General features: G+C 55.2%; 55 protein-coding genes (2 of these 55 running past the window's edge). 17 read left to right on the forward strand and 38 right to left on the reverse strand.

Annotated elements, in window-relative coordinates; all coding sequences use genetic code 11:
* From ACUN8H_RS10700 to ACUN8H_RS10720, 5 genes are all read right to left on the reverse strand, one after another.
* Positions 1-673 carry the beginning of a polysaccharide biosynthesis tyrosine autokinase gene (locus ACUN8H_RS10700; protein WP_445532113.1) on the reverse strand. 1,556 nt of this gene lie to the left of the window's left edge, so only the first 673 of its 2,229 coding nucleotides appear in the window; the start codon lies at positions 671-673; its stop codon lies beyond the left edge, outside the window.
* Positions 674-721: 48 nt separating this feature from the next.
* Entirely contained in the window at positions 722-1,189 is a 468-nt protein-coding gene (locus ACUN8H_RS10705) for an arsenate reductase/protein-tyrosine-phosphatase family protein (protein WP_445532114.1), read from the reverse strand.
* A 1-nt stretch (position 1,190) separates the two neighbouring features.
* Positions 1,191-2,312 (reverse strand): polysaccharide export protein, encoded by a 1,122-nt coding sequence (locus ACUN8H_RS10710; protein WP_445532115.1) that lies wholly within the window; start codon positions 2,310-2,312, stop codon positions 1,191-1,193.
* A 390-nt stretch (positions 2,313-2,702) separates the two neighbouring features.
* Positions 2,703-4,829: a polysaccharide biosynthesis protein gene (locus ACUN8H_RS10715; RefSeq protein ID WP_445532116.1), complete on the reverse strand. Its 2,127-nt coding sequence runs from the start codon at positions 4,827-4,829 to the stop codon at positions 2,703-2,705.
* A gap of 534 nt (positions 4,830-5,363) precedes the next feature.
* On the reverse strand, positions 5,364-6,335 hold the full coding sequence (locus ACUN8H_RS10720; protein ID WP_445532117.1) for an alpha/beta hydrolase: 972 nt from the start codon (positions 6,333-6,335) through the stop codon (positions 5,364-5,366).
* A 277-nt stretch (positions 6,336-6,612) separates the two neighbouring features.
* Between ACUN8H_RS10720 and ACUN8H_RS10725 the strand changes: the two genes are divergently transcribed.
* The 3 genes from ACUN8H_RS10725 to ACUN8H_RS10735 all read left to right on the forward strand — a co-directional run bounded on the left by ACUN8H_RS10725 (position 6,613) and on the right by ACUN8H_RS10735 (position 11,115).
* On the forward strand, positions 6,613-8,799 hold the full coding sequence (locus tag ACUN8H_RS10725; protein WP_445532118.1) for a malate synthase G: 2,187 nt from the start codon (positions 6,613-6,615) through the stop codon (positions 8,797-8,799).
* A gap of 99 nt (positions 8,800-8,898) precedes the next feature.
* Positions 8,899-9,315, forward strand: a complete 417-nt coding sequence (locus ACUN8H_RS10730; RefSeq protein WP_445532119.1) for a PaaI family thioesterase — start codon at positions 8,899-8,901, stop codon at positions 9,313-9,315.
* A 216-nt stretch (positions 9,316-9,531) separates the two neighbouring features.
* Positions 9,532-11,115 carry a methyl-accepting chemotaxis protein gene (locus tag ACUN8H_RS10735; RefSeq protein ID WP_445532120.1) on the forward strand — a complete coding sequence of 528 codons (1,584 nt, stop codon included), beginning with the start codon at positions 9,532-9,534 and terminating at the stop codon, positions 11,113-11,115.
* Between the two features lie 64 nt (positions 11,116-11,179).
* Here ACUN8H_RS10735 and paoC read toward each other — a convergent pair whose 3' ends face one another.
* Genes paoC through ACUN8H_RS10750 form a run of 3 tightly spaced genes read right to left on the reverse strand, consistent with a single transcriptional unit; the run spans position 11,180 to position 14,922 of the window.
* Positions 11,180-13,375 (reverse strand): aldehyde oxidoreductase molybdenum-binding subunit PaoC, encoded by a 2,196-nt coding sequence (paoC, locus tag ACUN8H_RS10740; RefSeq protein ID WP_445532121.1) that lies wholly within the window; start codon positions 13,373-13,375, stop codon positions 11,180-11,182.
* A 3-nt stretch (positions 13,376-13,378) separates the two neighbouring features.
* Positions 13,379-14,329, reverse strand: a complete 951-nt coding sequence (locus ACUN8H_RS10745; RefSeq protein WP_445532122.1) for an FAD binding domain-containing protein — start codon at positions 14,327-14,329, stop codon at positions 13,379-13,381.
* Complete coding sequence (locus ACUN8H_RS10750) at positions 14,326-14,922, reverse strand: 2Fe-2S iron-sulfur cluster-binding protein (RefSeq protein ID WP_445532123.1); 597 nt, start codon at positions 14,920-14,922, stop codon at positions 14,326-14,328. Before ACUN8H_RS10750 ends, ACUN8H_RS10745 begins: the two co-directional genes overlap by 4 nt.
* A gap of 215 nt (positions 14,923-15,137) precedes the next feature.
* On the opposite strand from ACUN8H_RS10750, the gene ACUN8H_RS10755 reads away from it, so the two are divergent.
* Positions 15,138-15,737, forward strand: coding sequence for a nucleotidyltransferase family protein (locus tag ACUN8H_RS10755; protein ID WP_445532124.1), 600 nt, complete (start codon positions 15,138-15,140; stop codon positions 15,735-15,737).
* Positions 15,738-15,878: 141 nt separating this feature from the next.
* A complete protein-coding gene (locus ACUN8H_RS10760) occupies positions 15,879-18,374 on the forward strand; it encodes an EAL domain-containing protein (RefSeq protein WP_445532125.1) in 2,496 nt (831 codons plus the stop codon).
* On the opposite strand, the gene ACUN8H_RS10765 is transcribed toward ACUN8H_RS10760, so the two are convergent.
* The gene (locus tag ACUN8H_RS10765; protein WP_445532126.1) at positions 18,361-18,801 is read right to left on the reverse strand and encodes a DUF411 domain-containing protein; all 441 of its coding nucleotides are present in this window, start codon (positions 18,799-18,801) and stop codon (positions 18,361-18,363) included. The two genes, ACUN8H_RS10760 and ACUN8H_RS10765, sit on opposite strands and share 14 nt — an antisense overlap.
* 180 nt (positions 18,802-18,981) lie before the next feature.
* On the opposite strand from ACUN8H_RS10765, the gene ACUN8H_RS10770 reads away from it, so the two are divergent.
* Entirely contained in the window at positions 18,982-19,737 is a 756-nt protein-coding gene (locus ACUN8H_RS10770; protein WP_445532127.1) for a glutaredoxin, read from the forward strand.
* A gap of 11 nt (positions 19,738-19,748) precedes the next feature.
* On the opposite strand, the gene ACUN8H_RS10775 is transcribed toward ACUN8H_RS10770, so the two are convergent.
* Positions 19,749-20,129, reverse strand: a complete 381-nt coding sequence (locus ACUN8H_RS10775) for a DUF423 domain-containing protein (protein WP_445532128.1) — start codon at positions 20,127-20,129, stop codon at positions 19,749-19,751.
* Between the two features lie 143 nt (positions 20,130-20,272).
* Between ACUN8H_RS10775 and thiS the strand changes: the two genes are divergently transcribed.
* Genes thiS through trmB form a run of 3 tightly spaced genes read left to right on the forward strand, consistent with a single transcriptional unit; the run spans position 20,273 to position 22,081 of the window.
* On the forward strand, positions 20,273-20,494 hold the full coding sequence (thiS, locus tag ACUN8H_RS10780) for a sulfur carrier protein ThiS (RefSeq protein ID WP_445532129.1): 222 nt from the start codon (positions 20,273-20,275) through the stop codon (positions 20,492-20,494).
* Positions 20,495-20,524: 30 nt separating this feature from the next.
* Complete coding sequence (locus tag ACUN8H_RS10785; RefSeq protein WP_445532130.1) at positions 20,525-21,319, forward strand: thiazole synthase; 795 nt, start codon at positions 20,525-20,527, stop codon at positions 21,317-21,319.
* 12 nt (positions 21,320-21,331) lie between these two features.
* A complete protein-coding gene (trmB, locus tag ACUN8H_RS10790; RefSeq protein WP_445532131.1) occupies positions 21,332-22,081 on the forward strand; it encodes a tRNA (guanosine(46)-N7)-methyltransferase TrmB in 750 nt (249 codons plus the stop codon).
* Positions 22,082-22,349: 268 nt separating this feature from the next.
* Here the strand turns inward: trmB and ACUN8H_RS10795 are convergent, their stop codons facing one another.
* Complete coding sequence (locus ACUN8H_RS10795; protein WP_445532132.1) at positions 22,350-23,264, reverse strand: AEC family transporter; 915 nt, start codon at positions 23,262-23,264, stop codon at positions 22,350-22,352.
* A gap of 106 nt (positions 23,265-23,370) precedes the next feature.
* On the opposite strand from ACUN8H_RS10795, the gene ACUN8H_RS10800 reads away from it, so the two are divergent.
* On the forward strand, positions 23,371-23,874 hold the full coding sequence (locus ACUN8H_RS10800) for a hypothetical protein (protein WP_445532133.1): 504 nt from the start codon (positions 23,371-23,373) through the stop codon (positions 23,872-23,874).
* 5 nt (positions 23,875-23,879) lie between these two features.
* On the forward strand, positions 23,880-24,473 hold the full coding sequence (locus ACUN8H_RS10805; protein ID WP_445532134.1) for an SCO family protein: 594 nt from the start codon (positions 23,880-23,882) through the stop codon (positions 24,471-24,473).
* Between the two features lie 19 nt (positions 24,474-24,492).
* Here the strand turns inward: ACUN8H_RS10805 and ACUN8H_RS10810 are convergent, their stop codons facing one another.
* The 7 genes from ACUN8H_RS10810 to ACUN8H_RS10840 all read right to left on the reverse strand — a co-directional run bounded on the left by ACUN8H_RS10810 (position 24,493) and on the right by ACUN8H_RS10840 (position 30,894).
* Entirely contained in the window at positions 24,493-25,614 is a 1,122-nt protein-coding gene (locus tag ACUN8H_RS10810; protein ID WP_445532135.1) for a poly(3-hydroxybutyrate) depolymerase, read from the reverse strand.
* A gap of 3 nt (positions 25,615-25,617) precedes the next feature.
* On the reverse strand, positions 25,618-26,298 hold the full coding sequence (locus ACUN8H_RS10815) for an FKBP-type peptidyl-prolyl cis-trans isomerase N-terminal domain-containing protein (RefSeq protein WP_445532136.1): 681 nt from the start codon (positions 26,296-26,298) through the stop codon (positions 25,618-25,620).
* 132 nt (positions 26,299-26,430) lie between these two features.
* A complete protein-coding gene (locus ACUN8H_RS10820) occupies positions 26,431-26,874 on the reverse strand; it encodes a universal stress protein (RefSeq protein ID WP_298967405.1) in 444 nt (147 codons plus the stop codon).
* Positions 26,875-26,895: 21 nt separating this feature from the next.
* A complete protein-coding gene (locus ACUN8H_RS10825; protein WP_445532137.1) occupies positions 26,896-28,179 on the reverse strand; it encodes a TRAP transporter large permease in 1,284 nt (427 codons plus the stop codon).
* Positions 28,180-28,209: 30 nt separating this feature from the next.
* Positions 28,210-28,788 (reverse strand): TRAP transporter small permease, encoded by a 579-nt coding sequence (locus ACUN8H_RS10830; RefSeq protein ID WP_290701494.1) that lies wholly within the window; start codon positions 28,786-28,788, stop codon positions 28,210-28,212.
* Positions 28,789-29,076: 288 nt separating this feature from the next.
* Positions 29,077-30,123: a TRAP transporter substrate-binding protein gene (locus tag ACUN8H_RS10835; RefSeq protein WP_298967200.1), complete on the reverse strand. Its 1,047-nt coding sequence runs from the start codon at positions 30,121-30,123 to the stop codon at positions 29,077-29,079.
* A gap of 183 nt (positions 30,124-30,306) precedes the next feature.
* The gene (locus ACUN8H_RS10840; RefSeq protein ID WP_445532138.1) at positions 30,307-30,894 is read right to left on the reverse strand and encodes a TIGR02444 family protein; all 588 of its coding nucleotides are present in this window, start codon (positions 30,892-30,894) and stop codon (positions 30,307-30,309) included.
* 30 nt (positions 30,895-30,924) lie between these two features.
* Here ACUN8H_RS10840 and ACUN8H_RS10845 point away from each other — a divergent pair, with 30 nt between their 5' ends.
* Positions 30,925-32,901, forward strand: a complete 1,977-nt coding sequence (locus tag ACUN8H_RS10845) for an ABC-F family ATP-binding cassette domain-containing protein (RefSeq protein ID WP_445532139.1) — start codon at positions 30,925-30,927, stop codon at positions 32,899-32,901.
* Positions 32,902-32,926: 25 nt separating this feature from the next.
* On the opposite strand, the gene dtd is transcribed toward ACUN8H_RS10845, so the two are convergent.
* The 11 genes from dtd to ACUN8H_RS10900 form a co-directional block, all read right to left on the reverse strand.
* A complete protein-coding gene (gene dtd, locus ACUN8H_RS10850; RefSeq protein ID WP_445532140.1) occupies positions 32,927-33,364 on the reverse strand; it encodes a D-aminoacyl-tRNA deacylase in 438 nt (145 codons plus the stop codon).
* 65 nt (positions 33,365-33,429) lie between these two features.
* Entirely contained in the window at positions 33,430-34,014 is a 585-nt protein-coding gene (locus ACUN8H_RS10855; protein ID WP_445532141.1) for a chalcone isomerase family protein, read from the reverse strand.
* Between the two features lie 87 nt (positions 34,015-34,101).
* Entirely contained in the window at positions 34,102-34,959 is an 858-nt protein-coding gene (locus ACUN8H_RS10860; protein ID WP_445532142.1) for a universal stress protein, read from the reverse strand.
* Between the two features lie 127 nt (positions 34,960-35,086).
* Positions 35,087-35,917, reverse strand: a complete 831-nt coding sequence (gene thiD, locus ACUN8H_RS10865; RefSeq protein ID WP_445532143.1) for a bifunctional hydroxymethylpyrimidine kinase/phosphomethylpyrimidine kinase — start codon at positions 35,915-35,917, stop codon at positions 35,087-35,089.
* Between the two features lie 163 nt (positions 35,918-36,080).
* Positions 36,081-37,193 carry a TRAP transporter substrate-binding protein gene (locus ACUN8H_RS10870; RefSeq protein WP_445532144.1) on the reverse strand — a complete coding sequence of 371 codons (1,113 nt, stop codon included), beginning with the start codon at positions 37,191-37,193 and terminating at the stop codon, positions 36,081-36,083.
* Between the two features lie 173 nt (positions 37,194-37,366).
* Complete coding sequence (locus tag ACUN8H_RS10875; RefSeq protein WP_445532145.1) at positions 37,367-38,770, reverse strand: TRAP transporter large permease; 1,404 nt, start codon at positions 38,768-38,770, stop codon at positions 37,367-37,369.
* Positions 38,770-39,330, reverse strand: a complete 561-nt coding sequence (locus tag ACUN8H_RS10880) for a TRAP transporter small permease subunit (RefSeq protein ID WP_445532146.1) — start codon at positions 39,328-39,330, stop codon at positions 38,770-38,772. The genes ACUN8H_RS10875 and ACUN8H_RS10880 overlap by 1 nt, the downstream gene beginning before the upstream one ends.
* A 117-nt stretch (positions 39,331-39,447) precedes the next feature.
* Positions 39,448-40,284 carry an endonuclease/exonuclease/phosphatase family protein gene (locus ACUN8H_RS10885; RefSeq protein WP_445532147.1) on the reverse strand — a complete coding sequence of 279 codons (837 nt, stop codon included), beginning with the start codon at positions 40,282-40,284 and terminating at the stop codon, positions 39,448-39,450.
* A 2-nt stretch (positions 40,285-40,286) separates the two neighbouring features.
* Positions 40,287-40,919, reverse strand: a complete 633-nt coding sequence (locus ACUN8H_RS10890; RefSeq protein ID WP_445532148.1) for a thiol:disulfide interchange protein DsbA/DsbL — start codon at positions 40,917-40,919, stop codon at positions 40,287-40,289.
* Between the two features lie 124 nt (positions 40,920-41,043).
* Positions 41,044-41,673, reverse strand: coding sequence for a c-type cytochrome (locus ACUN8H_RS10895; protein WP_445532149.1), 630 nt, complete (start codon positions 41,671-41,673; stop codon positions 41,044-41,046).
* 174 nt (positions 41,674-41,847) lie between these two features.
* Positions 41,848-42,066: a hypothetical protein gene (locus ACUN8H_RS10900; RefSeq protein WP_445532150.1), complete on the reverse strand. Its 219-nt coding sequence runs from the start codon at positions 42,064-42,066 to the stop codon at positions 41,848-41,850.
* On the opposite strand from ACUN8H_RS10900, the gene yihA reads away from it, so the two are divergent.
* Complete coding sequence (gene yihA / locus ACUN8H_RS10905) at positions 42,065-42,703, forward strand: ribosome biogenesis GTP-binding protein YihA/YsxC (RefSeq protein WP_445532151.1); 639 nt, start codon at positions 42,065-42,067, stop codon at positions 42,701-42,703. The two genes, ACUN8H_RS10900 and yihA, sit on opposite strands and share 2 nt — an antisense overlap.
* On the opposite strand, the gene ACUN8H_RS10910 is transcribed toward yihA, so the two are convergent.
* The 8 genes from ACUN8H_RS10910 to ACUN8H_RS10945 form a co-directional block, all read right to left on the reverse strand.
* Positions 42,676-43,434: an HAD family hydrolase gene (locus tag ACUN8H_RS10910; RefSeq protein WP_445532152.1), complete on the reverse strand. Its 759-nt coding sequence runs from the start codon at positions 43,432-43,434 to the stop codon at positions 42,676-42,678. The two genes, yihA and ACUN8H_RS10910, sit on opposite strands and share 28 nt — an antisense overlap.
* Positions 43,431-44,351: a tyrosine recombinase XerC gene (locus ACUN8H_RS10915; protein ID WP_445532153.1), complete on the reverse strand. Its 921-nt coding sequence runs from the start codon at positions 44,349-44,351 to the stop codon at positions 43,431-43,433. Before ACUN8H_RS10915 ends, ACUN8H_RS10910 begins: the two co-directional genes overlap by 4 nt.
* Positions 44,344-45,054, reverse strand: coding sequence for a DUF484 family protein (locus tag ACUN8H_RS10920; RefSeq protein WP_445532154.1), 711 nt, complete (start codon positions 45,052-45,054; stop codon positions 44,344-44,346). The genes ACUN8H_RS10915 and ACUN8H_RS10920 overlap by 8 nt, the downstream gene beginning before the upstream one ends.
* Positions 45,055-45,070: 16 nt before the next feature.
* Positions 45,071-45,904 carry a diaminopimelate epimerase gene (dapF, locus tag ACUN8H_RS10925; RefSeq protein ID WP_445532155.1) on the reverse strand — a complete coding sequence of 278 codons (834 nt, stop codon included), beginning with the start codon at positions 45,902-45,904 and terminating at the stop codon, positions 45,071-45,073.
* Positions 45,904-47,175, reverse strand: coding sequence for a diaminopimelate decarboxylase (gene lysA, locus ACUN8H_RS10930; RefSeq protein ID WP_445532156.1), 1,272 nt, complete (start codon positions 47,173-47,175; stop codon positions 45,904-45,906). Before lysA ends, dapF begins: the two co-directional genes overlap by 1 nt.
* 33 nt (positions 47,176-47,208) lie before the next feature.
* Positions 47,209-47,340, reverse strand: a complete 132-nt coding sequence (gene lptM, locus ACUN8H_RS10935) for an LPS translocon maturation chaperone LptM (protein ID WP_295710095.1) — start codon at positions 47,338-47,340, stop codon at positions 47,209-47,211.
* A complete protein-coding gene (argH, locus tag ACUN8H_RS10940) occupies positions 47,337-48,740 on the reverse strand; it encodes an argininosuccinate lyase (RefSeq protein ID WP_445532157.1) in 1,404 nt (467 codons plus the stop codon). Before argH ends, lptM begins: the two co-directional genes overlap by 4 nt.
* Before the next feature lie 81 nt (positions 48,741-48,821).
* A complete protein-coding gene (locus ACUN8H_RS10945) occupies positions 48,822-51,605 on the reverse strand; it encodes an EAL domain-containing protein (RefSeq protein ID WP_445532158.1) in 2,784 nt (927 codons plus the stop codon).
* A gap of 134 nt (positions 51,606-51,739) precedes the next feature.
* On the opposite strand from ACUN8H_RS10945, the gene hemC reads away from it, so the two are divergent.
* Complete coding sequence (hemC, locus tag ACUN8H_RS10950; RefSeq protein ID WP_445532159.1) at positions 51,740-52,684, forward strand: hydroxymethylbilane synthase; 945 nt, start codon at positions 51,740-51,742, stop codon at positions 52,682-52,684.
* Positions 52,681-53,460, forward strand: coding sequence for a uroporphyrinogen-III synthase (locus tag ACUN8H_RS10955; protein WP_445532160.1), 780 nt, complete (start codon positions 52,681-52,683; stop codon positions 53,458-53,460). The genes hemC and ACUN8H_RS10955 overlap by 4 nt, the downstream gene beginning before the upstream one ends.
* Positions 53,461-53,673: 213 nt before the next feature.
* Here the strand turns inward: ACUN8H_RS10955 and ACUN8H_RS10960 are convergent, their stop codons facing one another.
* Positions 53,674-54,021 carry a hypothetical protein gene (locus ACUN8H_RS10960; RefSeq protein WP_445532161.1) on the reverse strand — a complete coding sequence of 116 codons (348 nt, stop codon included), beginning with the start codon at positions 54,019-54,021 and terminating at the stop codon, positions 53,674-53,676.
* Between the two features lie 7 nt (positions 54,022-54,028).
* Here ACUN8H_RS10960 and ACUN8H_RS10965 point away from each other — a divergent pair, with 7 nt between their 5' ends.
* A complete protein-coding gene (locus ACUN8H_RS10965; RefSeq protein ID WP_445532184.1) occupies positions 54,029-55,033 on the forward strand; it encodes a uroporphyrinogen-III C-methyltransferase in 1,005 nt (334 codons plus the stop codon).
* A protein-coding gene (locus ACUN8H_RS10970) for a heme biosynthesis HemY N-terminal domain-containing protein (RefSeq protein WP_445532162.1) crosses the window boundary here: on the forward strand, positions 55,030-56,248 show its 5' portion. Its footprint extends 44 nt past the window's final position; the window shows 1,219 of its 1,263 coding nt (coding positions 1-1,219); it begins with the start codon at positions 55,030-55,032; the stop codon falls past the right edge of the window. Before ACUN8H_RS10965 ends, ACUN8H_RS10970 begins: the two co-directional genes overlap by 4 nt.

The following is a 56,248-nucleotide window of genomic DNA, read 5'->3' on the forward strand; positions in this document are numbered from 1 at the left end:
GTGTTAGTACATATTGTGCGCCTTCAGCAGCATTAAAGCTTTCTATGGTTAGCTCAAGCTCACCGTCATAAAATAATTCAGGACGTCCTATTGTGCCTGTTACCTCACGGTTATCGCCTTGCATAACAAAATAGGTATCGTCAGGCCCACGTTCAACGATAAAGCTTTGCCCTCGACGATTATCATCGGTATTGAAGCGCGCTACGTTAATACTCTCATTGCCCCAGACATGCGGGTAGCCCGCCATAAAGTCAGGCCGAGGAATACCTCTGCGCAATACAAAACCGCCGATCATGGGTAATTCAACAGGGGAAATAATGAAATCACTTCCTACGCGTTCAACTACCTGACCAAGCACCATACGTGACTGAAGAATCTGCAGCTCCGCTGATGTGTTGAACTCACCTAAACCTGAGCCTGTAACGTTGTCCACATTACCGAAAGGACTCACTGTGTTGCGCCTTTCGACTTGTACTAGCGCATCGGCGCGGTAAATAGGCGTGGACAACAGACCTTGCACAATACCTATAAAAGCAAATAATAATGTAATGCCAATGATTAGCCATTTTTTACGGAAAAGGGCTCCAAACAAGCGGCTTAAGTCTATTGTATCTTCCGGGGGGCTTTTCTGTGATGAGTCTGACATTGGTTCTATCGCTACGCTCTCAGTCATACGCTTTGGTGGCGTACGAAAATGGATGATTAAAAAGTCTTAAATTACCTACCACACGCTTTTACCGCCGGTGTTTTTAAGCTTTTCCCGCCAAGCGAAACTTGCCGTTTTGATCGTATCGTAGACAAGCTGACAAACCTCATCACTACGCTGGTAGGGATCAGGTATATCTCTTTCGTTCATAGGTTTATCGGTTCGCCACATGCCAAACAGAAGCGTTTTGCTCAACATGTCCGGCCATGTACGCGCGATTAACTGCCTTTGTTTAGCACTCATCACTAACACGAGGTCTGCGTTAGCCAGTAGATTGCGATCTACTGGCTGCGCCTGGTGTTGACTGATGTCGTACCCATCTGCTTGTGCAAGCGCCACTATACGTGGATCTGCGCCGCCTTGGCCTGCCGCCAACCCTGCCGACATCACTTCGATGTCGACAAGACCCTGTTGCAACATTGCCGCAGCAACAGGGCTCCTACAGATATTTCCAGTGCATACGACGAGAATACGCTTAGTCATATCAAAGAAGATCGTTTAGACCATCATTGCCGCCGCTTATATCACCCGGCAGGGTTAAGGTAGGTAGAAGAAGACTGATCACACGGTTCCAGCGTGCTATCGGCGCAGTGGTGACATACACCACATCCTTAGGTTCGAGCTGGAAATTACTCGCCATGACAAAAGCAATGGCATTGCTCACATCCAACTGATAAACCGTCGCGATTTTTTCTGCGCCAGGTTCATTACGGCGCAGTACGAAGATGCCCGACGGCTCAGCCGTTTGCTCATTGATACCGCCCGCTCGTGATAGCGCATCAGTAAGCGACAGGCGCTCACGGTTCATCGGTAAGTTCCCGGGCGTGCGGACCTGCCCTAACATAGCGACGCCCTGATTATCGGCAAACGGTATATGCAGTAAGTCGCCATCTCTCAGCAACCGATTCTGGCGTTGATCACCTTCACTTAAAAGAGAAAAAAGCGACAGCTCTTCTTCGGTGCCATTGCGGAATAACAACATCTCATGCCAAAAAGCGTTTTGTGTGGGGCCACCCACTTCATTAATGGCGTCTAATATAGTCAACGGTACGTTAGTGACAGATACAGACCCGGGTGTTTCAACTGCACCAGTGACATGAAACCGTTTGGAATTATACGCCGCAATAAAGACATCTATTTGAGGCTCTGTCAGGAAATTCGCTAGTTGCCGGGTTAGTAGAACGCGTATCTCTTCCGTGGTTTTTCCTTCCACCTGGACACGCCCAACAAAGGGATAAAAGATAGTGCCGTCTGCTCGCACAATATTGCCCGCTTCAACCGCACTGCGCTCACCGCCGGTCGGAATAGTTAACTCAGGGTGGTCATACACAACGATGCTGAGTACATCACCCACGCCTACGGTGTACTCATATTGTGTTATTTCCTGACGCAGCTCCTCCGTCACCGGGTGGACTTTTCTTTCCTGCTCTTCTTGCGACCAAATTAACTCTGGGGTGATCGGCATAATATCGACCAGTCGTGTTAAATCGGGCGGCTCGGGTGCATCATAATCAATATCCCCACCTGGCGATAAAGCACACCCTGTTATTAGCAAAGCTATTGAGGCCACAATCAGCATGCGGAAAAAATTAATGTGTTTTCTCATGAGGACGTCTACCTGAGCGTGGGTGGAGCAAAATAGGTAATGTCTTACCTTGCGTGACAGGCATCACCTGTCGGTTGTTATCTTACCTTCGATTTCTTACTGTCGATTTCACACATACTTTCGCACCTACCTTCACATATACCTTCGCACATACTAAGTAGATACAATGTAACGTACTTAAAAATTAGACACGCTACCGCCCCGAGGTTTTTTGACGCATCCTCGAGGCCTGATAATCTCGTGCTTTATATTTTACGAATCAGCCGAATAAAAATTAAAACTATTTAGCAAAATTAACATTTAAAAGCAGCAAAACCTTCTTTATACGCTTTACTGGCATTAATACTGGCGACTGCTAGCAATTTTTCTATTAAAACACTTTCTTACTTTTTATGGCTTTCTGACATCGGTTGCACCCATGACTAGCCTCGCACTTGAAATTGAAGCTACCCCTTCCATCGACATTTGCTCTGCCATTGGAATGCTTGAATGATGATGAGCGTAGTTGTGATCGGAAGCGGCGGAAACAGCTGAAGTAGTGCTGGAGGCTTTCTTCTCCACAGGCTGATTCGAGTTGGAGAGCCAGAAGTGATCGACAATATCTGATAACGGCTGGTAGGCAGTCGGCGCAGCGATAAGCAGTTCGCGTATAGTGGCAGCATCTTGGTTCTTACAAGCTGCTTCAAGCCGGGCTAAAACGGGCTCAAGCTCTACCCATGGCAAAAAATCTTCGGAGGCCGTCATTATTCGAGGATGACGCGTCTTTTTCGCACTGTCCGTTGCTAGCAGTTCCTCATACAGCTTTTCGCCTGGACGCAAGCCTGTAAAACGAATAGCTATTTCCGCTTTTTTATCATCCTGGGTGTCTTTTTCTTGGATGCCTGTGGCGGCTTTTGCATCAGAAGGTACAGAAATAAACCGATAACTTAACCCCGACAACTTCACCATTCGGGTAGCAAGCTCAACGATCTTGACTGGCTTACCCATATCCAAGACAAATACATCCCCGCCTGTCGCCATACCACTTGCTTGAATGACAAGCTGAGCAGCTTCAGGAATCGTCATAAAGTAACGCGTAATGTCGGGGTGAGTAACGGTGATAGGCCCCCCCTTCTCGATCTGTCTGCGAAATAGCGGAACAACAGAGCCCGATGAACCTAGCACGTTGCCAAAACGCACCATTGAAAAGCGCGTATCCGTTTGTTCGTCAGCGTAAGCCTGACAAACCAGTTCAGCCATTCGCTTGCTGGCGCCCATCACATTCGTTGGGCGTACGGCTTTATCTGTTGAAACTAAAACAAACGACTCGACGCCCTCTTTGATAGCCGCCTTGGCAACTTCCATTGTCCCAAAAACGTTATTTAAAACACCTTCGGAGGGGTTAAATTCGACGAGGGGCACATGCTTATAAGCGGCCGCATGATAGATCGTATCGACTTCAAAAGTTCGTATTAGGCGTGAAATGACATCACCATTTCGAACGGAGGCTAGCGCTGGCTTGACGTCTACACTCAGGTTGCCGCTCTCTATTAAGTGAGCAAGATCCTGGTCAATTTTATATAAGGAATATTCAGACGAATCGACGATTATTAGCCGCTCTGGAAGCAGTCTTACGATTTGACGACATAGCTCGCTACCAATAGACCCCCCAGCGCCCGTCACCATGACAGATTTATGCGTAATATTCGCACCCATTAATGTTGGGTCGGGCGGCACGGGGTCTCTGCCTAACAAGTCTTCCACGCGGACATCACGAAGCTCATTGAATTTTGCCTTACCTGACACGATATCTGCCATGTCCGGTATGGTTTGTACCGGTATCGACAATGGCTCGATAGACTCAATGATTTCTTGACGCCTTGCCCGTGTCGCATCAGGGATAGCCAATAAAAATTTCTCTACCCCAAAATTTTCAATTAACTGCGGCGTAGATTCCGGGCTATAAACCCTCAAACCTTGAACATGGGTACCTTGTAATAGCGGTGCATAATCAACGAAGCCAACGGGCTCATAATCGCGCCCATGCCGAAGCGAGACTACCAGTTGACGTCCCGCCGCACCTGCGCCATATATAAGCACACGGGTTTTCTGAAGCTGTTGTCCACGCTGATACATTAATCGCAATGCTAACCGTATGCCGCCAATGGTTATAAATGCCAACATCGTATAAATGAAAGGTACAGAGCGAGGAACAGGTAAATTAAGCAATGTGCTGACAATATATAATGTTAGCGCTGACGCGAGGACGCCTGCCGAAAGCGCCTGCAATGCTTTAACATTCATAAAACGCACAATTGAATGGTAGAAACCTAGTCTTATAAAAATAAAGAGACTAACGGGCACCATGACAGGCAATGCCAGCCAAACCGATTCATTAGCCAAAAAATCTAAGGAATCCAATCGCAGAAGCATTGCCAACAGAAAGCTGGCAACGATTAGAAAGGAGTCAGCAACAAGCTGGATCAGTTGCTTACGGCGCCTTGTGAGGCCAAATAACGTTTTGATGACAAACATCATAGTGATTTCCCTATATTGAACTCACTTGCAACCTGCCAGCACGTCATTAACTTTGGTCATACTCCAAACCCTGGCTTGCTTCTTCCCTTTACGGTGCTGAACTTGGCTAATTCTGGGAGCGTTTGCACAGGCACCTTGAGTATCAAAAGTCTAATTCATACTCATCAAAGATACAATGCGTAACATTTGTCTATCTGTACTCACCCAACCTTAAAAGCGCTTAATTTTCATATAAAATAAATAAAAACAAAAAGTTAAAAACTTTTCTGTATATTGAAAATCAGCCTATCAATTCACTTCGAGGGTAATCAAACCATCCCACTCATACTTTTTAACTGTTTTTTTATGCAGCTTAGTCACGTTCTGAAACAAAACAGCTTTTGGGTAGCCTGAGCTAGGCGGATGTGCACGCCACTTTGGAAAAGCCATCCTGCTGACTAATCCAAACGGCCAAGCCGCTTTCAACTTTTAAATAAAGCTTTTGCTAAAAAATATGCCGTATTTGTGACATTAAAGGAGTCATTTCGCCAATGCTTAGGTGCCGATACCATCGACAAACCCATCCAGCGCTTCAAACAACACTTCCCGGATGGGGTCGGCTTCATTGACTAAATGATGGCGCGCTTCTGGGTGGCGGTGGATTTCAGCGTTGGGGAACTTTTCCGCTAGGATCGCTAAGTTCCACTCCCAATCCACCGTCAAATCCTGCTCGCCTTGCAGAATCAAGGTGGGCAGTTGGCTTGGTGGCTGCGCCAGCAGGCGGGGCATCCAGCGGCGCATTGCAGAAATCCAGGCGACGCTCAAACGCTCAGGCTGGAGCGGGTCGCGCTCGCGCAGGAATTCTGTGAACTGCTCGTCGGTAGAGTTGGGCCGATATTTGCGCGGCAACTCTTTGACAAAGGGGCTGGCGATCAAGTGCAGCCAACTGGCTTGACTCCAGCGCCAGGGGCGTACCAAAGGCGCCAGCAGCACCAACCCTGCCCAACCGGCCTCTTCACGGCGGGTGAGTGCATCGGTGGCCAGTATTGCCGCCCCTGTGCTTTGCCCTACGCCTAACCAAGGCGCAGGCGCCATGCCTTGGCTCTTCAGAATGGTCTGTAAATGGGCCAGACAGTGCTGGTAATCATCGAAGTCCTCAATTTGTGCCCGCGCGCCGCTGGAAAGGCCGTGGCCTGGCAGATCCCACAGCACCACACGCCAGCCTTTGGTCAGTAAGCGTTTGAGCAAGTGGCGATAAAGCCCCATATGGTCAAAATAGCCATGCACCACGAAGGCCGTGCCTACCGGCTGAGGGGGACTCCATACTTGGCACCACAGCGCAAAGCGCCCAGTATCAATAAAACCTGCATGTACTTCACTGGTATCAAGTAGCAGTGCTTCCAATCCGTAATGCTGAAAGTAGTCCTGCATGGCGACGGTCAATACTTCCCCGGGCAGCAGGCGGCTAAGGGCAGCCTCGCCCGAGGCATGGCGAAACAAGCCTTCCAGATGTTGGAAATCACGCATTGTTGTTTCTCCATAACGCCATGTTCCGTTGGCCTAGACACGCCAGAGGGGTCGCGTCCTCAAAAACAGCATTCCTAATCATTTGGTCGAGCATTTTACCGCTTTAGGGTCTACGCTGTTTACATACTTGAGTAGATGTGGAATTATTTTCCATAAATACATTTTACCCTGCCCTCGGCAAACCCTGTTCTAAGAAACTATGTTTTAAGAAACTATGTTCTAAGAAACATTTTCTAAGTAACAGAGTGCCTAGGGGCACCCCCACAGGAGATACCCCATGAGCGAGCGTATCACGCGCCACCGTTTACAGGTGGCAGCCGATTTAGATCGTTTTATAAATGAGCAAGCGCTACCGGGAACGGGCGTCGATGAAAATGCTTTTTGGGCCGGCGTGGATGCTCTCTTTCACGATTTGACTCCTAAAAACCGTCAACTGCTGGAAGAGCGCGATACATTGCAGGAGAAGCTTGACGCATGGCACCGGGAAAACCCCGGCCCGGTTACCGACATGCCTGCCTATCGTCGCTTCCTGACCGAGACAGGCTACCTAGCAAAAGCGCCAGCCGATGTTAAAGCGACGACCGCTAACGTAGATCGCGAAGTGGCCGTCCAAGCGGGCCCGCAGTTGGTCGTGCCAGTGAGCAATGCGCGCTATGCACTGAACGCTGCCAATGCTCGTTGGGGCAGCCTCTACGATGCCCTTTACGGTACCGATGCGATTTCAGAAGAGGATGGCGCGGAGAAAGGCGCCAGCTTCAACCCGAAACGCGGCGCCAAGGTAATCGCTTACGCTCGCGGGGTGCTTGACCGCGCTGCGCCGCTGGCGACAGGTTCACACCGTGACGCAGTAAAATATGCTATTCGCGATGAGCACTTGGTCGTCACCCTGGAAGGCGGCCGTGAGACCGGCCTTAAGGATTCAGGAAAGCTGATTGGCTTTAACGGTGAAGCAGTCAAGCCCGACGCCATTTTGCTCGGCAACAACGGTCTGCACCTTGAAATCCAGATCGACCCCAGCGATTCGATCGGTAAAACCGACCCGGCTGGTGTGAAAGACGTGGTGGTAGAAGCCGCGCTAACCGCCATTATGGATTGTGAAGACTCCGTTGCCGCGGTGGATTCAGAAGATAAGGTCGGTGTTTACAGCAACTGGCTCGGCCTGATGAAGGGCGACCTGGAAGAGAAGATCGAGAAAGGCGACAAGACGTTTACCCGCAAGCTGAACGCTGATCGTACTTGGCAAACCAGCGATGGTGGCAGCGTGACGCTACCTGGACGTTCGCTGATGTTCGTGCGTAACGTGGGTCACCTGATGACCACGCCAGCGATTCTGGATGAAAACGGCAACGAGCTGCCGGAAGGCATTCTGGATGCGGTGATTACCTCGCTACTCGCGCTGCATGATCTGAAAAAAGATGACAGCCAGCCGCGTAACTCACGTACCGGTTCAGTTTATATCGTCAAGCCGAAAATGCACGGACCCAAAGAAGTCGCCTTCGCCAATGAACTGTTTGGCCGCGTTGAAGACCTTCTGGGCATGGGCCGCGACACCCTGAAAATGGGCATCATGGATGAGGAGCGCCGCACCACCGTTAACCTCAAAGCGTGTATTGCCGAAGCGGCATCCCGCGTTGCGTTTATCAACACCGGTTTCCTGGACCGCACTGGCGACGAAATGCATACCGTCATGGAAGCAGGCCCCATGGTGCGCAAGGGCGACATGAAGGGCGCCGCGTGGATCCAGGCGTATGAGAAGAGCAATGTGCAAGTGGGCCTTGCTTGCGGCCTACGCGGGCGTGCGCAAATCGGCAAAGGCATGTGGGCCATGCCTGATTTAATGCATAACATGCTAGAGCAAAAAATCGGTCATCCGAAAGCCGGTGCCAACACGGCGTGGGTGCCCTCGCCGACGGCGGCCGCGCTCCATGCACTGCACTATCACCAAGTCAACGTCACCGACGTTCAGCGTGAACTGGAAGCGCAGGGTGAGCCCGATTACTTGGATGATCTGCTCACCGTGCCGGTGGCGGAAAACGCCAACTGGTCCGATGAAGAGAAGCAGCAGGAGCTGGATAACAACTGCCAGGGGATTCTGGGCTACGTTGTGCGTTGGGTAGAGCACGGCGTAGGTTGCTCTAAAGTGCCAGACATCCACAACGTTGGCCTGATGGAAGACCGTGCGACGCTGCGTATCTCCAGCCAGCACATTGCTAACTGGCTACACCACGGCATTGTCGACGCAGCGCGGGTGGAAGAGACCCTCAAGCGGATGGCCAAAGTGGTCGATGAGCAGAACGCAGGCGACCCGACCTATACCGCCATGAGTGCCGACTTTGAAGGCTCGACCGCTTTTAAAGCCGCCTCTGACCTGGTGTTCAAAGGCCGTGTACAGCCTTCTGGCTACACCGAGCCGCTACTGCACGAGTGGCGTCAGGTGCATAAGGCCCAGGTGCATAAGGCGTAGTAAGCTAACCTGCTGACAGGCCCCACTAGCCCCAAGGCTCGCGCCTTGGGGCTTTTTTATTTATGCTGATTTACGTTAACGTAAAGGAGAATAACAACAATGACCGTCATGACTGCCGAACAAATCGAGCACTTCCTGGATGAGGTGTTCCCCCAGCGCATGGGAAAAGTTGAATGCGTGGGTGAGATGAGCGCCACCATGCGCCTAACGATTGGCCACGAACACCTGCGCCCTGGCCCTCGGGTTTCTGGCCCTACCATGATGGGGTTTGCCGATGTAGCGCTGTACGTCGCTATTTTGGCCCAGATCGGCCCTGAAGCGATGGCCGTCACCAGCGACCTTAACTGCCACTTCCTGCGCGCTGCCTCCGGCGACCACGACATTATCGCCCACGCCAAACTGATCAAGCTCGGCCGTCGCCTAGCCGTGGGCGAGGTTCAGATCTTCTCAGCCAGCGATGACCTACGCCCCGTGGTGCATGTTACCGCCAGCTATGCGCTACCGGCGAAAGCTTAAGCCTTCAGGGTATCTGCTCATCAACTTATAAATAGCCAACTAAGCGAGGGTCACTTATTAGTAACTTTTATATCAACATATAAGCAAAAACGAATAGTGAAAAATTGTTAACTAACTACTCAATAAACAAAAATACCATTAACCTTACAGAGGAAGTGCTAACTATAAAAAAACGTTGTTTATAGTTAGCAAAACGCCATAAATTTATTTTAAATAATGCTAATAGCAGAGTGCCCTCCTCCCCCATCCTTTCCGATGCAAAGCAAGGAAAATATAAGAATGCCAGACGCCTCATTCTCAAAACATATTGCGCGTACCGACAGACTCATGTGGTGGCCGCTAGGGTTCATCGCTCTTTTTTGCCTAGTCATAAGCATTTTCAGTCAAACGCTTCTGTTGGTCACCGTGGCGGCAGTTGTTACTCTGCCTTTGACTTATATCCTTCAGTATAAACTCCCCGGCCACATTGCTAACGGGTTCCTCAAAGCCGCAGTGATGATGATTTGGTCCGCCGTACTGATCGAACAGAGCGGCGGCATGATCGAAGCGCACTTCAGCATCTTTATTTTGTTATCCGTTCTTCTCCTTTATAGCGATTGGCGGGTTATTGCGTTTGGTGGCTTGATCATCGCTCTTCACCATGCACTCTTTACCTGGCTTCAGTATCAGGGGCTAGTTCAGCTATATGTGAGTATGGGCGATATTAATGCCATGGAAGAGGGGGCAATCACCCATGGCCCTGTAGATTTACTCTATTGCCTACTCATGCACGGCGGAGCCGTCGTTGTTCAAGTGGTTATTCTTGGTTACTTAGCCAAAGTGTTGGAAAGCATGGTGCAAGAGGGCCTTCATGTCACTCGCTTTGCCATTGCTGCTGGTGACGGTAACTTAGCCATCCTCTTCAGCAAAAAAGAGCAGCAGTTGCCTGCGGTATCAGCCATCGTACACATGCGCGACCAGGTAGCTGATAGCTTGCGTAAAACACAGACAGCGGCAAGCCATGTTATGAATTACAGCCAACAACTCTTTGTTGCTCAAGAGCAACTACGCACGCAAACGGCCCGTAATAGTAGCCAAACCGAGCGCATATCCACTAGCACGACGGAGCTCGCTGCCACGACGAGGGAAACCGCCAGAGAGGCTCAATACATCCGTCAACTGGCCAACGATGCTGAGAAAATTGCTCGAGAAAACGGTGATCAGGTCGAGGAGATGGGTAAAATGATGCACCTGCTTGATAAGCACTCCAAAGCAATCCATCAGATGCTTGGCGAAATTGATAACATCACCTTTCAAACCAATCTTCTCGCCCTGAACGCGTCCGTTGAAGCGGCGAGAGCCGGTGAACATGGCCGAGGCTTCGCCGTCGTTGCTAACGAAGTGCGTAACTTGTCAAAAAATACCCAAACAACGGCCTCTCAGATCCGCCAAACTATTGCAGCCACCACCGACCAGGTTTTACTGGGCGTACAACAAACCTCAACCATTGCTGAAACTACCCGATCACTCATTCAAAGTTTCGAGCAGGTCGCAATGCGCTTAAACAATTCGGAAAGCGCGATCAGCCAGCAACATCAAGGGGTTGAAGAACTCGAGCAGAGCGTTAACGAAATTTACAATGCCCTTGAACTTTCACGTGCGGCGGTAGAAGATTCACACAGCATGGCAGAGCAGCTATCGGTCACCGCTGATGAGATGATGAACGCCGTGAGTGGCTTCACACTCCCGCTCTCTTCGCCTCGCCGCGAGAAGTCATTGCTGATTGCATCCCCTCGGTTTGACGCCTTAATCGGCACTTAACATCGCTCAACGCCCAGCTTCACGAAAAGCGCATTAATTAAGGCGTCAGTTTCTCTCTCTGGCGTCAAGCAGCAGGCGTAGCCTCAGGAAGCTGGTCAATGAACCGATCAAGTGTCATCGGATACTCACGAACCCGAACACTGGTGGCATTGTAGATTGCGTTGGCGATCGCCGCCGCTACGCCACAGATACCCAGCTCACCAACCCCTTTTGCTTTTAATGGCGATGAAGCAGCATCGGTGGTATCCAAAAAGATCACCTCCTGCTCGGGTATATCCGCATGCACCGCCACTTCGTAGCCTGCTAGGTCATGGTTGACGAAGAAGCCACGCCCGGTATCCACGCTCATGCCCTCGGTCAAGGCGGCACCAATGCCCATGGTCATACCACCAAGCACCTGACTACGCGCCGTGATGGGATTGAGGATACGCCCAACATCGCATACGGCCAGCATACGCCGCACGCGGGTTTCGCCGGTATAGGCGTGCACGGCCACCTCCACAAAGTGCGCAGCGAAGGTCCCCATCTCTAGCTTGTCTTTAAAGTCGCCAAAGTTGATCGAATCTTCAGCCACTAGCTCTTCGCCATCGGCCAGCTCGGACAGCGCCAGGTCTATCTGATCGGCGACAACGCGGCCATTTTCAAAGCGCGCCTCGTCAACGTTCAGGTGCTTAGTAATCTGCGCTTGAAGCGCCACACAGGCGGCGTAAACGCCAGCGGTGGCGCTTGTGGCACCAAACTGGCCGCCCGAACCGGATGAAGTCGGGTAGGCGCTATTGCCAAGTCGCACCTCTACGTCCTGCATCTCCATTCCCATGGTTTCTGCCGCTGTCTGGGTCAGGATGGTGTAGGAACCAGTGCCGATATCGGTCATGTCGGTTTCCACGACCAGCCGCCCGTTCTGCAAGCGCACCCGCGCACCCGAGGTCAGGGTGGGCGCGCCGCGATAGGCACCGGCCATACCGTGGCCAATCAGCCACTGGCCTTCACGCCGACTACCCGGCTTAACGTTACGTTCGGCCCAGCCGAAGGTGTCGGCGCCCTTACGCAGACACTCCACAAAGTGGCGATCACTGAAAGGCTTCGATGGGTCCTCCGGATTGACCTGCGTGTCGTTGAGAACCCGAAACTCCACCGGGTCCATGCCGAGTTTCTCCGCCATCTCGTCCATGGCGATCTCGAGCACCGCCAGCCCCGAGGCTTCGCCGGGCGCGCGCATGTCCGCCGATTCGGGAAGCCCCATATCGATAGGCTGGTGCGCCACGCGACGATTTTCACCCGCGTAGAAACAGCGGGTCTGGTTGACCGCATCTTCGCCGCTGCCACCAGGAAGCGTATGGGAAACGGCGGCATGGTCGAAGGCGGTGATTTTGCCATCTGACCCCGCCGCGATGCGCAAGCGCTGAATGGTGCCGGAGCGGTGGGTGGCGTTGTTGAAGATCATTGGACGCGGCAGAGCCACCTTGACTGGCCGACCGGTCTCGCGCGAACCAAGTGCTGCCAGTACCGCATCGGCGCGCAGCCACAGCTTGCCGCCAAAGCCGCCACCCACGTAAGGGCTTTCCAGGCGGATTCTATCGGCGTCGATATCAAAAGTGGTAGCGAGCGCCTGGCGCGTCCACTCGATCATCTGGTTTGAGGTCCATACCGTCATTTGACCGCCATCCGACCAGTCGACGATGGAGGCGTGGGGCTCCATCATGGCATGGCTTTGCGAGGCGGTGCGGTAGGTTTCATTCAGCGTGACCGGCGCGGCGTCAAACGCCGCATCCACATCGCCGACGTTGGATACCGGCTCACCGGTGTTCTGCAGGCGTGCCCAGGCATCTTCAAGATCAAACACCCCCGGCGCTTCTTCATAGCGCACGTCAATCAGGGACGCGGCACCACGCGCCTGCTCCAGTGTATCGGCGACCACTACGGCAATGGCCTGATGGTAGTGCTCAACATTAGCACCGCCAAACAGGTGGGCCACGTTGCTGTCGGCACGCGCCAGCGGCTCAAACTCGACGGTCGTGATCACTGCCGCCACACCTGGGGCAGCGCGAGCCGCCGAGGCATCCATATGGACAATCTTGCCCCGAGCAATGCCCGCACCCACGGGGTAGCCCACCAACTGGTTGGCCACTACGTCATGGCGCTCGTAGGCATAGGGCGCGCGGCCGGTTACTTTGAGCAGACCGTCGATTCGCAAATGCGGCTTGCCGATAATACGGGCACGGTCGAACAGGTTATCTTCCGTTGATTGATTAAAATCCATGGGTCACTCCTGAGCCAGCAGCGCGGCGAGCGTTCGCTCTGCCAGGGTAAGCTTGTAGGCGTTCTCTTGGGTTGGACGGGCGCCGTCCAACAAACGCGCCATAACAGCGGATGCGCCCTGCGGCAACGCCGCGTCGGCGTCATCACGGCGCCAGGGCTTGGGTGCCACACCGCCCAAGGCAACGCGCCCCGTTCCATCAGGGGCTTGAATCAGCGCAACGGATACCAGGGCAAAGGCGTAAGAGGCCCGGTCGCGCACTTTATAGTAGGCGTGGCGGCCCTCGACAGGCGGCGGCAGCAGCACGGCGGTGATCATCTCGCCTGCTTGCAGCGCGCTTTCCACCTCCGGGGTATCACCGGGCAGTTGATAGAATTCATCCAGCGTCAGGCGGCGTGTTTCACCCGATGACGTCATGGTTTCCACTTCGGCATCCAGCACGCGCAGGGCAACGGCCATATCAGAAGGGTGTGTGGCGATACATGCATCGGAGGTGCCGATAATGCCCAACTGCCTTGTGGTGGCGCCTTCGCTCAACGCCCCACAGCCTGCGCCTGGGGAGCGCTTGTTACAGGGCATAGCGGTATCGTAGAAGTAGGCGCAGCGTGTGCGCTGAAGCAGGTTGCCGCCAGTGGTCGCTTTATTACGCAGTTGACCTGAGGCACCCGACACCAGCGCTCGGCTCAATACCGCATAATCCTTAAGAACGCGGGCATCTGCCGAGAGTGCGGCATTGCTCACCAGCGCGCCAATGCGCAGGCCGCCCTCATCCGTCGGGGTAATATCATCAAGGCCGGTTCCCGATACATCAATCAAGTGCTCGGGGATTTCGATCTCGTGCTTCATTAAGTCCAGCAGGTTAGTACCGCCTGCAATAAACTTGGCACCCGGTACTTCCGCCGCACGCACTGCCGCCTGAGCCGGGTCGCTTACGCGTTCATAGGAAAAGGCTTTCATGAGCGCGCCTCCGCCACTTGGTTAATGGCCTTGAGAATGTTGGCGTAGGCGCCGCAGCGGCAGATATTACCCGACATCCGCTCGCGAATCTCAGCGTCGGTGAGCTCAATAGGCGCACTTAGATCCTGGGTTACATGGCTTGGAAACCCCGCCCGAATCTCCTCCAGCACCGCTTTGGCTGAGCAAATTTGGCCCGGCGTGCAGTAGCCGCACTGGAATGCGTCATTTTCGACAAAGGCTTGCTGCATCGGATCAAGGTGGTCAACCTCACCCATCCCTTCGACAGTCAAAATATCATCGCCGTCATGCATCACCGCCAGTGTCAGACAGGCATTGATACGCGTGCCATTCACAAACACCGTGCAGGCGCCACACTGGCCATGATCACAGCCTTTTTTAGAGCCGGTTAATGCTAAGTGTTCACGCAGGGTATCCAGCAGCGTTGTACGGTTATCCAGTTCTAGCTGATGCTGTTGCCCATTGACCACGAAAGTGACCGTCGAGCGCTCACTGTTCGCTGATCGCGCCTCAGCGCCTAAATCTCCACTACGCAAAGCGTCATGCTGGGTACCAAAATGATTAGGTGGGTTCATAAATAGGTGCCTTCCATGCTCATTGTCGTCACTTAATGAATGTCCTAACGACTTCAGCATAGTCATAATTGGCGTACCTTACTTGACGCTTGACCATCAGCTGCTTAAAAAGCATTTGTACTCCAACCTTGATAAGCTGCTGAACAACGTTTGAGATGACTGATTCAGCCAAGACAAGCAATGATGCCGTTTGCTAACCATGGTGATAGCGCTTAATGACCATTAACCACGTTGTGGCCTTGGTGATGGCCGCAGGCTATTCGCGGCGCTTCGGTAAGCAAGACAAACGCTGTGCCCTACTCGCCGATGGGCGGCCATTACTCACCGCCTCGGTCGCCCAGGCACAGTTGGTTTTCCCCCAACTGCGGGTAGTGATCCGTGACGAGGACGACCCCGCTTCGTTAGGCCTGACGGCCGACATACCACTCATTCGTGTTCATCAGGCACACCGCGGCCTGGGCGCCAGCTTGGCAGAGGCGATGGCGTTACTTGCCCGTGATTCCCAGCTTGAGAGCGCCATTGCCGTCGCGATCTTATTAGGTGATATGCCCTGCCTTCAGCGAGAGACGCTAAGAGCGTTAACGCAGCAGGCTACCCACGATACGATCTTGCGGCCAAGCCATGCCGGGCAGCCCGGTCACCCGGTAATTTTTGGCCGAGCGTTTTGGCCCGAGCTGGCAACCTTGAGCGGTAATGTAGGTGCTAAAGGATTGATTCACCGCCACGCCGCGCATTACCGCACGCATGAAGTGCAGGACGCGGGCACGCTGATGGATATCGACGCGCCCGAAGACATAGCGCATCAAGGCAGGTAGTCAAAAAAGAGTGACGTCGCTTGGCGCATCTGTACTGCTTTTAGCGCCTTAACGTTTAAATAACCCCTTGATTAAGGGATCGATCGTTTAACGGTCATTATAAAGTAGTGTATGCATGCCACTGCCACATAGCGATTTTTAATGATGCTACCCAACCTTTTACTAGATCCACAGGCGCTGAGTGCTTTGCAAGGAAAGCACGATGCTCTCCTGGTGATTTTATCCTGGCTAGTTGCCCTGGCCGCGTCTTACGCAAGCCTGGAAATTATTCGTTTGGTCGGTAGCACCTCGTCTTCGCTATGGCGCAGTACATGGCTCACCGCTGGCGCCAGCGTGATGGGTGCTGGCGTCTGGAGCATGCATTTTGTCGGCATGCACGCTTACCGGCTAGATTTCCATGTCAGCCATGACCACCTGCTCACGCTGCTTTCTATATTGCCCGCCACTTTAGGCAGCTTGGCCGCCATGACGCTGCTATGTCGTGAAAAATTACCTCATCGCTCCATGGTAGTGGCAGGCTCGAGTTTAGGCGTAGGCATTGGCGTGATGCACTATAGCGGCATGGCCGCGATGCGCATGCCTGCCACCCTTTACTACGCGCTGGATCTGTTTCTTGCCTCGCTAGTGGTGGCCATTGGTCTCGGTATTTTAAGCGCTTACGCCTACCGCCTTTGCCGCCGAGAAAATGGCACGGCACACTACCAACGCTACGCCTTTCTCGCTGCGCTGTGTATCTCGCTAGCCGTTAGCGGTATGCACTATGTTGCGATGCTGGCCGCTTGGTTCGTGCCCATGGAAACGACTGCCGCCCACGGTCATATGGAAGCCTCCCACTGGCTGATTTATGTGATCAGCGGGGCCGCGGTCTTTGCGGCGCTACTTACCTTACTGGCGATTAAAATTCAGCGCCGCCTGCAGGACAGCGAGCGCCACGGCTATATGACCCAACGGCGGCTGCTGGAAGTGATTGCCGCCCTGCAGGATGGTGTCGTGCTGTTTGATGACGGCGCGCGCATTCGGCTATGTAATAGCGCCTTCGAGCAATTAACGGGAATGACCCAAGACCAATTGATTGATTCGGATATTACCCAGGTGCCTTACGCCAAAGATAGCCAGACGCTCACCCCCGCCATTCAAAAAGCGCTGATGTCCCAGGGGGAATGGAGCGGCATGGTAACGGCGCTGCGCGCCAATGGTGACGAGTATCCTGCATGGCTCAGTATCAGCCGCGTGCACTATGCCCATAGTAAAGACAGGGATTACGTGGCCCTGCTCAGCGACCGCACCGACGAACAAAACGCGCAGCAGCGGATTCGCTACCTGGCTTACCACGACATGCTCACCGGCTTACCCAATCGGCTAGCTCTTCAGGAGCACTTAACCGCCCAGCTCCAACCCACTCGTCAGATAAGTCGCTACACGTTTTTAGCTCTTTTGGACATCAATCGCTTCAAGGTGCTGAACGACAGCATGGGGCAGGATATCGGCGACGAGCTCTTACGGCAGTTGGGCAGCCGCCTACAGCAACCGTCAGGCGAACTGGTTTACGCTGCTCGCTTGGATGGCAATGAGTTTGCGCTTTGCAACACGCTTACCGCCACCGACCAAGCGGCAGCAGAGCAGCAGGCGCATCAGCATATCGAAGGCGTACTGGCTTCTCTGGTGGATGATTACCAGCTCTACGGTCACACCTACCCCTGCAAAATCAATGCGGGCATGCTGATCTTTTGCCCTCGCGATATCGACAATGTAGGGCAGCTCTTCAAGCGCGCCGGGCTAGCGCTTCTGGAAGCCAAGCGCCAGCGGGACGGTCAACCAAAGCGTTTCTGCATAGCGCTAGAGCAGAAGCTCGAAGAGGATATAACGCTGGAGCGCGAGCTGCGTCTAGCGATTGATAACGGCGCACTCAGTCTCAACCTTCAGGCGCAGGTGGATGCGCAGCATGAGGCCATCGGCGCAGAAGCCCTGCTGCGCTGGCACCACCCGCAGCAAGGCATGATTTCACCGGGGCGCTTCATTCCCATCGCCGAACAAACCGGGCTTATTCTGCCCCTGGGTGCCTGGGTATTAAAGGAGGGCTGCCGACTGCTCGGTGAGTGGCAGCACGACCCGAGCCTGAGGGGTTTAAAGCTCTCGCTCAACGTCAGCGTGCGCCAGTTTCAGCAGCCCGATTTTGTCGAGCAGGTCACCGCCACGCTGCAAGCTACCAGCGCCCCGCCTGAATGCTTGACGCTGGAACTCACCGAATCGCTGCTGATGAGCGACCCGGAGGGCACCATCGAGAAGATGCTGCGCCTTCGCCAACTTGGCATCCGCTTTGCGCTGGATGATTTTGGCACCGGTTACTCATCGCTGGCGTATCTTAAATCGCTGCCGCTGGACACGCTCAAGATCGACATTGCCTTCGTGAAGGATTTGACCCTGGATATGCAGACAACGCCGATTGCCGCCACCATTATCGCGCTGGCAGAGAGCTTGGGATTAGACGTGATTGCCGAGGGTGTGGAAACCGCCGACCAGTGTACGGTGCTGGCTCGCCTAGGGTGCCATGTGTACCAAGGCTACTTCTTCGGCAAGCCAACGCCAGCGGCAGAGTTTACACGGCTAAACCGCGCCTCCTCGTTTACAGCGTCATAAACGGCTGGGCGTCTTGATCACTGAACGTGTAAACGTGGTAGGGCTCGCTCTGGGGCCCCGGCATGCCCGGTGTGCCAATCGGCATACCGGCTAAGCCAATGCCATCCACCTCCGGCTGCTGCTCAAACAGCGCCTCGAGCGCTTCCATCGGTACGTGCCCTTCGATCCAGTAGTTGCCTATCTCGATGGTGTGGCAGGAGCCCATGCCATAAGGCACGCCCGCCTGCTGCTTAATATCACCCAGCTCGACGTCATCGATAATTGTCACCTCGACCCCCAGCGCTTCCAGATGGCGGGCGTACTCATCGCAGCAGCCGCACTGAGGATTCTTATACAGCGTGGCCTCATCCGGCAGCGCCGCTTGGGCCGTTGTGGCGCCTAACATTAGTGCACCGGATACCAGCAGTGCCGTGACGTTACGTTTCATATTGACCTCCAACAACGTTTACCTTCATCAAAGCGTTCACTCACCAAAGCTTATCACCTACGGGTTACCCGCAGGTCAAGCCCATCACGACACCATCAGCTCTGTTGTTTGACCTATGGGCGGCACCGGGTTCTATGCTAAAGGACGGACGTTGATAATGAGGCGACAAGGAGGCTGATCATGGCAGCAACGACCTCTCACACCGCACAGGTGTACCGGATGAAAACCGCCGCGCACATGTGCCCGTTTGGCTTGAAGACCGTCAGCCTGCTCAAACGCAAAGGCTACGCGGTGGACGACCACACCCTCACTTCCCGTGAGGAGATCGACGCGTTCAAGGAGCAGGAAAACGTCGATACCACGCCGCAGGTATATATCGACGGGGAGCGGATCGGCGGCTACGAAGAATTGCGCGAACACCTGGGGATGAGCGTTCCCAATGCCAAAGAGACCACCTACCGCCCGGTGCTGGCCATTTTTGCTGTTGCGCTGCTGATTGGCTTGGCGGTGAGCTGGGCGGCCCAGGGCACGCTGTTCACGGCGCGTATGCCAGAGTACGCCGTTGCGACCGCGATGGTGCTGCTGGGCCTACAAAAACTGCAGGATATCGAAAGCTTTAGCACCATGTTTCTCAACTATGACCTGCTCGCCCAGCGCTATGTGCCCTACAGCTATGTGTACCCCTACGCCGAGACTGCCGCCGGGCTTTTAATGCTGGCCGGCACGCTGATTTGGGTGGCGGCACCGCTGGCGCTGTTCGTCGGCACTGTAGGCGCGGTATCGGTCTTCAAAGCGGTTTACATCGATAAGCGCGAACTCAAGTGCGCCTGCGTGGGCGGTAATAGCAACGTACCGCTAGGCTTTGTTTCGCTCACTGAAAACCTGGTGATGATCGGCATGGGCCTGTGGATGCCGCTGCGCATGCTGCTGGGCTAACTGGCGTGGCATTAAGAGCGGCTGAGCAGCGCCGTGACGCCCAGGGAAAGCCAACCAGCCATCAGTAGCAGCCCGCCAATCGGCGTCACGATGCCCACGTTCAACCCGGCCAGCGCCATCAGGTAGAGCGAACCGGCAAAGGCCAGCATGCCTAACGCCCACAGTGCCAGCACAATCTGCTGGCCGGGGTGCGGGCGGTGGCTGCGCCAGGCGAGCACCGCCAGCATGGCGAGGGTATGCCATGCTTGGTAGCGCACGCCGGTTTCCACGATATCTACCACGGCGGCGCTGGTGCGTGCCGCTAACCCGTGGGCGGCGTAAGCCCCCAGCATTACCATCACTGCGCCCGACAGCGCCGCCACACACCACCACAGCTTGTCGATTCGCTGCACGTTCTGCTCCTTTTTCACCCATGTGGGCGGCGAATCGCCGCGCCGTTAATCATTGAGTTATTCACGCCGTTGCATACCTTGCACGGGTCGAAACCGCTACAATAGAGGTCGTTTTGCCTCATCCACAGGGAAGCTTACTGTTTATGTCTACCCCCAATGAGTCGATACAGCTTACGCTCAACGGCGAACCCTACGCCATGGCCGCTGGCCTTACCGCTGCTGACTTAGTCGAACAGCTTGGCCTGGGTGGGCGTCGTATCGCTGTCGAAATCAACGAACAGATTGTGCCTAAAAGCCAGCTGGCCGCCACCCCACTGGCCGCCGGCGACCAGATCGAAGTGGTCCACGCTATTGGCGGCGGCTAACCGCTGCCGATGCATTTTCAAGGAATCGCTATGACGAAACTGACTGACACACCGTTCACCATTGCCGGACGTGATTTTAGCTCCCGCCTGTTAGTGGGTACCGGCAAGTACAAAGACTTTATCGAAACCGGTGCTGCCATTGCCCAGAGTGGTGCCGAAATCGTCACTTTTGCCGTGCGCCGCACCAATCTTGGCCAAGATGCTGATGCGCCTAACCTGCTTGATGCCATCTCGCCCAAGCAGTATACCCTGCTGCCCAATACCGCAGGCTGCTACAACGCCAAAGATGCCGTGCGCACCTGCCGCTTGGCCCGCGAGCTGCTGGATGGCCACAACCTGGTAAAGCTGGAAGTGCTCGGCGATGACCACACGCTTTACCCCAATGTGGTCGAAACGCTAAAAGCCGCGGAAACCCTGCTGGCCGATGGTTTTGACGTAATGGTGTACACCAGCGATGACCCGATTGTGGCACGGGAACTGGAAGCCATGGGCTGCTGCGCCATCATGCCGCTAGGCTCACTGATTGGCTCGGGCCACGGCATTCAAAACCCGCACAACGTTCGTTTGATCGTGGAACAGAGCAACGTGCCGGTGCTAGTGGATGCTGGCATCGGCACGGCCTCTGATGCGGCCATGGCCATGGAGCTAGGCTGCGACGGGGTACTGCTCAACAGCGCCATTGCCCACGCCCGCGACCCGCTGCGTATGGCCAACGCCATGAAGCTAGCCGTAGAAGCTGGCCGCGATGCGTTTTTGGCAGGCCGCATGCCGCGCCGCCAAAGCGCCGACCCCTCTTCGCCTTTTGCAGGCCGGATTAACGGCTGATACAGAGACACCATGACCGATACGAACGACACCGCGCTCGAGAGCAACACCACCGGCCCCGAAAGTGACGAGGCGCCGCTGCACCGCCGTGGCATTAAAAGCTATGTGATTCGCGCCGGGCGCATGACCCCAGCCCAAAACCGCGGACTGGAAGACGTGTGGCCGCGCCTTGGGCTGACCATTGCCGATGGTCACCAGGATTTAGATGCCCTGTTCGGCCGCCAGGCTCCACGCGTGGTGGAAATTGGCTTTGGCATGGGTAACTCGCTGATTGAGCAGGCCGAAACCCACCCAGATACCGACTTTATCGGTATCGAAGTGCACGCCCCCGGCGTTGGCAAACTACTTGATGAAGTGGACAAACGCGGCCTGACTAACCTGCGCGTTTACCGCGAAGACGCCCTGGCGGTACTGGAGCAGTGCCTACCCGAAGGCTCGTTGACCACCCTACAGCTTTTCTTCCCCGACCCGTGGCCGAAGAAGAAGCACCACAAGCGACGCATCGTACAGCCTGCGTTTGTCGAGCTGATTCGCACGCGCCTAAAACCCGGCGGCACGTTCCACATGGCCACCGATTGGGCAGCCTACGCCGAGTGGATGGCGGAAGTGATGGAAGCCGCCCGCGGTTACGCCAACACCGCCACGACCGAGACCACGCCTTACGTGCCGCGCCCCACCTTCCGCCCGCTGACCAAGTTTGAAGCCCGCGGTGAAAAGCTCGGCCACGGCGTATGGGATCTGATTTATCGTCGGGAAGGGTAACGCTTATTCTAACGCTGCTGGAGACGCGGGGCAGAGGTATAAAAGGCGTATTAGAAAAAAGAAAGCCGCTCCAAGGGAGCGGCAAAAAGACCGTGACTAGCAATGAGAGGGAGAAACCATGACAGCAAACTGGCGCTGATGCTTAAGTCAACAGCTGTCGTGGTTGCCAGCGTCTCATCAAACGCTGACAATCACACTATAATCATTCTCATTTACCTCGTCAATACAAATACGAATATTTTTTATTTACCGGCGCCCTAGGCGTTGGTTAACTTACCAATCGTAGCCAGAACGGCAGAGTCAGCATGGCCAATAGAGTTTGACCGGTAATAATGGCGGCCATCAGTTCAGCATCGCCACCCAACTGGCGAGCTAAAATATAAGCGGAAGTGGCGGTGGGCAGTGCGGCAAAAAGCAGTGCCACATCGCGGCTGACCGGATCCAGTTGCAGCCCCCAGGCCAGCGCCAATACTAAGGCGGGCATAAACAGCAGCTTAACGCTATTGGTGGCCAGCACGCCGCGGTCAATGCGTAATAGCGCCATGGGGCGCAGCGCCACGCCTACGGCTACCAACCCCAGCGGCAACGCTGCGCGCCCCAGTAGTTCGACCGTATCTTGGCTCCAGCCCGGCAAGCCGACACCGGAAAGATTCAGGCCAATGCCCGCCAGGCAGGCCAGGATCAATGGGTTTTTGATCAACGCCATCACGCTTTTACCGACGCTGGCGCCGCCCAGGGTCCCAGCGGCAACGAAACTGGCCACACACATTACATTGACGACCGGCACCATCAGCGCCACAGCAACCGCTGCCGTCGTCGCCCCCAGGCTACCGTGCAGGGCAGCGGCACCCGCCACACCCACATAGGTATTAAAGCGCACCGCCCCTTGAAAAACCGAGGTAAATCCAGCAGGCGTTAGCTGAAGCCAACCGCGTAAACACCAAAGCAGTAAGCCAAACAACGCCATCGCACTCAGTAATACAAAGGCCAAACGGCCTACCGGCACTTGGCTGACATCGGCCGTCGCCAAAGTGCCTACCAGCATGGCAGGGAACAGCACAAAATAGATTATCCGCTCCATTTGTGGCCAAAAGGTATCGCTAGGCCAACGCCAATAACCGAGCACGGCGCCCAATAAAATCAATAAAAACAGAGGACCTAACGCGCCTGTAATACTCTCCATAGCGTTCCCTTTTGCCTGCGACATCCCAGCACAGCGATATCGGCACAATTGCTGTTACCATGGCGTCAACACCCCGCCTCACGGCTTGCGTAGCGATTATTCTGCCATGAAGATGATACCAAAACCTGCACCCCCGGCAGGCTCTCCTGCCTTAAGGGTACTGATACTCGTGACTGGTTTAGCGCTGGCGGCCTGTGCATGGTATGCCTTTGCCCATTGGCTACACCGCGATAGCGATGTGACCTGGTTTCCGCCCGCTGCCAGCTGCAACTTGCATGCTGCTCCGTGTTCCGCCACGTTGGGTGACAAAGGGCGCATCACGTTGAGTGTGCAAGCCAGCGGAAAAATTGATGCATTAGAGATACTACCACTGGAAGTCGACGTTGATGGCGTGACGGCCACGCAAGTGGATGTTGATTTTGTGGGTCGAGACATGGATCTAGGCCTGCACCGCTTTGCGCTGAGTTCCAGCACCCCAGGCCAGTTTAAGGGCCAGGGGCAAGTAGGGATTTGCACCCAAACCGTTATGCCTTGGCGTGCGCGTGTCATACTGGAGACCGCAGAAGGAAAAGTAGGCAGTTGGTTCGATTTTGACGTGATTCGGAGTTAACGCACATGGCACGTAAACCGTTATGGCTGGGCGCTGGGGTAATTGCTTTATTGCTCCTGGTGAGTGGCATCGGCCTCTATCACTACGCGTTCTCCGCCAGCAGTGATGAGCCTGTGGGCGGCCCTGTGGAAATGCCGTCCACCCAGGGGGAGTTTTCATTGTCCCAACTGAATGAGGATCAGATTGCGATTCTTTCGTTTGGCTATACCTATTGCCCCGATATTTGCCCGATGACGCAGTCGGTCAAGCGTCAGGCGTTGGCTCAGCTTTCTGAACAACAGCGTGAGCGCGTGGTGCCGATCATGATCACCGTTGACCCTGCGCGCGATACGGTTGAGCGCATGCAGGAGTATATGAACTTTTTTGGCGAAGAGTTCATCGGTGCAGTGGGCAGTCAGGAGCAGCTTGAGGACGTGGCGTCGCGCTATGGCGTCATATGGAGAAAAGTTGAGGCACCGGATTCAGCCATGGCCTACACCATCGATCACAGCGCCTCGCTTTTTTTAGTCAACCGCGAGGGCGATATTCTGCAGCGCGTGCTCTACTCTCCTACCCCACATGGGCTAGTGTCAGCGCTAAAGAGCGAGCTGGACAGCTAATCGCAGGCCGTTAATGGGTTCACTCTGAAGTGGCTTGTTCCGAAGAAACTGGCTCTGGAGCCGCTTGCAGGCGATCCAACATCGCCATCAACGCATCTATTTGCGTACCGCTACGGGTATCGTGCTGAGGACTGAGCTGCCACGTGCTTTCGGCAAATCCCCACCAGTCCCAACAGCCTTGCGGGTTCGCCATGCTGCTTTCCGCTTGGGGATAAAGCACGATTTGCTGATGCGTTGCCGCCCAAGCATTGAGCCCGGTGTCACGCACAAACGTCTCGCCAATAGCCTCTTCATTCATTTGGCAACCGTGCAACGCCAGCGTGACTGGGCAGCCACCCGCTTCACAGCCTTGCGGTATAAACAAATAGCCCGTGTCGGCTAACCCTTTTACCGCAAATTCCGACTGATCAAACGCGACTAACTCCCCCGCCAGCTCACCGCCCGCTTCAGCGCTTTCGCGCTCGGGGTAAAGCCAGTTCAACATATCACCGGCGATATCTTCATCGCAGGCCAATAAAAAACTGCCGCCTCCCTGACCGCAATCGCCCCAAGTATCAGACGACGTCGACGTGCCATTTGGCAAGCGCACCGGCCAGCCATGGCCAACACCCTCACTGCGTACAACACGCAACTGATCGGGAGAAGCTAACCACTGCTCCCACTGCTCGGCCAGTAGGTCGCCCAGCACAGGCTCAACCACCCCATCGGCTTCACCGTGCCACAAATAAGCCCGAAGCTGGCTGAGGTCTTCTGCACTACCGACCTGCTCAAGCGCCAAGTAACGCTGGTGACGACTCTCCAGCTCCTCTAACGAAGGTTCACCGCGGCGCGTCATCATGCATTGGTTCAGCGCCAAACTCAGCGCCCCCTGGGCACAGCTCCAAGGCCCGGCTGCCAGCACGCCCAGGCCGCTGAACCGTTCGGGCCAAGCGACCGCTAGCTGGGTGGCCATGTAGCCGCCAGACGATACCCCTACCACGCTGGCTTGCTCATTGGCTGCGGCCAACGCGGGTAGCTCATCGGGCTCACTGGCCGTTTCGGCCTGGGTGTCGTCACTTAGCGCTAACAGTGGCGCCCCCAAGCTTATACACATCAGCGCATAAGCAAGCGGGCTTACCCTAAAGGAAGGAGCTGAGAGCATCGCTTATTCGACGCCTAACAGGTCAACGCGGAAAGTCAGTACTTCATTAGGTCCAATCGGGCCTTGGCCATTTTCGCCATAGGCAATATCAGCGGGGATGTACAGCATCCAGCTATCGCCAACGCTCATCATCTGTAGCGCTTCCTGCCAACCTTCGATCACTTGGTTAGTCTGGAAGCTGACGGATTCACCACGCTCAAAGGAGCTATCGAATACAGTGCCATCTAAAAGCATGCCTTCATAGTTCACTTCGACGGTATCTTCCGGGCCAGGCGTCGCACCATCACCCGACTCAAGCACTTCATACTGTAGGCCAGAATCCGTCACGTTAACTTCTTCGCGCTCAGCGTTCTCAGCCAGGAAGGTTTCACCTTCTTCCAGGTTGTTTTGCGCCATCTCTTCCGCTTCTGCTTCCCGCGCTTGCATGGACTGCTCTTGGAACGCCATCAACGCTTCGGTCATCTCTTCTTCAGTAAGCGCTAACTCATTACCCTCGAATACATCGCTCATACCGTCGTTAAACGCGTCTAAGTCGAGGTCTTCGATATCGGCCTGCATGCTTTCACCCAGGGTGACACCCAGGCTATACGCTAAGCGCTGTTCATCCGTTTCGGGGGCTGCTGCTGCAAAAGGGGCAACCAATAGCAAACCTGTCAGAGCCGTTGTAGATAGCAGTTGTTTCATAAAACATCCTTTTTATCGCGGCGCCGAACGCCAATCAGTATCGCTTGAAGACTAACACCCACCGCGCCAGGCTGCATCCCTGGCGCGGTGGGTGTTAATAAGACCATAAAATAGGAGAGAGGTTTAGCGGATTTAAACCACCAAGGTGGGACAGTGTGCCGCGCCAGCCACCCGTTGGGAAACGCTACCCAAGAGAGGATTCTTTTCACCGTTGGTGCCTTGAGCGCCAATCACAATCAGGTCGCACTCACGCTTACGGGCAAAGCGCACAATAATACGCGACGGGCGCCCGCCTTTCACAAAGGCGCGAACACGCGAGTCATCAGCGCCTAGCTCAATGGCGTGTGATTTTGCGTGCACAGCAATCTCGGTGGCGTACTCTTTTAAGGCATCGTCGGGTATATCCAACTGATTAGGCCGTACCATAGAGAGTGACGCTTCTAACAGGCTGTGGTGCTTAAACACACACAGCAGATAAAGCTCGGCGCCCGTTAGCATATGCAGGCCTACCGCCTTCTCCAGCGCCCTCAAGGCGCCTTTTGAGCCATCCACCGGGACTAATATGCGATTAAACATTCGCGTACTCCTTGTGGCTGTTTAGCGGAAGGCAACATCGCGTAGGAACAGCGCAATTTGCGGGAACATAATCAATAGGGCGGCCGCTAAAATCAGCATGAAAATAAACGGCGGTGTCCCTTTGATGACATCCCAGTAAGGGCGTTTGAAAATCGCAATCGCGGTAAAGATATCGCACCCGAAGGGGGGTGTTGCCGAACCGATCGCCACCTGTAGCGTAATCAAGATACCCACCAACACAGGGTCAAGTCCGGTGGCCTCGATCGCCGGGGTAAAGATCGGCGTCAACACTAGGATGACCACAATAGGGTCGACGAACATACAGGCAACGAAAAAAGCGATACAAATAGCGATCAAGACGCCCGTTGGCCCGGCTTCGTTGATACCCACTGCTTCCAGAATCATTTGCGGGATCTGGGCAAAAGAGATAATCCACGAGAACCCGTTACCGACGGCCACCAGAATAAACACGACGGCAGTGATTAAACCGGTGGATTTTGCAATGGCGTAAATATCGTTCATTTTGAGTGAGCGGAACACCACAAACTCAAGCAAGATGGCGTACAGCACACAGGCGGCAGCGGCTTCGGTCGGGCTAAAAATACCGCCATAGATACCGCCTACAATAATCACCGGAAAACCGAGCGGCCATAGCGCTTGCTGAACGGCTTTGGCGCGCTCTTTCCAGCTCGATTTAGGCTCAGTGGGTACATCTTTAACGATGGCGTAGATAATGCAGTAAACAGAAAACATAAACAGGATCATTAATCCCGGTCCAATACCGGCAATAAACAGCTCGCCAATGGAGGTGCCCGAGATAACCCCGTAAATAATCATGCCGATACTGGGCGGAATCAAAAAGGCAATGTCGCTGGCGTTAATTATCAGCGCCAGCGTAAACGAGTCAGAGTAACCCGCTTTAAGCATTTTCGGGCGCAGTGGTGAACCAACAGCGACCACCGTTGCCTGCGTTGACCCCGACACAGCACCAAACAATGTGCACGAGGCTGCAGTACTCACCGCCAAACCACCTTTAATATGGCCAATAAACGACATGACCATTTCAATCAATCGGTTCGCGGACTGGCCACGGGTCATAATATCAGCGGCAAGAATAAACATTGGCACAGCAATCAGTGAGGCGGGACGTATACCAGCCATCATCTGCTGGATCAGCGTATCCATCTGGCCAAAGCCGTTAAACATCATATAGAAGCCGATTATCGCAGCGGTAATCAGCGGAATCATCATTGGAAAGCCCAGCAGCAGCAGGGCAATCATGGTAGTGACCATTATTGTCGTCATAGCTGTTCCCCTAGGGTGCAGTGCCCCGCGTTAGACTTCAGTTTCCGTGTCTTTGTAACCATCCACCACGCCGGTCGAGAGATAGACATCATGGGACGTGAAATTTTTCACCGCGGTCAGCAGGTATTGAATACCGGTGATTAAAAAGCCCATCGGCACCCATAGGTAGATAATCCACACTGGCAACCCCAAAGAGGGCAAAACGCGCCCTTTACTATATAAATCAACTATATAAACAACTGAGTAATAAAGGAGGAAAAACATCACCAGCGAAGTAAACAGTGCGATACCAATCATCAGCACTTTGCGCCCTCCCACTGGCAACGCATCGTAAATAGCCGACATACGAATATGACGGCCATGGCGGGCGGCGTAACCAATCCCGGCGAAGGTGATCATGATGATCAATATGCGGTTTAATTCGCCGGAAAACATGATGCTGTTGCCAAATACAAAACGGGCAACCACGTTAATGACCGTATTCAGCGCCATTAGCAAAACACCCATCGCGAGAATCACGGCTTCTATTTTGCTAATTGCAGTGTCGATCACCCCTAATACCCCCGGCAAACCGGAGCGGTAACTCTTTTCCATCTCTTCATCGGTCATGGCCGGACTCCTTCCTTACGGCTTTAACGGCATCCGTTCAATGCCGCCAGCACAATTAATACAGCGCTCTCTTAGACCTTACGATTGCAAAGCTGTCTCGCACTATTCAACAGGCTTCTGCTCTAGCGTAACGGCATGCAGCCACCGGTGATTCAACGCTAGATGTACGTAACTAACGGTAACCTGGGTAATCTCCTCGCCGACTATTGACGCTAACCAGCGCAACAAAAAAGGGGCAGCCTTTGCTGCCCCTTGATACATCACCTATGCCAGAACGGCTTAGGGAGATTACTCGTTAGTGACGGCTTCAAGGTCAGCTTTAAACTGCTCAAGTAGCGCTTTGCCATCTTCACCGGTCATTTCCAGGAAGGCTTCTTCAACCTGCGGAGCACGGTCACGGAAGGCTTGGATCTGCTCTTCGTCAAGACGTGTGACGGTCACTTCATCGGAGGCTTCCTGAATCTTAGCTAGCGACTCTTCAGCCAAACCTTTGATATGTTCAATGGTGTGGTCATACGCGGCTTCAGAAGCTTCGTTCACCAACGTTTGATCTTCTTCAGACAAACCTTCGTAAAAGTCCTGGTTAGCCATCATCGCCGTAGTGAACCAGCCATGGCCGGTAAACGTCAGGTGCGGAGACACTTCGTACAAACCACCAGACTCGATCCAGAAAATCGGGTTCTCTTGACCATCGATGATGCCAGTCTGCAGGCCACCGTAAACTTCACCCCACGGCAACGGCGTCGGCGTTGCACCAAAGGCGTCGTAAGTTTCCGTCAATAGCGGGTTGGTCATGGTACGAATTTTTTTGTTATCCAGCTCATCCGGTGTTGAGAAGGGCTCATTGGTTGTGATAACCATTTCGCCTTCTGGATACATCTTCAGTAGCTCTAGGCCTTGCTCGGCATAAAGCTCTGGGAACATCTCGTTGATGGCTTCACTTTCGTCGAAGAACTCAAGCACGGTTTCTTCGTCGGTAGGCAGTAGGTAAGGAATGAAGAAGATCTGCGCTTCAGGAATCAGTGCGCCGGTAAAGCCTGGCGACTGATTCACAAACTGCAGGATACCGTTTTGAGTCTGCTCCATAATATCGTCAGACTCGCCTAGCTCACCAAAGCGGTAAACCTGAACCGAGTGATCAGAGTTTTCTTCGATATGCTCTTTAAACGCATAGGCAAAGACATCCTGTACGTCGCCTTCATACTCTTCATGAGCATAACGCCAGTTGTCCGCTTGCGCGACAGCTGTCATGCCCATCAACAGTGCACCTACACTTGCCGTTGTCACTAGTTTGGTCGTGACAGAACGATTAAATACGGATTTGCTTGCCTTCATACGGTGTTCCCCTTTCAGTGGTAAGCGCGCTATAACAAGTGCGCAAGAACCTAGATAATCCACGCGTATCTCAACACGACACTGTTATCCGCTATTCAGCGTTCACTAACAGACAAAGGTGCTAGTTTTATTGTGTTAGCCCGCCAATAACGCTAGGTATTTTAAAATCAGCTTAAATTCAGGCTAGCGCGCTCCTTGACGAGGGTCAAGCTGACAAGTAAGCGTTTGTAGCGCCTGAAGCAAGGCCGCTTGGTCATTTAAGCGCGAGCCAGAGTGACGTTCATTTTTTAAATTTAATAGTTGATTTCGCAACCAAATAGCCGAATTTTGCGGATTTTCGACGATATTGATAACTCGCTGCTCACTGCCATCTGACTCATAAACCCATGTTTGCCAACGTTGAAGATTCTCACGCTCGGCCATTAGCTCCGCCTGCTTAATAGTGTCCCGCAGTGCTGTCACTGACTGACTAGTCGTTGCAGAGGCTTTTAAATCTCGGCGCAACGCCCGCAATACTTCAGTGACACGCCCTTGCCATTGAAGGCGCTGCTCACGCTGTCGAGCGACCGCACCAGGCAGCGCTTCTAAACCGCTCGCGTAGAGCCAGCAGTGAAACAGTACCTCGCACACATCCTGGCCACCCTCCTCTTGTAACGTTAGGCAAGCAGCTTCCACACCAGGCCTGGCGTAGAGCGACAGCGCAAAATCCCATAACGGAGTCTGCTGTAAGCGCTGCAATCGGGTAGAATCAAGCGCAATAGACTCTAGCATCGTATGACCCACTCAATTTCCGGAGAAAGCATGATCGCACTGCGCCAAGTCGCTCTGCAACGCGGCACGCAAACGCTACTCGACAATGCCGACGTTACCCTGAACAACGGGGTCAAGGCTGGCATTATCGGAGCAAACGGCGCCGGCAAATCGAGCCTGTTCAAACTCCTGCTGGGCGAGCTTGCACCCGATCAGGGCGATGTCGAGATGAGCGGTGGTCAGCGCATTGCGCATATGGCTCAGGAAGTCGACGCCCTCGACCGCCCGATAATTGAGTATGTCCTTGATGGCGACTTGGCGCTACGCCAGGCAGAAGCCGACTTATTGGCCGCTCGTGACGCCGGTGAGGCCCACCGCGAAGCCGAGTTGCACGGGTTGATCGAAACACTGGATGGCTATCGTGCGGAATCACGCGCAGCGCAGTTACTGGTGGGGCTAGGCTTTGTGCAGGCCGACCTCAGCCGACCGCTTTCCGCGTTTTCCGGCGGCTGGCGAATGCGCGTTAATTTGGCCCGCACCCTGTTTATGCCCTCCGACCTGCTGCTGCTGGACGAGCCCACCAACCACCTGGATCTGGACGCCCTGCTGTGGCTGGAACAGTGGTTGACCCGCTACCCCGGCACGCTGCTACTGATTTCCCACGACCGTGACTTTTTGGACGCCGTGTGTGATCACATCGTGCATATGCACCACCAAACGTTGGAGCTTTACCGCGGCAATTATTCACAGTTTGAGCGTACCCGCGCTGAAAAGCTTGCACTCCAGCAGGCCGAAGCGGCCAAGCAGCAAGCGCGCAGGGAAGAGATCGAGCGCTTTATTGCCCGCTTTAAAGCCCAGGCCACCAAGGCTAAGCAGGCCCAGAGCCGGGTCAAAATGCTGGAGCGTATGGAAGATATCGCCGTCGCCCACGTGGACTCCCCTTTCCACTTCACCTTACCGGCTGCCGATAAAACCTCACGCCCACTGCTGGTATTGGATCAGGCGCAGTTAGGCTATCGCGGTAAAGCGGGCGATGGAAGTGACGACAACATCCAATTGGACAAGGTCAACGTTACCCTGTTGCCCGGCAGTCGCATTGGCCTGTTAGGTCCCAACGGCGCGGGTAAATCGACGCTAATCAAGTCGCTTACCGGTGAGTTGGCACTACTTAATGGCAAGCGTATTCCTGGTGAGCACTTGGCGATTGGCTACTTTGCTCAGCACCAGCTCGAAGGGTTGGATGTTACCTCGACGCCTTTTGTCCATGTGCAGCGCCTCTCTCCTACTGCCAGCGACCAGGAGATTCGCAATTTCCTGGGCGGCTTCGGATTTAAGGGCGATGACGCCTTTGGCACAGTCGCCAACTACTCCGGCGGTGAAAAAGCCCGCTTGGCGCTAGCACTCGTCGCTTGGCAAAAACCCAACCTCCTGCTGCTCGATGAGCCCACCAACCACCTGGATCTTGAGATGCGCGAGGCGCTGACCCAGGCACTGGCAAGCTTTGAGGGCACGGTGATTTTGGTATCTCACGATCGTCACTTGCTGCGGGCAACGGTGGATGAGTTTTGGCACGTGGCGGATCACCGCGTCGAGCCTTTCGATGGTGACTTGGAAGATTACCGCGTTTGGCTAAAGGCGCGCCTGGAAGAGAGCCGCCGTGACTCTCGTGGCGAAAAGGCCGAGCGCCAAAACCAACAACCCAGCGGCGATAGCCGCGAGGCACGCAAAGCATCCCGCAAGGCAGCTGCGGAGCTACGCGAGAAGCTCCGCCCGCTTAAAAAACAGCGTGATCAGGCTGAAAAAGCTATGGAAAACGCCCAACAAGCCCTTGAGGAAGTCGAGCAAGTGCTGGCAGACCCAGCGCTTTACACCGACAGCGCTCGCAAAGCCGAACTGACCAGGACGCTTAGCCAGCAAGCGGAGATTAAAGCGCGTCTGGACCAGTCAGAGCAGCAGTGGCTCAGCGCTGAAGAGGCGTTGGAGGCAATGGAAGCCGAGCTGCTGGCCAGCGAAGAAACCACTCAATAGCGGCAAGTTGGTCGCCATCAATAGGCTAGCTTTCGAGCAAAAACGTTACCGGGCCATCGTTGATCAGCGCTACCTGCATATCAGCGCCAAACTCACCGGTGGCGACATGCGGCCAGGCAGCGCGGGCCTGGGCAACCAGCAAATCAAACAACGCCTTCCCCTGGGCGGGGGGAGCGGCGCTGGAGAAGCTAGGCCGCAGCCCTTTGCGGGTATCCGCCGCCAGGGTGAACTGGGAAACAAGCAGCAGGCCACCGTTCACCTGCTGGAGGTTTTGATTCATCTTGCCACCGGCGTCGCTGAATACCCGGTAATGGAGGAGCTTGTGCAGCAGTTTTTCTACGCTAGCCACGTCATCGTGCTTCTCCACCCCTACCAGCGCCAGCAGCCCGTGATCGATACTGCCGATGATGTCACCATCTACTTCCACACTGGCGCGCTTCACGCGCTGAATGAGAGCTTTCAAAACGCTCCTCCACGGCAAACAAACGGCTATTGTAACCCCCGCTCATTAGCGTTTCCTTTATCGCGTCAGTTTTTTCCTAATAGTGCATCGCGAAAGTCGTCGTCCAATGGCCGCTCGCCCAGCCAAATACTAAACATTGCGCTGGCAAACTCGGCGCTCTCCTCTTCGAACAGCACTTCACCATTGAGCGCTAGGCGCAGCTGCTCACCGTTCCAGCTAAGCAGGTATCGATCACCGGGGACTACATCGCGAAAACGCTGATTGAGGCGCTCCAAGGGAGCTTCAATCTGGTTAAATTCATACAGCGTGAGCGTATCTTGAAGCGTTTTCTCTGTCGCCTCGGCAAAATCGCTGGCTTCAATGGCATGAAAGTAGGCGAGCTCAAGACGCCGGGGCGTATTGTTTAACGGCTGCGGCTGGGTTTCGCCTTCAAGCTGGTAGTAGGCCCCCGCATAAGCGGTCCAGATCATGTAACGAAACACGTCACTACCGATCAGCGTGTAGCGTTGCCCCTCCTCTTCGACGCTGCGCGCAAACGACTCGCCGTTTTCTGTCACACTACTGGCCACCGCCCAAGGCAACAGCAATAAGCCAGCAACCAGCAAGATGGGCCGCAAGAAGTGCCCCCTGCGCTTGTGGTGTATCAACATGACGTGAACCTCTTTATGAAGAAACAACTATACACACCAATACACCATATAAAATTTTCGTACAATATTTACCCCTCTTTGCACTGCCTACCAAGCGCGGCACAGCATCAGGTCGCAGTGCGGTTCGCAGAGCAGCATTTCGGTGAGTTGGCTGACGTGGTGAGGCTGTCCACGGCTGCCGATCATCACCAAGTCAGGGGAGTGGCGCTTCATATACGCTTGTAGAACATCGCTGGGTGCGCCTTGCTCTAGCACCAGCTCTACATCAGGCACGCCATCTAACTCACGCATTAAACTTTCGACCTCGTTATTTAGCTGAGCACGTAGGCGCTGAACTTCTTTTTCACGCCAATGGGCGTAATAGGCTTGCGAACCCAACTCGTACTCGCCGGGTAGCGTCCAGGCGTGCAACAGCGTCAGCGTCGCGTCGGGAAAGCGAATCAGCGCCTCTTTCAAGGTGTGTCGTGCCGTCAGTGAAAAGTCGATAGGCAATAAAATATGCTGCCAAGGCTGGATAGGTTGATAGGACGCGACCACCACGGGGCAAGGCGCACTGCGCAGCACGCGCATCAGCGTGGTCCCCATCAACAGGTCTTTTTGGCCGCGTTTGCGATGCATACCCAGTACCACCAGCTCAGCGTTACGCTCATGCGCTTCGCGCACAATCTCAACGTAGGCTGATCCCGTGACGGTTTGGATCAGCGTCTTCGGCGCCTCAAGAGCGTAATCTTCACGTAAATCGGTCAGCGTGTGGGCAATGTCCTCCACTATCGCGCTCTCCATATCAAGCAAGACGCGTCGTGGTAGATAGGGATCCAGCACGTGCAGCACGTCAAGCTGAATCCCTTGGGCATAGGCTAAACGCAGCGCTCGCGCAAAAGCAGCGCGATTTTCAGCGGAAAGATCCGTGGCAAATAGAATAGTATTTGAGACGGTGCGTGGCATAACGAAACGCTCCTCGGCTGGGCAGCCCAGCCTTACAAGCCGTTAAGCAAACACTCCTTAGCATGGTGGGCATTGCGCATTCTCGCAAGTTGCCCATTACACCGCTCTCGCAGCACCTAACGCCGGCTTACCACCAGGCGTGAAAATGGTGAACCGGTCCACGCCCCTTGCCCACGTCCAAGCGCTCGCTTGCCTCCAGCGCGGCATGCAACCAACGCTTGGCATCGCCAATCGCTGCCACCGGCGCATCGGGCGCGGCGTGTTCTGGTAGCTTCGCAAGGCAGGCGGCAATCGCCGAGGAGAGTGCACAGCCAGTGCCGTGTAAATTGTCGGTATCGATGCGTGAAGCAGGCAGCCACTCATGACCGCAGGGGGTGGCCAGCAGATCCGGACAGGTAGCCCCGCGTAAATGTCCGCCTTTCAACACCACGTACGGTGCGCCTAATTGCGTGAGCCCCGGCAGCATCGCCTCCATCTCGTCGAGGCTCGTGGGCGATGGTGCGTCGAGCAACACGGCGGCTTCCGGTAAATTGGGGGTAATCACATCGGCAAGCGGCACTAAAATATCGCGCACGGCGCGAATGCCAGCGTCGTCGACCAATATGTCACCGCTCTTGGCAACCATGACAGGGTCGAGCACGATCCAACGCGGCCGATGCTGGCGCAGCACGTCGGCGATGACCTCAGCGACTTCGCGGCTGGCAACCATGCCAATTTTGACGGCATCCAGCGTCACGTCCTCCAGCAGATGCTCCAACTGCTCGCGAATAGCCTGCGGAGAAACGGGATACACCGAAGCCACCCCGCAGGTGTTTTGGGCAATGACCGCGGTGATGACGTTAGTGCCATACACGCCAAGCGCAGAAAAGGTCTTCAAATCGCCCTGAAGGCCCGCACCGCCGGAAGGGTCGGAGCCAGCGATGGTAAGCACATTGCGAAGACGGGGACGATTAGACATGGGGCTCCTTTTGGCAAAATCAGCAGCTAAACAGTCACTCGATATCTAGGATACCCAAGCTGCGTGTATTGTGCTGCCGAAAACATTCACTCCAGACACACAAAAGCCGCCCGAAGGCGGCTTTGTCATGCTTGTTTACTACTATGTGATGATTACTACAGCTCTATTGGGCCGTGTCGCCTTCTGGGTTACGGGCGTTGTAATACGCCTGTTCGGAGATGGCGTGGTAATCCTCGACCTTATCCTGGAAAGCGCGGTAGGAGTCGTAGATCCGCGTGGCGAGCTCGCTTGAAGCCGCCAGCTCACCCACGACTTCATCAGAATACTCGCGGGCTTGTGCAAGCACATCGTCAGGAATACGGCGCAGCTCAACGTCGTGCTCGTTCACCAGCGTTTCCAGCGCATCGTTGTTTCGCGCGGTGTACTCATCCAGTACGCTTTGGTTGACGTCGCTGATGGCGGTGCGCAGGATGGCCTGCAGATCGGCTGGCAGTTCGGCCCAGGCCTCTTCATTAACGATCGCTTCGAACATTACCGTCGGCTCGTGCCAGCCTGGGTAATAGTAATAGTCGGCGGCTTGGTGCAAACCGAAGGCCAGATCGTTATAAGGACCGATCCACTCAGTGGCATCAATCGCCCCCGACTGTAACGAAGTAAAGATTTCGCCGCCCGGCATGTTGACGATCGCCACGCCCATGCGGCTCATTACTTCGCCACCCAGGCCGGGCATACGCATTTTCAAACCATCGAGATCATCGACCGAGTTGATCTCTTTGTTGTACCAGCCGCCCATCTGGACGCCCGATGCTCCGGCCACCAACACGTCAACGCCGAAATCATCATAAAGCTCGTTCCACAGCTCCATACCGCCACCGAAGCTCAACCAGGCGTTCATTTCCTGTGCGTTCATGCCAAAGGGCACGGCGGCAAAGAACTGAGCCGCCGGGGCTTTGCCTTTCCAGTAGTAGGAAGCGGAGTGGCCGAGTTCCGCCGTGCCGTCGGAGACAGCGTCAAATACTTCAAAGCCCGGTACTAATTGACCAGCACCAAACACTTCGATGGTCAGTCGGCCATCCGACATTTCATCGACCAACTGCGACAAACGCTCAGGGCCTTGGCCAACGCCGGGGAAATTCTTCGGCCAGGACGTGACCATTTTCCAACGGAATTCGTCCTCTTGGGCCTGGGCGTGATTATTAAAACTCGATACCACCAGCAAGCTGGCAGAAAAAGCGGTCGTCATGGCAATGGCGACAGGTAGTGCTTTGGCTTTCATACGATAACCCTCTTACTTTCTATTATTACTATTATGGTTAGGGAAAACACCGTCTAGCGCAGTGCGCTAAACGGTTTGTTACAAGCCGTTGGTAAGTAGCTTAATTGCTTTTAGTTAGGTTGCCACTTCCTTGCGTTGATAGCAGCGATGTTATTCAACTCATCGGCGCTTCATTAAAACTGATCGGGGAGCCATGTTGCCAACTGGGGGAAGAAGGTCAACAGCAGCAGCATACCCAGCTGCATCAAGATAAACGGAATAACACCGCGGTAGATGGCCGATGTGGATACTGACGGCGGCGCTACACCGCGAAGGTAGAATAGTGCGAAGCCAAACGGTGGCGTTAAGAACGATGTCTGCAGGTTGATCGCGATCATGATGCCCAGCCAAATCGGGTCAAGCCCCATGGCCAATAAAATCGGCCCGACAATCGGCACCACCACAAAAGTGATTTCGATAAAGTCGAGGATAAAACCGAGCAAGAAGATAACCAGCATGACAATAATCGTCGCGCCCACTACCCCGCCGGGCATCCCCTCAAATAGCTCAGTCACCATGTGTTCACCGCCATAAGCGCGGAAGACCAGCGAAAACAGCGCGGCACCGATTAAGATTAGAAACACCATGGTGGTAACGTGAGTGGTCGAGCGCAGCACATCTTTCAGGGTCGCCCAGTCGAGCTGGCGATAAGCCAGCGCCAACACCAAGGCACCGAAGGCACCGACTGCCGAGGCTTCCGTCGGCGTTGCAAAACCGCTAAGTATCGACCCCAGCACTGCCACGATGAGCACCACGGGTGGCACCAAGCCTTTCAGCAGCAGCATGCCGATACCCGAAGTGTGCCCCAGCTCGGCCATCAACTCTTCACGGTCAGCAGCAGGCGCCATGTGAGGCCGCAACCACGCCACCATAGCCACATAAATCATATACATGACGACCAGCAACAACCCTGGCACCAGCGCACCCATAAACAGATCACCCACTGACACCGTTTTAGGGCTGAATATCCCCATTTCCAGCTGTGCTTGTTGATAGGCAGAAGACAGCACATCACCCAGTAACACCAGGGCGATGGAAGGCGGAATAATCTGGCCCAAGGTGCCGGTTGCGCAAATGGTTCCCGTCGCCAAGGAGGTGCTGTAGCCACGCTTGAGCATCGTCGGTAGCGACATCAGTCCCATAGTGACCACCGTGGCACCCACAATGCCGGTAGAGGCAGCCATCAGCATGCCTACCAGGGTCACCGAAATCCCCAAGCCACCGCGCAGTGAGCCAAACAGCAGGGCCATGGCGTCCAGCAGCGTTTCCGCCACTTTGGATTTTTCCAACAGCACGCCCATTAAAACGAACAGCGGCACCGCCAACAGGGTTTGGTTGGTCATGATGCCGTAGAGCCGGTTGGGCAAGGCGGCCAGATAGCCGCTGTCAAAATTGGCATCAATACCAATCGCTTCCAGCCCCAGTCCCATACCAGCAAACGCCAGCGCCGTGCCCGCCAGCGAGAGGGCCACAGGAAAGCCGAACATCAAGACGATACAGATGACAACAAACAGAATAAGCGGCATAAATTCCAGCATTAAACTCGCTCCTCAAGATGGTTCCCGCCCTTGGCAGAAGGCACTATCCGTCCCGCCATGACATAGCCGTTGCGCACAACCTCAATCACGCCCTGCACGATCATCAGCACGGCAAACAGCGGTATTAAGGTTTTCAGTGCATACACAGCCGGAATGCCACCGTAGTCAGAGGACGTTTCCAAAATGCGCCACGAGTTAGCGACGTAACCCAGGCTGGAAGCGATAATGAAGATCATTACCGGAATCAATAGCGTAATAATACCCACCACATTGATTAGCGCTTGGCGGCGTGGCGTCATTCCTCGATAGAAGATATCAACCCGCACATGGCCGTCGTGGCGAAAGGTATAGGCAGCGGCAAGCATGAAAACGCTAGCATGCATGTACATCACTAGCTCTTGCATGAAAATGCTGTTGATACTGAACATATAGCGAAGCAGTACAATCGCGAACTGAATCAACATCATGATGATGATCAGCCACGCAAGGGTACGCCCGAACCACTCTGAAGCGCGGTCCAGCGCACCGATAAACGCAGGTAGTTGTGTTGTGTCCGACATGGAAGTGTCTCGCGTAAAACGGCTAAGGAGGGTCAGCGCCCCAGACAATAGCGCATATACGCGCACAATGCAGCGCCCATAGGCCATAAGGCATGCCTGTCGCACTAATCACTTAGGCTAAGCGCTAGCGCGAATAGCCGCTAAGCAGGCCTCTGGCAGCGGTAAATCGACAGCAATGGGCAGGTGATCCGAGAAGAGGTGATCCAGCACGCGCACTTCAGCGGCTTCTAATGATTGCGACAAAAGAATATGGTCCAGTGCGCGACGTGGCTGCCAAGAAGGGTAGCTAAGCAGCGGCTTCACCGGATGTAGCGGCAGCGAGGTACTAAAACGCTCATGAGCATGCAGTTGATCAGGGGTACAGTTGAGGTCGCCCATCACCACCACGTGGCGCAATGGCTGAATGATCTCGCTTAAATAGTTAAGCTGACGAACACGACCACGGTGGCTAAGCGCCAAATGAGCAACGAACACGTGCAGCGCATCAGCGCCCTCACCAAAACGAGCGTGAATAGCGCCACGGCCCGGCATGGCGCCTGGCAAACGGTGCTCTTCTATTTGGCTAGGCACTAAGCGCGACAGTAAACCATTGCTGTGCTGGGCAATCCGCCCCAGGTTGCGATTTAACTGTTGCACGTGATGGGGAAACCCCGCTTTGGTCGCGAGGTATTCCACTTGGTTGACGCGGCTAGAGCGAAAGCTGCCACCATCCACTTCTTGCAGCCCGACGACGTCGAACTTACTCAGCACGTCACCCATCATATCGAGCCGCTGCTGACGGCGTGGATGCGGCAGCAAGTGCTGCCAACTGCGGGTGAAATAGTGATGATAGGCCGACGTCTGGATGCCCACCTGCAAATTAAACGTCAGTAGCCGCAAATGGCCATCTTCCAGCAGCGCTGCGCGATGGCTACTGGAAGCCGACTCATCCCGCTCCGTCGCTTCACGCAACACGGTTATTCTGCGCGCTCTGTACGCACCTGTTCAATCAATGCTTCAGCGATTTTTGGCATGTTTTCCAAGCTACCGGCTGAGCTTGGAGTCACCACATAACGACCATCAACCACTAACGCAGGCACACCCATCAATTTCATTTCACGCATGCGGTTATTGGCTTCATTGACCTCACTGCGCACACTAAAGGCTGTCAGCGCTTGCTTGGCTTCTTCTTCACTCACGCCGTAATTGGCGAAGAAAGCAGCGATCTCATCGGGTTCTGTAAGTGACTGATTATCCTGATGGATAGCGTTAAAGAAGTCGGCGTGCAACTCCTCTTCGATGCCCAATGACTCCGCCGCATAAAAAGCGGTGGCGTGAGTATTCCAATCCCCGCCCATGGTGGCCGGCATATGCTCTACGCTAACGTCGTCTTCTAGCGTCTCGTACCATTCACTGACGGGTGTCTGGAGACGATAGCAATGCGGGCAACCAAACCAGAATACTTCTGTGACGCCAATTTGGTCGTCTTCAGCGTGGGTTTCTACCGGTGACTCAAGCAGCTCATAATGCTGGCCTTCCACCACTTCCTGGGCACTCACTAGCGCAGAAAAACCAAGACCGGCCATCGCGACCATTAGCGTTTTAAACATCGTAACAATTCTCCATGGGTAAGCGAAAATTCAGACCGTGGTTATGGGAGTGGGTTCCCTCATTTCAGGCACATCACACAACGAGGGAACCAAACGGCACCAAGCGGCATAACGTTTTGCAGCCTTAATTTAGACCCAATACGTAGTTCGCCACTGCTTCCATATCGTTGTCGCTCATTTTTGAAGCAATGTCGCCCATCACATTGTTGGGACTGTTGGTCCGATCACCGGACGCAAAGGCCTGCAACGTAGACACGGTATATTGAGCGTGTTGGCCGGAAAGCGCAGGATAAACAGCACTTCCAATACCTATCCCCGTAGGCGTATGGCAAGCGGAGCAAGCAGGGATGCCCTTGGACATATCACCTGCGCGATAAAGCGTTTCACCGCGCGCCAACAATTCAGCGTCTTCGTCGCTGGTTTGCCCTAGGTTAGCGTCTTGGCCCGCAAAATAAGCCGCAGCATCCCAGGCATCTTGGTCAGAGTAGTCGTCGACGATCCCCGCCATTTGCGGAACCACGCGGTTACCATCACGGATATCCATAATCTGTTTAGCCAAATAGGACATTTGCTGCCCCGCCAGATTAGGAAAAGCGCCCGATGGGCTAATACCTTGCTGCCCATGGCAGGCGGCGCAGACTTGGGACATTTCTTGGCCAGCCGATGCGTCCGCGTCGGCCTGATAGTCCGTTTGAGCGTGGGCGATGCCAACGGTGCCCATGGTAATTGCTAGGCTTGCCAGTAACTTTCTCATTGCTATTCCACTATGCCGTTTTATGTTTGACTGGTACGCACCCTGGGCGCTTCCCAGGCTCCACAAATTACCAGTGTTAGCTCCGCCAAAACGAACAACATGTCGTGCTGGTCGCTGTCGGCTAAAGGGCGATGGTACACTAGCGCCCCAGGTCGCAGATATAAACCACCTGCATTATAACGAATCACCCCAGCGGCGGGAATGCAAGTCCTGGTCTGCTTTAGGGTTAATTCGTCGCACTATCGTTCTCTCTTCTCTATTATGCGTCGCTATCAAGCATTCTACTCTACGCGCTGCAGCAGCCATCATGGGTTGATAGCTCGTTGACATAGCACGTTGATACAGCGCGTTGAGCAGGCCGCTTTTATGTTCGTTTTTCAGGATTAAGTTCATGACTACCTCCCCCGATAGCCCAGTCCCTCGGCTGAACTACCCGACAGCAAGCTTTATGATCAGCGCGCCTACCTTGGCTTTATGCCCCGATGACACCGGCGCTGAAGTGGCCTTTGCCGGGCGTTCTAATGCGGGCAAATCAAGCGCTATCAACGCCTTAACGCAACAGAATGCGTTGGCGCGCACGTCACGCACGCCAGGCCGCACCCAATTGATCAACTTCTTCAGCGTTATGAACGACGAGTCGCGGCGCTTGGTCGACCTACCTGGTTACGGCTACGCCAAAGTGCCTGAGGCAGTTAAGTTAGAGTGGCAAAAGCATTTGGCCGAATACCTACGCAACCGCTTTAGCCTGCGTGGTTTGGTGCTGCTAATGGACGTGCGCCATCCGCTCACCGAATTCGACCAGATGATGCTCGACTATGCCGATCAGCGCGGAATGCCCGTGCACATCCTGCTGACCAAAGCCGACAAACTCAAGAAAGGGCCTGCTAGCGCTGCGCTACAAAAAGTGCGCTCGCGTTTAAAAGAGTGGGAAGACCTGGTGTCGGTTCAGCTCTTTTCCTCCCTCAAGCGTGATGGCGTCGATACGCTATCCCAGAAGCTCAATCAGTGGCTGTATACACCGCCTGAATAATGCGTCTCTAACATTTCGAGCACACCGGGTAGCTCTTTGATATGGGCAATCCGGTGAACACGCGGGGGGAGCGACTGCTCTTCCGTTTCAGAGATCCATACCGCATGCATGCCCAGTTGCTGGGCGGGCAACACATCCTCTTGCCACGAATCGCCGACATGCATGGCATGTTCAGGGGCCACATTTAAGCGTGAAAGCGCCTTCAGAAATGGCATTGGGTCGGGCTTAGGTGCCAATAGCTCGCCTGCGGCTATCGCTACCGGAAAATAGGCGGCCAGCGGCTGACGCGCCAAGTGGATATTGCCATTGGTGATGGCTGCCAGCTGATAACGCTCGGTCAACACTGCCAGCAAACCGGCCGCTTCAGGGTGTGGCGTGACTTGCACACGCAGACGATGAAACTCATTCATGGCCGCGGCCGCCCACATCAACGCGGCGCTGCGGGGCAGCCCGGCAGTCTCTAACTGGGCTTCCAGGGCGCGCAAGCGCAGCCAAGTAAAATCTCCGCGCCGTTCGGGCACCTGCTTGGCTAACTGCTGGCGACGCTGAAGGTAGTCAAGCCCGCCCGCCTCTTCGGTTAACGCCAGTGCAGGCTCCTGACGTGCCGCTCGCCAAGCTTCAAGCGCCTCCAACAACCAGCGGTAATGGCCCGCTTCGGTACGCGCCATCACGCCGTGGTTGTCCCACAGCGTGTCATCCAAATCGAAGGTAATCGCCTTCAGTAGGGTCATGGTTTACTCCCTGGGCTGCGCTTTGCACGCGGGTGGGCCGCATCGTAACTCGTCGCTAGGTGCTGCCAGTCAAGCCGGGTATAGATTTGAGTGGTCGAAAGATTGGCGTGGCCCAATAGCTCCTGCACCGCACGAAGATCCTGGCTCGATTCCAGCAGATGGCTAGCAAAGGAGTGGCGCAAACGGTGAGGATGCAAATGCTCCGGCAAACCTCGGGCTACCGACAGCTCTGCTAGGCGCTTTTGAATGGCCCGATGGCCTAACCGAGTGCCACGCTGCCCTATGAACAGCGCCAGCTCATCAGCCGGTGCAAGCGCTGAACGACAGCCTAACCACTCGGCCATTGCCTGCTGAGCGCGACGCCCGACTGGCACCTGGCGCGGTTTACTGCCTTTACCGATCACCCTCACCCGGCTGTTTTGTAAATCGCCCAGATCCAGGGCGGCCAGTTCCGCTAACCGCAGGCCGCTAGAGTAAAACAGCTCAAGAATCGCCTGATCCCGCACCCCCAGCGGCGTGCCGTCGTGGGGCGTATCGAGAAAGCGCGCCAGTGCATCGACATCAACTGGGCGAGGCAGGTGGCTCGGCTGCTTGGGCGTGCGCAGTAACCCCACCGGGTTATCGGCCAACACGCCCTGCTTGACTAAATAGTCGGCAAAGCGTGATAGCGCCGCGCGACGGCGGGCAAGACTTCGCGGCGCCAAGCCGCGGCTACGCTCAGCGCCTAGAAAGGTGCGTAGTAGCACCGTGTCTAACGCTGCCGGATTCGTCACATCGCGGCGCTCGGTAAAGGCACATAACGCGACCAAATCATGCCGATAAGCATCCACCGTTGCCGGACTGGCATGAGACGCCAGCAGCGCTAAAAAGCCCTCAATGTGCTGAGCGATCGATGTTTCAGAGGTAGCCTCAGCCATGGTCGCCCAGACGCACCAGCAAACGCGCCACGATATCGCCCAGATACTCGGTAAAGAGCGTGTCCATACTGGCGCGATAGGCGTCCGGGCTGGGGCTTGCCAGCAGCAGATAACCCAGTGGGTCGCCCGCCGAAAGGCGCGAAATAGCACAAGAGCCCGCCTTACGGGGCGCTTTGACATGCGGCAGCAGGCATTTCCAGTCGCTAACGCTGAGCTTAACGCAGCGGCTGGTGCGGCCATCCAGCAACGCGGACAGCCGTGCACTGGCATGCTGGTCTAACACGTGGCGTGGCGGCTGGGGTGGCGTAGGTTCAGTATCACTTAGCGTGGCCGGGCACCACAGCGCCATGGCGGGGGTTTCAAAACGCTCACTGAGTTGGATAGCCAGCGCTTGCGCCAGCGCATCGCGATCCTGGGCTTCCACCAGTGCGATTAGCGTTTCGCGCAACCGACGATACTGGGATTCGTTATGGCGGGCGGTTTCCAGCAAGTGCTCAAGGCGGCCTTCAGCAGTTTCCGCGCGCTTGCGCAAATCAAATACCAAGCGCTCCAGTAGGGATACCGCCCCGTCGATATGCGGGTGAGGCACCTGCAGCTGTTGCAGAAGTCCTTCGCGACCGACGAAAAAATCGGGATGACGCGCCAGCCAGAACGCCACTTGATCAGGATCGAGCGTTTTGCGGGGTTCGGGGGCTTGTGACATCGCCGTTCTCCTCGAATTAATTAAGTGCTACGCGGCCATCGAAGACGCGTGTAGCGGGCCCCACCATTGTCAGCGCCCCTTCAGGATCGGGCCACTCAATGCTGAGCTCTCCACCGGGCAAGTGAACCTTCACGGGGCTTTTCAAAAGCCCCTGGCGAATCCCGCTGGCCACGGCAGCGCAGGCCCCGGTGCCGCACGCCAGCGTTTCTCCACTACCACGTTCGTACACGCGCAGACGTATTTCACTGGGCGAGAGTACCTGCATAAACCCCACGTTAACACGCTTGGGAAAACGGGGATGTGCTTCTACCAACGGTCCCAGTCGCGCCACCGGGGCGCTATCAACGCTCTCAACCTGCAGCACCGCGTGGGGGTTGCCCATGGAGACCACGCCGATCTGCAGCGTTTCACCGCCTACTTCGAGCGGATGCAGGGGCTGGTCGCCGGGGGCTTCGAACGGCAGTGCCAAAGGGCTAAACCGTGGGCGGCCCATATCCACCCGCACCATGCCGTCGTGCTGCACGGTGAGTACCAGCGGACCGCCCGCCGTCTCCACATGGATTTCATGCTTATGGGTTAGCCGCTGATCCCGTACGAAGCGGGCAAAACAGCGCGCACCATTACCGCAGTTTTCCACTTCACTGCCATCAGCGTTGTAAATGCGGTAGCGAAAATCCATCTCGGGATCACGGGGTGGTTCCACCACGAGCAGTTGGTCGAAGCCAATACCAAAGCGCCGATCGGCCAGTGCGCGAATTTGCGCCTCATCCAGCCGGGCACGCTGAGTGACCAGATCCACCATGACAAAGTCATTACCCAGGCCGTGCATTTTGGTGAAGTGTAAGAGCATCAGCGCTCCCCTTCGGGCAACAGCGCCTCACCTGCCCATAGGCTGGCCAACGTTTCCCGTGCACGCACCACGTGGCAATTGTCGCCATCGACCATTAACTCGGCGGCGCGCGGTCGGCTATTGTAATTCGAGGCCATGACAAAGCCGTAGGCGCCTGCCGAACGCACCGCCAGCAGATCCCCTTCGGCAATGGCCAGCTCGCGCTCCTTGCCCAGAAAGTCACCGGTTTCGCATACCGGGCCAACCACATCGTAAAGGGCGCTTTCGCGTACGTCGCGGGTATCAACGGGCACAATTGCCTGCCATGCCTGATACAGCGCCGGCCGAATCAGGTCGTTCATGGCCGCATCGACAATCGCGAAATTCTTGGTTTCACCGGGCTTGAGGAATTCTACCCGCGTCAGCATGACACCAGCGTTAGCGGCGATTGAGCGACCGGGTTCAAATAGCAGGGTGAGCGCTTCACCGCCTTCCCAGCGCGATAACCGCGCCAGCAATTGGCTGGCGTAATCGAACGGCTGGGGTGGCTTTTCATCGCGATAAGGAACGCCTAGACCGCCGCCCAGGTCGAGGTGCTCGATTTCAATCCCCCGCTCGCGCAGGCGCTCCATTAACATCAGCAGGCGTTCCAGTGCATCCAGGAAAGGAGCGGTTTCGGTTAGCTGGGAGCCTATATGGCAATCGAGCCCTTTCACCTGCAGATTGGGCAGGCTTGCCGCCAGTTCGTAGACCGCCAACGCTTCGTCTACCGGGATACCGAACTTGTTATCTTTCAGGCCGGTAGAGATATACGGGTGGGTACCTGCATCGACATCGGGATTGACCCGCAGTGAGACCGGAGCCATTTTACCCAGCTCACCCGCCACGCGATTCAAGCGCTCAAGCTCAGGGCGCGATTCAACGTTAAAACATTTGATGCCCACTTCCAGGGCCCGGGTCATTTCGTGGGCCTGCTTGGCAACACCGGAAAACACCACCTTGGCCGGGTCGCCACCCGCCTGGAGCACGCGTTCAAGCTCACCGAGGGAGACAATATCGAACCCTGCCCCAAGCTTGGCCAACAGGCCCAGTACCGCCAGGTTTGAATTAGCCTTTACGGCGTAACAAATCAGGTGCGGATGGCTACCCAGCGCTTCGGTATAGGCGCGAAAGTGACGCTCAAAAGTGGCTTTCGAGTAAACGTAGCAGGGCGTGCCGTACTCATCAGCAATCCGCGACAGCGGTACGTCTTCGGCGTAAAGCACGCCATCGCGGTAGTTAAAATGATCCATGTTGATCTTCCCTTCTTCTGGGCCTGCAGCGGCCTATTCAGTCGCCTGGCTAGCCTGTTCATCCGCCGGTGCATCGTCCGGCAGATAAAGCGGCCCTTTTTGTCCGCAACCTGCCAAACCGGTCAACAGCAGTGCGCTAAGGGTGACAATTGCCAATGCTTTCATGCGCTCACCTTAAGCGCACTGAGTGCTTCACGCGCACGCTGCGCGGCAGCGCGTACTTGGTTCGGTGCTGTGCCACCGATATGGTTACGCGCAGCGACTGAACCTTCCAAGGTGAGCACCTCGAACACATCTTGCTCGATAGTCGCCGAAAACTGCTTGAGCTCATCCAAACTCATTTCGGACAGGTCTTTTTCAGTTTTTAGGCCGTAAGCCACGGATTGCCCAACGATTTCATGCGCATCGCGGAAGGCGACGCCTTTGCGCACAAGGTAGTCGGCCAAGTCGGTCGCGGTGGAGAAACCGCGCCGCGCCGCTTCATACATGCTGGCTTTTTTGGGTTCAATCGCAGGCACCATGTCGGCGAACGCTTTCAGGCAGTCGCGCACGGTATCCACCGCATCGAATAGCGGCTCTTTATCTTCCTGGTTATCTTTGTTATAGGCCAACGGCTGCGACTTCATCAGCGTCAGCAGTGCCATTAAGTGGCCGTATACGCGGCCGGTTTTGCCACGCACCAACTCTGGCACATCGGGATTCTTCTTCTGCGGCATGATCGAAGAGCCCGTGCAGAAGCGATCAGGCAGATCGATAAAGTTGAACTGGGCGCTGGTCCACAACACCAATTCCTCACTCATGCGTGACAGGTGCATCAACAGGATGCTGGCAAAACTGGTAAATTCAATCGCAAAGTCGCGATCTGACACCGCATCTAGAGAGTTTTCTGACGGGCGATCAAACCCCAGCAGCTCGGCAGTGACATGGCGGTCGATCGGGTACGTCGTGCCCGCTAGGGCAGCGGCGCCCAGCGGCATCACGTTGACGCGCTTGCGGCAGTCCAGCAGGCGCTCATGATCACGCGCCAACATCTCTTGCCAGGCCAGAAGGTGGTGGCCGAAGGTAACCGGCTGAGCGGTTTGAAGGTGGGTAAAGCCCGGCATGATGGTCTCGGCTTCGCGGTCAGCCAGCTCAATCATGCCTTCACGCAGGCGTGTTAGCTCTACTTCGATCACGTCGATCTCGTCGCGCATAAACAGCCGAATGTCGGTGGCCACCTGATCGTTACGCGAACGCCCGGTGTGCAGCTTTTTACCGGTAATGCCGATCTTTTCGGTCAACCGCGCCTCGATATTCATGTGCACGTCTTCTAACGGCACTGACCAGTTAAACTCGCCCCGCTCGATTTCGCCCTGAATCTCACTCAGGCCATTAATGATGGCATCGCGCTCGTCATCGGTCAGCACGCCCACCCGGGCTAACATGGTAGCGTGGGCGATGGAGCCCTGAATATCCTGGCGCGCCAGGCGCTGGTCGAAATTCACAGACGCAGTAAAGCGTGCAACAAAGGCATCGGTGGGCTCGCTAAAGCGGCCGCCCCAAGATTGATTCGTAGCTTGGCTCATCGAAGGTATATCCTGCTGACAAAACGTAAAAGTCGTTACGGAAAGTGGGAGTCGTTGCGGAAAGTGTACCAGAGTCCCCGGTCAGCGAGCAGTAAACGCAGGGGGGGATGCCAAAAATGCACACAGGGCATCTAAGGGCATAGGACGAGCAAAGTAGTAGCCTTGGAAGTAGTCGCAGTGACATTGCGTCAAATAGCCAAACTGCTCCACTGTCTCTACGCCTTCTACCAGAACTTCTAGCCCCATTTTGTCCGCCATGGCGACAACGCCATTGATGATCGCGGCATCTTTGTGGTCGGTAATCACATCGCGGACAAACGAACGGTCGATTTTGATTTTATTAATCGGTAGGCGCTTGAGATAGCTCAAACTAGAGAAGCCCGTCCCAAAGTCATCGAGCGCAACATGGACGCCCAGCGCACGTAAACCCTGTAATGCCTCAATCGCCTGCTCGGCGCTATCCATTAGCACGCCCTCGGTAATCTCGAGCTCTAACAGCAGTGGCATAAGACCACTGTCGGTCAATGCCTGCTCAATGGAGGCGAGAAAACCCGGCCGCTGAAACTGCATCGGGGAGACGTTGACCGCCATGGTGATTGGGCCAACGCCCATGGTGTTAAGGTGCTTAGCGTCCCGACAAGCGGTGCTGAGTACCCAGTCGCTGATGGGTATAATCTGTCCGGTATCTTCTGCCAGGCTGATGAAATCAGACGGCGGAATATTACCGCGCTCAGGGTGCTGCCAACGGATCAATGCCTCCACACCGACTACGCGGCCACTCGGGGCATGGATTTGTGGCTGGTAATAGAGTGTAAACTGCTGCTGCTCAATAGCTTGCTGAAGGGCGCTACGTAAGCTTACGCGTTCGCTCACCTTGCGATTCAAGTCTTCGGTATACCAGTGGTAGGTATTGCGCCCTCGGCGCTTGGCTTTATACATCGCCAAATCTGCCTGCTGAACCAACTGGCGGGGATTGTCGGTACTGCCATCATTAATGGCGATGCCAATACTGGCAGTGATGCGCAGTTCACTGCCACGATACCAGTAAGGTGGCGTAAGCCGTTGCAGCAGGCGCTCGACGACCTGCACGACATCTTTTTCATGCGCTAAATCGGGCAATAGCACCACAAACTCGTCGCTACCAAAACGCGCCACGGTATCCCAGGGTCGCAGTTCATCTTCAATGCGTTTGGCGACCTCGACCAAGATAAAGTCGCCCACTTCATGCCCCAGCGTGTCATTAATCGGCTTGAAATCATCTAAATCGATAAACAGAACGGCGACAAAGCGCTGGTAGCGGCGCGCCAGCAAGCAGCCTTCTTCCAGGCGCTGGCCAAGCAGAACCCGATTAGGTAGCCCCGTCAGCGCATCGTGATTGGCGTTATACGTCAGTTGGGCTTGATATTCGCGCTGCTCCGTTACATCGTTCTGAACACCTAAGTAGTGAGTTACATCACCGGTCTCATCACGTACTGGCGAGATGTAGAGGTCGTTCCAGAAAATTTTTCCGTCACGCCGATAGTTGCGAATTACGACGTGCACATCACGCTGTTCGGCAACGGCTTCTCTTAGCAGTTTAACGGTGGCAGGGTCCGTGTCTTCGCCCTGCAGAAAGCGGCAGTTGCGGCCTAGCGCTTCACTGCGCGAATAGCCGGTAATGTGTTCAAAGGCAGCATTGACATAAACCATGGGCAAATCGCTGCTCTGTGCATCGACGATAATCACCCCATTGGTACTGGACTCTACGCTACGCTCCAGCAGAATAAGTTGGTGCTCACTTGCTTTGTGCTCACTCACATCACGGAAATAGACCGTCAGACCTTCAGTTGATGGATAGGCATGCACTTCCACCCATAACCCTAATCGCGAGTTAAAATCTTCGAAATGCACCGCTTTTTGCTGAAGGGCAGCTCGCTGGTACTCGTCGTCAAAACGGCTGCCTTTTGCATCAGGAAAGCTCTCCCAAATATGCTGGCCCAACAGTTCGCCTTTACGGCGCTTTAAGATGCGTTCCGCCTCGCGGTTGACGTAGGTAAAACGCCATTGAGTATCTAAAGTAAAGAAACCATCGGTGATACTGTCGAGGGTGATGGTGAGCCGTTTCGCTAGTTTGGATAAATTTTCACGCAGCTGTTTTTGTTCGGTAATGTCTTGCGAGGCCCCCTGCACCTGAATAATGGTGCCCTCTGCATCACGTACTGCTTTGCCAATAGCCCTGACCCATAAGCGCTTACCCTGGGGAGTTATTATCTCGTACTCGTCATCAAAACTAACCCCTCTTTCACAGCAGGCGTTAAACGCCGCCAGTAGGCGTCCGCGAGAATCAGGTGCATAAAAGCTGAAAGCTTCTTCAACAGACGGCTGGAAACCAGAAGGCATACCATGAATATGGCTGAGCTCGTCTGACCAGATAGGCAAGCCATCTGCCATATCAACATACCAGCCCCCAATCAACGCGGCTTCCCCGGCTATTTGAAACAGCCGCTGGTTGCTCATCAGTTGCGCTTGTGCCAATTTCTGCTGGGTAACTTCTCGGGCAATAATATAAATAATATCGCCGCCAGCGGTCGGGGTGATTTCAATCCAATGCATCTGACCAGACACAGCAATGGCGCGCACTTCAAAGGCGGCCACAATCTTCCCTTGCTGCATACGTACTAGGGCTGCTTCGATCTGGCTATGATCCTGCGGGTCTACCACTACTCCGCAACGCCGCCCCACTAATGCCTCGGCGGAATAACCTAGTAGTGTCTCAAACGCGGGGTTGACCTGGAGCAACCTGCCTTCGAAGTCGATGCAGCAGAACAGGTCCTGCGAGAGCCGGAAGAACTGATCCAACTGACCGTTAGCAAGCACAGAGGGCATACGATTTCCTAGGGCATAAAAAGACCCGTTGCGTGCGCATCATTAGCTCCGTTATTTTTACTGTGACGCTCGGTGCTTTATGATGAGGTTTACCATAGTTTGACTCGCCGTGTCTGCGGTATAGGGAGAATAACGTGCTATCGATCACAAAACTGCGCATTGCCACGCGAAAAAGCCAACTGGCCATGTGGCAGGCTGAGTACGTTCGCGACCGCTTGATGGCGGAACACAGCGGTCTGGAAGTCGAGCTTGTAGCACTTTCCACGAAGGGCGATAAAATTCTCGATACCCCGCTTTCAAAGATTGGCGGAAAGGGACTGTTCGTTAAAGAGCTGGAAGACGCCATGCTGGATGGCCGCGCCGACATTGCCGTGCACTCCATGAAGGATGTGCCGATGCATTTTCCGGAAGGGCTCGGCTTGTCAGTTATTTTAGAAGGTGCCGACCCGACCGATGCGTTTGTCTCTAACCACTACGCTAGCATTGATGAGCTTCCAGAAGGAGCGCGCATTGGCACTGCCAGTCTCCGCCGCGGCCTGCAAATGCGCGAAGCCCGCCCGGATCTGCAAATTCTTAATCTACGCGGCAACGTACAAACGCGATTGGCCAAGCTGGATGCGGGCGAATTCGACGCCATCATTCTGGCCACGTCTGGCCTTAAACGCTTAGGCTTGGATGAGCGGATTGCCCAGGCACTCCCACCGGAAGTGTGCTTGCCCGCCTGCGGACAAGGCGCATTAGGTATTGAGTGCCGTTTGCATGACCCGGAACTCATCGCACTGCTGGCACCACTGGATGATGCGGATACCGCCACGCGCGTGCGTGCAGAGCGGGCCATGAATACGCGCTTAGAAGGCGGCTGCCAAGTACCGATTGCAGGCCATGCGGTGCTGGATCTTGACAATGAAACCTTATGGTTGCGCGGTTTAGTCGGCAATCCAGAAGGTACTGAAGTTCTGCGCGCCGAAGGGCGAGGCTCGATGCATGAACCTGAAGCGCTGGGTATTCGCATTGCAGAAGAGCTGCTTGACCAGGGCGCTGGCGATATTCTGGCAGAGGTGTACGGCCGCGAACTATGAGCCAACCGGTACTGATCTGCCGCCCAGGAGTACGCGGGGAAGCGTTAGCGGCGGCGCTACGTGGTCAAGGAGAGTGCGTTGAATCGCTCAATGTGATGCAACTCGAAGCGATACCTGAAGACCCCTCGATGCGGCGCATCTGGCTGGATATCGATCAGTACCAAAAAATAATTGTCATCAGCCCTTTTGCTGCCACCTGCTTAGGTGAGGCGCTGGATCGCTACTGGCCACAATTGCCGGTGGGAAATGACTACTACAGTGTAGGTAGTGCCACTGCGGGAACGCTTTACGATCAACTGGGGGTTCGCGTACGCGTGCCTTCTCCCGCCGCGGGCGAAGACACGAGTGAAGCACTACTGGCGCTAGCATCACTGCAGCAATTGCACCACCAGCGTGTTCTACTGGTGGCAGGAGAAGGCGGTCGACCTCTGCTCGCTGAAACGCTGACCGAGAGAGGAGCACAGGTGACACGCGTTGCCGTTTATCGGCGCACATTTCGTCCCTTGGTACCTGCTCAGCAGGCACGCCTTTTTTCAGGTAATTATCGGGCGTTGATCGTCACCAGCAGCGAACTGCTGGAACATCTGGCAAAATGGTGCAATCAGGCGGCCTTGAACCAACCGCTAATCGTTTCCAGTCGCCGTTTGGCTACACTGGCTGGCATACTGGGGTTTTGCGACCTCAAGGTGGCGTCCGGAGCAACGCCAGCTGCATTGATAGCGGCGTTGGAGACCTGCGACCCACAGGGTGCCGATGTCGATCAAGGAACTTACTAAGGGCTAGCGACAGATGAGCAAACAAGTAAACGATCAGGACGATGTACAACCGACGTCCACTGATGCCTCTCAAGGTGTCCCCAAGACGACTGACAAAACAGCGTCCACGACCGACGCCACTGAGCCTAGCACGCCGACGCCCCCGCCGAGCTCAGCCACAACGTCACACAGTGGGGCAAAAAATAGTCGTTCGCGGCGGCGTGGAAAAGGTTCTCAGAGTACCGGCTCACCTGCTGCTAGCTCACCAGATAGCCACTCAGAAAAGAGTTCAGAAAAGAGCACTGCTACGACCGGCACGCAGGCGGATGCGAAACCGGCCGATAAATCGTCATCGACTGCTTCCAGCGCGTCTAAAAGCAGCAGCACGGCAGCGACTTCACCAAGCGCAGCTTCGCCCAGCAGTACCTTGAGCACCGGCGCGAGTGCTACGAAACCCACTGCCAACAAAACTGGCAGCACCTCCTCCTCTGCTACCCCCTCTTCAGCCACCCCCAAAAGCGGCGGCGGCACGGGCCATGGTGGCGGCGGGAATGGCGGTAAAAAGGGCAGCGGTCTCGCCATTGCTTTGGTGCTTATCCTGGCCATTGCCTTAGCACTCGTTGCTTGGCAAGGGTGGCAGCGCCTGGATAGCCAGCAGCAGCGCATCGACGAGCTGGCTCAACAGACGGAAGGTAGCGCTTCGCAACAGGCGGTCAGCGAGTTGGAGTCGCGTCTAGACAGCGGCGAAGCGGAACGCGATGAAGCGCTGCAGAGCGCGTTGAGTGACCTGCGTAGCGAATTCGACAGCTACCGCAGCGATGTCGACGAGACGTTGAGCGACGTACTTGACCAGCTCTCTCAAGAGCAGGATACCGACGAGCATGAATGGCTGCATGCTGAAGCCGCTTATCTGCTTCGCCTAGCCAACCAGCGCCTGCAACTCGAAGGCGACGTTGAAGGCGCCGCTGCCTTGTTGCGTACTGCCGATGCCCGCCTCGCGGATGCTGACAACCCAGCGTTGACCCCCGTGCGTGAAGCAATTGCCAATGAGCTAGCCGCACTAGACGCAGTGCCACAGGTAGACCGCACCGGCCTTTATTTAGCGCTTAATGCCCAGCAAGAGCGCATTTCCGACCTGCGCCTCTCGCAAGAAATTGAGCAACAGCCGGTTACCTCGGGCATCGAGGAGCCACCTACCGGTACTTTCCAACGTCAGCTGGCGCGCTTCGGTGAAGAGCTTAAAGACTTGGTGGTGGTTCGCCATCACGACGAAGCCCTGGAAGCATTGATCACCCCGGAGCAGGAGTCTTACCTACGTCAGAGCCTGCGCCTGGTGCTGGAACAGACGCAGCTAGCCCTGCTCAACGAAGAGAAAGCGCTTTATGACGCGAGTATCGACAAAGCGCTACAGCTGCTAAACGACTACTACGACACCTCTCGCGAAGAGACACAAAGCGTCATTACGCGCCTTCAAGAACTCAAAGAAGCTGAAGTAAAACCCGAGCTGCCCGATATCAGCGCCTCACAGCAGGCGTTGGCACGCTTTATCGACAACCGTTATGAGACGCGTGGCCAAAGCGGAGGTGATGCATGAGAAAGCTCGTACTCCTCATTGTCGCCGGGCTGGCCGTCGGCGCTCTGTTTGGGCACCTGATGATGTCGGTACCCGGCTACTGGCTGATCCGCGTGGGCGACTCCTCCATCCAAACCTCGTTCTGGTTTGGCTTGGTGCTCCTCTTCGCTGCGTTTATCGTGCTGCACTTTGTATTGCGTCTACTCAGCGGCATTATTCGCCCGATGGGGCGTTTTCGCAGCTGGAACAGCCGCGCCCGTAACCGTCGTGCCATGCAGCGCACTCAGCGGGGATTGGTAGCGCTGACCGAAGGCCGCTGGAAAAAAGCCGAAAAAACCCTGGTCAATGCCGCCGACGACTCCAGCACACCGCTGGTTAACTACCTTTCGGCAGCGCTGGCCGCGCATTACCAGGGTCATCACGCGAAATCTCAGGAGCATCTCAATCAGGCGCAGCTCACCACCGACGGCGCTGATACAGCGGTGGGCTTGATGCAGGCGCAAATGATGATTGAGCGCCAGCAGCCAGAAGAGGCGTTGGCGATCCTAAACCGGTTGGATAAAAAACTCTCGAACCACCCCCAGGTACTCAAGCTACTCAAGCAAGTACATTTAAGTGTTAATGACTGGGAAGGCTTACGGCGTTTGATTCCCCGGCTAGCCGCGCAAAAGCTCATTACTCAGCAAGAGCGTGAGCAATTGGAATTCAAAGCCTATCGTGAGCTGATCATATTTGAAGCGCAAAACCCCACCAACATTGAACGGGTACGTGGGTTGTGGGCCGATATGCCTGACTACCTGCGCGGCAATACTGAGTTAATCGTGCTCTATTCCGAAGCGCTGATCCAAGCCAATGAAGAGCCGATTGCCGAACGTTTGCTCAACCACTCACTGGATCACCACTGGGATGCACGCTTAGTAAAACGCTACGGCCTGCTCAACGTGGACGCAGGTCGCCAACTGGCGAAAGCGGAGAAGTGGCTGCAGGAACGCCCCAACGACCCCGAGCTGCTGCTCGCCTGTGGGCGCCTCTCGCTGCGTGTTGGCCAGTGGGCAAAAGCGCAAGAGTACTTTGAAGCCAGCCAGCGTCAACGTCCCAACGGCGTGGTATGTGCTGAACTTGCCCGCCTTTATGCCAGCCTTGGCGAGCATAACAAAAGCCAACTCTATTACCGCCACAGCGTCGAAATGCTGGCTAAATCGCTACCCTCGCTGCCTCAACCCAGCGATGCTAACG

The sequence above is a fragment of the Vreelandella sp. V005 genome, assembly GCF_052645115.1.

Excerpts from the sequence above, each read along its gene's own strand:
- ACUN8H_RS10705 (WP_445532114.1), bottom strand. The coding sequence starts at position 1,189 with ATGACTAAGCGTATTCTCGTCGTATGCACTGGAAATATCTGTAGGAGC.
- ACUN8H_RS10710 (WP_445532115.1), bottom strand. The coding sequence starts at position 2,312 with ATGAGAAAACACATTAATTTTTTCCGCATGCTGATTGTGGCCTCAATA.
- ACUN8H_RS10715 (WP_445532116.1), bottom strand. The coding sequence starts at position 4,829 with ATGATGTTTGTCATCAAAACGTTATTTGGCCTCACAAGGCGCCGTAAG.
- ACUN8H_RS10720 (WP_445532117.1), bottom strand. The coding sequence starts at position 6,335 with ATGCGTGATTTCCAACATCTGGAAGGCTTGTTTCGCCATGCCTCGGGC.
- ACUN8H_RS10725 (WP_445532118.1), top strand. The coding sequence starts at position 6,613 with ATGAGCGAGCGTATCACGCGCCACCGTTTACAGGTGGCAGCCGATTTA.
- ACUN8H_RS10730 (WP_445532119.1), top strand. The coding sequence starts at position 8,899 with ATGACCGTCATGACTGCCGAACAAATCGAGCACTTCCTGGATGAGGTG.
- ACUN8H_RS10735 (WP_445532120.1), top strand. The coding sequence starts at position 9,532 with ATGCTAATAGCAGAGTGCCCTCCTCCCCCATCCTTTCCGATGCAAAGC.
- paoC (WP_445532121.1), bottom strand. The coding sequence starts at position 13,375 with ATGGATTTTAATCAATCAACGGAAGATAACCTGTTCGACCGTGCCCGT.
- ACUN8H_RS10745 (WP_445532122.1), bottom strand. The coding sequence starts at position 14,329 with ATGAAAGCCTTTTCCTATGAACGCGTAAGCGACCCGGCTCAGGCGGCA.
- ACUN8H_RS10750 (WP_445532123.1), bottom strand. The coding sequence starts at position 14,922 with ATGAACCCACCTAATCATTTTGGTACCCAGCATGACGCTTTGCGTAGT.
- ACUN8H_RS10755 (WP_445532124.1), top strand. The coding sequence starts at position 15,138 with ATGACCATTAACCACGTTGTGGCCTTGGTGATGGCCGCAGGCTATTCG.
- ACUN8H_RS10760 (WP_445532125.1), top strand. The coding sequence starts at position 15,879 with ATGATGCTACCCAACCTTTTACTAGATCCACAGGCGCTGAGTGCTTTG.
- ACUN8H_RS10765 (WP_445532126.1), bottom strand. The coding sequence starts at position 18,801 with ATGAAACGTAACGTCACGGCACTGCTGGTATCCGGTGCACTAATGTTA.
- ACUN8H_RS10770 (WP_445532127.1), top strand. The coding sequence starts at position 18,982 with ATGGCAGCAACGACCTCTCACACCGCACAGGTGTACCGGATGAAAACC.
- thiS (WP_445532129.1), top strand. The coding sequence starts at position 20,273 with ATGTCTACCCCCAATGAGTCGATACAGCTTACGCTCAACGGCGAACCC.
- ACUN8H_RS10785 (WP_445532130.1), top strand. The coding sequence starts at position 20,525 with ATGACGAAACTGACTGACACACCGTTCACCATTGCCGGACGTGATTTT.
- trmB (WP_445532131.1), top strand. The coding sequence starts at position 21,332 with ATGACCGATACGAACGACACCGCGCTCGAGAGCAACACCACCGGCCCC.
- ACUN8H_RS10795 (WP_445532132.1), bottom strand. The coding sequence starts at position 23,264 with ATGGAGAGTATTACAGGCGCGTTAGGTCCTCTGTTTTTATTGATTTTA.
- ACUN8H_RS10800 (WP_445532133.1), top strand. The coding sequence starts at position 23,371 with ATGAAGATGATACCAAAACCTGCACCCCCGGCAGGCTCTCCTGCCTTA.
- ACUN8H_RS10805 (WP_445532134.1), top strand. The coding sequence starts at position 23,880 with ATGGCACGTAAACCGTTATGGCTGGGCGCTGGGGTAATTGCTTTATTG.
- ACUN8H_RS10810 (WP_445532135.1), bottom strand. The coding sequence starts at position 25,614 with ATGCTCTCAGCTCCTTCCTTTAGGGTAAGCCCGCTTGCTTATGCGCTG.
- ACUN8H_RS10815 (WP_445532136.1), bottom strand. The coding sequence starts at position 26,298 with ATGAAACAACTGCTATCTACAACGGCTCTGACAGGTTTGCTATTGGTT.
- ACUN8H_RS10820 (WP_298967405.1), bottom strand. The coding sequence starts at position 26,874 with ATGTTTAATCGCATATTAGTCCCGGTGGATGGCTCAAAAGGCGCCTTG.
- ACUN8H_RS10825 (WP_445532137.1), bottom strand. The coding sequence starts at position 28,179 with ATGACGACAATAATGGTCACTACCATGATTGCCCTGCTGCTGCTGGGC.
- ACUN8H_RS10830 (WP_290701494.1), bottom strand. The coding sequence starts at position 28,788 with ATGACCGATGAAGAGATGGAAAAGAGTTACCGCTCCGGTTTGCCGGGG.
- ACUN8H_RS10835 (WP_298967200.1), bottom strand. The coding sequence starts at position 30,123 with ATGAAGGCAAGCAAATCCGTATTTAATCGTTCTGTCACGACCAAACTA.
- ACUN8H_RS10840 (WP_445532138.1), bottom strand. The coding sequence starts at position 30,894 with ATGCTAGAGTCTATTGCGCTTGATTCTACCCGATTGCAGCGCTTACAG.
- ACUN8H_RS10845 (WP_445532139.1), top strand. The coding sequence starts at position 30,925 with ATGATCGCACTGCGCCAAGTCGCTCTGCAACGCGGCACGCAAACGCTA.
- ACUN8H_RS10855 (WP_445532141.1), bottom strand. The coding sequence starts at position 34,014 with ATGTTGATACACCACAAGCGCAGGGGGCACTTCTTGCGGCCCATCTTG.
- ACUN8H_RS10860 (WP_445532142.1), bottom strand. The coding sequence starts at position 34,959 with ATGCCACGCACCGTCTCAAATACTATTCTATTTGCCACGGATCTTTCC.
- thiD (WP_445532143.1), bottom strand. The coding sequence starts at position 35,917 with ATGTCTAATCGTCCCCGTCTTCGCAATGTGCTTACCATCGCTGGCTCC.
- ACUN8H_RS10870 (WP_445532144.1), bottom strand. The coding sequence starts at position 37,193 with ATGAAAGCCAAAGCACTACCTGTCGCCATTGCCATGACGACCGCTTTT.
- ACUN8H_RS10875 (WP_445532145.1), bottom strand. The coding sequence starts at position 38,770 with ATGCTGGAATTTATGCCGCTTATTCTGTTTGTTGTCATCTGTATCGTC.
- ACUN8H_RS10880 (WP_445532146.1), bottom strand. The coding sequence starts at position 39,330 with ATGTCGGACACAACACAACTACCTGCGTTTATCGGTGCGCTGGACCGC.
- ACUN8H_RS10890 (WP_445532148.1), bottom strand. The coding sequence starts at position 40,919 with ATGTTTAAAACGCTAATGGTCGCGATGGCCGGTCTTGGTTTTTCTGCG.
- ACUN8H_RS10895 (WP_445532149.1), bottom strand. The coding sequence starts at position 41,673 with ATGAGAAAGTTACTGGCAAGCCTAGCAATTACCATGGGCACCGTTGGC.
- yihA (WP_445532151.1), top strand. The coding sequence starts at position 42,065 with ATGACTACCTCCCCCGATAGCCCAGTCCCTCGGCTGAACTACCCGACA.
- ACUN8H_RS10900 (WP_445532150.1), bottom strand. The coding sequence starts at position 42,066 with ATGAACTTAATCCTGAAAAACGAACATAAAAGCGGCCTGCTCAACGCG.
- ACUN8H_RS10910 (WP_445532152.1), bottom strand. The coding sequence starts at position 43,434 with ATGACCCTACTGAAGGCGATTACCTTCGATTTGGATGACACGCTGTGG.
- ACUN8H_RS10915 (WP_445532153.1), bottom strand. The coding sequence starts at position 44,351 with ATGGCTGAGGCTACCTCTGAAACATCGATCGCTCAGCACATTGAGGGC.
- ACUN8H_RS10920 (WP_445532154.1), bottom strand. The coding sequence starts at position 45,054 with ATGTCACAAGCCCCCGAACCCCGCAAAACGCTCGATCCTGATCAAGTG.
- dapF (WP_445532155.1), bottom strand. The coding sequence starts at position 45,904 with ATGCTCTTACACTTCACCAAAATGCACGGCCTGGGTAATGACTTTGTC.
- lysA (WP_445532156.1), bottom strand. The coding sequence starts at position 47,175 with ATGGATCATTTTAACTACCGCGATGGCGTGCTTTACGCCGAAGACGTA.
- lptM (WP_295710095.1), bottom strand. The coding sequence starts at position 47,340 with ATGAAAGCATTGGCAATTGTCACCCTTAGCGCACTGCTGTTGACCGGT.
- argH (WP_445532157.1), bottom strand. The coding sequence starts at position 48,740 with ATGAGCCAAGCTACGAATCAATCTTGGGGCGGCCGCTTTAGCGAGCCC.
- ACUN8H_RS10945 (WP_445532158.1), bottom strand. The coding sequence starts at position 51,605 with ATGCCCTCTGTGCTTGCTAACGGTCAGTTGGATCAGTTCTTCCGGCTC.
- ACUN8H_RS10955 (WP_445532160.1), top strand. The coding sequence starts at position 52,681 with ATGAGCCAACCGGTACTGATCTGCCGCCCAGGAGTACGCGGGGAAGCG.
- ACUN8H_RS10960 (WP_445532161.1), bottom strand. The coding sequence starts at position 54,021 with ATGGCGAGACCGCTGCCCTTTTTACCGCCATTCCCGCCGCCACCATGG.